Genomic DNA, 56,826 nt, shown 5'->3' with positions numbered 1-56,826 from the left:
CGGTGCCGACTGAGATCATCGTCAAGGGCGCTGATCGTCAGCGCGTTGGTCAGATCGCAGCTGAAATCCGCGCATCACGTCCTCCTGAGCCTTACAAAGGCAAAGGCATCCGTTATTCGGATGAGAAGGTCGTGATCAAGGAAACCAAGAAGAAATAAGGACCTGCATCATGTTGAGCAAGAAAGAGCAGCGTCTCCGCCGTGCACGCCAGACGCGTATTCGCATCGCTATCAAGGGCGTCGCTCGCCTGACGGTGAACCGCACCAATTCGCATATCTACGCCAGTGTCATTTCTGGCGACGGCGCCAAAGTTCTGGCAACCGCATCTACGGCCGAAAGCGAATTGCGCACGGCTCTTGGCGGTAATGGCGGCAACGCAGCCGCGGCACAGCAAGTCGGCAAGCGTATTGCCGAACGAGCAAAAGCCGCTGGCGTCGAGACGGTGGCATTCGACCGCGCAGGCTTCGCCTATCACGGACGCGTCAAGGCATTAGCCGAAGCCGCTCGTGAAGCAGGTCTGCAGTTCTAATCGGGCAGGGCAAAGAAGATGGCTACTAAATTTCAGGCAAGAGCGCAAGGCGACGGTCCGGAGGACGGTCTTCGCGAAAAGATGATTGCGGTCAACCGCGTGACCAAAGTGGTCAAGGGCGGCCGTATTCTCGGCTTCGCAGCACTGACAGTTGTGGGCGATGGTGATGGCCGCGTTGGCATGGGCAAAGGCAAATCCAAGGAAGTGCCTGCTGCTGTGCAAAAGGCGATGGAAGAAGCCCGTCGCAACCTGGCTAAGGTTTCCCTCAAGAATGGCACCATTCATCACAACGTCACGGGCCATCATGGCGCCGCAGTCGTGATGATGGCTCCGGCTCCTCGCGGTACCGGCATTATTGCGGGCGGTCCAATGCGCGCAGTGTTCGAAGTGGTCGGTATCACCGACATCGTGGCCAAAAGCCACGGCACTTCCAACCCATACAACATGGTGCGCGCCACTCTGGACGCACTGAAAAACTGCACGACTCCGTCTCAAGTTGCGGCCAAGCGCGGTAAATCAGTCGAAGACATCTTCGCCTGATCTGGAGCATAAACATGACAACTCCACAAAAAACCGTCAAGGTCCAGCTGGTTCGCAGCCCTATCGGTTGCAAAGAATCGCATCGCGCTACTGTGCGTGGTCTGGGCCTGCGCAAGCTCAATAGCGTGAGCGAACTCGAAGATACTCCTGCAGTCCGCGGGATGATCAACAAGATCGACTACCTGGTCAAAATCGTTTGAAGAGGATCCGGTAATGGAACTCAATACTATCAAGCCTTCATCAGGCTCCAATCGCCCACGTCGGCGGGTTGGCCGCGGGATCGGCTCCGGTCTGGGAAAGACAGCCGGTCGCGGTCACAAAGGTCAAAAGTCGCGTTCCGGCGGCTACCATAAAGTTGGTTTCGAAGGCGGCCAAATGCCGCTGCAGCGTCGCTTGCCTAAGCGTGGCTTCAAGTCGCGCACGCTCAAGTACAACGCTGAAGTGACGCTGACTTCACTCGAGCGCCTTGGCGCAGCCGAAGTGGATATGTTGGCGCTCAAGCAAGCAGGTCTTGTGGGCGAATTGGTGAAAGTTGTCAAAGTCATTAAATCGGGCGAACTGACTAAAGCAGTCAAGTTGACCGGTATTGGCGCGACAGCTGGTGCCAAGGCGGCTATTGAGTCTGCTGGCGGCTCGCTGGCTTGATCGCTTTTTAGAAAGTGTTTGAGTAGTGGCCACCAGCGCACCGCAAATAGCAAAAACCGGAAAATACGGCGATCTTCGCCGTCGGCTGGTATTTTTGCTGCTCGCGCTGGTCGTTTACCGGCTTGGCGCGCACATCCCTGTGCCCGGCATCAACCCTGATCAGCTTCGTCAGCTGTTCGAGGGCCAGCAGGGCGGGATTCTGAACTTGTTCAACATGTTCTCCGGCGGTGCGCTTTCGCGGTTTACCGTGTTTGCGCTTGGCATCATGCCCTACATCTCGGCTTCGATCGTGATGCAGCTGATGACCTACGTGCTGCCGGCGTTCGAGCAATTGAAGAAAGAAGGGCAGTCCGGTCAGCGCAAGATTACGCAGTACACGCGTTATGGCACGCTGGGTCTCGCACTGTTCCAGTCTCTGGGTATTGCGGTGGCACTTGAGGCTTCGCAAGGCTTGGTGATCAACCCCGGTTTTGGCTTCCGCTTGACTGCAGTGGTCAGTCTCACGGCAGGCACCATGTTCCTCATGTGGCTTGGCGAGCAGATTACAGAGCGTGGTCTTGGCAACGGGATCTCGATCCTGATCTTCGCGGGCATTGCAGCTGGTTTGCCTAATGCTGTCGGTGGGCTGTTGGAGCTGGTACGAACCGGCGCAATGAGCATCATCGTGGCCTTGTTCATCGTCGTGCTGGTTGCGGGAGTAACCTACTTCGTCGTGTTCATGGAGCGTGGTCAGCGCAAGATTCTTGTGAACTACGCTCGGCGTCAGGTGGGCAATAAGGTGTATGGCGGTCAATCGTCTCACCTTCCGCTCAAGGTCAATATGGCCGGTGTTATTCCACCGATCTTCGCTTCGTCCATCATTTTGCTGCCGGCCACTGTCGTGGGTTGGTTCAGTGCTGGTGATTCGATGCGCTGGTTGAAGGATATCGCTGCTACGTTGTCACCAGGTCAGCCGATCTACGTGATGCTTTATGCATCGGCCATCATCTTCTTCTGCTTTTTCTACACGGCCCTGGTGTTCAACAGCCGGGAAACCGCGGATAACTTGAAAAAGAGCGGAGCTTTCATTCCAGGCATTCGCCCGGGTGATCAGACCGCTAGATATATCGACAAGATCCTGGTTCGCCTCACATTGGCAGGCGCAATCTACATCACGTTGGTTTGTCTGCTGCCTGAGTTCCTGATTCTGCGCTACAACGTTCCGTTCTATTTTGGCGGCACTTCGTTGCTGATTATTGTGGTAGTGACCATGGACTTTATGTCTCAGGTTCAAAACTACATGATGTCGCAGCAGTATGAATCGTTATTGAAGAAAGCCAATTTCAAGACGACGCTTTAGAAACGTGTCCTAGTTCATAAAGGCGCCAGAGGTAATGATCCTCGACGCCTTTTAGGATACGAATAGTGTTTCGCGTTGAATAGGCGCAGTGAATTGAATAGTTTTAGGAGAATGAAATGAGAGTTTCAGCTTCGGTTAAGAAAATTTGCCGTAACTGCAAAATCATCCGCCGCAAGGGCGTGGTACGCGTGATCTGCACAGATCCGCGCCACAAGCAGCGTCAAGGCTGATGCAGCCCATCAGAATCGTCAGAGGATAGAACATGGCACGTATTGCTGGTATCAACATTCCGCCGCACAAACACGCTGAAATCGGCTTGACCGCCATTTTCGGTATTGGTCGGCAACGCGCCCGCGAGATTTGCGAGGCTTGCGGCATTCCCTTCTCCAAGAAGATCAAAGATCTGACGGACGGGGATCAGGAAAAAATTCGCGATCAAATCGCAAATTTCATCATTGAAGGCGACTTGCGTCGTGAAACAACGATGAACATCAAGCGTTTGATGGACATCGGCTGCTACCGCGGCTTCCGCCATCGTCGCGGCCTGCCTATGCGCGGCCAGCGCACGCGCACCAATGCTCGTACCCGTAAAGGTCCGCGCAAAGCTGCTCAGTCGCTGAAAAAATAAGCTCTAGGATTGAAGAAGGTTCAATATGGCCAAAGCACCCGCCAATAACGCTTCGCAGCGTGTTCGCAAGAAAGTCCGGAAGAATATTTCGGACGGCATTGCACACGTGCACGCGTCGTTCAACAACACCATCATCACCATCACCGATCGTCAAGGCAATGCGTTGTCTTGGGCATCGTCAGGTGGCCAGGGCTTCAAAGGCTCTCGCAAGTCTACGCCTTTCGCTGCTCAGGTGGCTTCCGAGGTGGCGGGTCGCGCTGCCATCGAACAAGGCATCAAGAACGTCGACGTCGAAATCAAGGGCCCAGGCCCAGGACGTGAATCCTCAGTGCGCGCGTTGGCCGCACTTGGCATTCGCATCTCCTCGATCTCCGACGTCACGCCCGTGCCGCACAACGGCTGCCGCCCTCAAAAGCGTCGTCGTATTTAATCGTACGTATTCGGCTCCTGCGTTCGCAGGAGACCGTTTTTTAAACCCAAGCCCACCGCCGCCATTCATTTGAATGACGGCTCCCGCAGTTTGGCCTAATTTGGCTTGCTGTGGAAGATGAAGCAAGAAGGAAGTTCAAGTGGCACGTTATCTCGGCCCTAAGGCCAAACTCTCCCGCCGTGAAGGCACCGATCTGTTCCTGAAGAGCGCACGCCGCTCCATCAGCGACAAATGCAAATTCGACTCCAAGCCGGGTCAGCATGGCCGCACTTCCGGCCAACGCACTTCAGACTACGGTCTGCAATTGCGTGAAAAGCAGAAGGTCAAGCGCATGTATGGCGTGCTGGAAAAGCAATTCCGCCGCTACTTCGAAGAAGCTGACCGCCGCCGTGGCAACACTGGCGCCAACCTGCTGTTCTTGCTGGAATCCCGTCTGGACAACGTCGCGTACCGTATGGGCTTTGGCTCCACTCGCGCTGAAGCGCGCCAGCTGGTTTCGCACAAGGCTGTTACCGTGAACGGCAAGCCTGTCAACATTCCTTCGTACATGGTTAAGACCGGTGACGTCGTGTCTGTGCGCGAAAAATCGAAGACGCAAACTCGCATTCTGGAAGCCATGCAATTGGCAGGCCAAGTGGGTATGCCAGCTTGGGTCGAGGTCAATGTCGACAAAGTCGAAGGTACCTTCAAGAAAGTACCTGATCGGGATGAGTTTGGCGCTGATATCAACGAATCGCTGATCGTCGAACTTTATTCGCGCTGATTCTTGCGGTTTTAGTTCACCCTTGTTCCAACCCGCCGTCCTGGCGGGTTTGGCGCTTCACCAGCCTTACCGGTGTAACGAGCCGGGGGTATTGAGAGGAAGTCTAGAGAATGCAAACCCAACTGCTGAAACCCAAAGCCATCAACGTCGAGCCCTTGGGCCCAAACAAAGCCAAGGTCACACTCGAGCCTTTCGAGCGCGGCTATGGCCACACTCTGGGCAATGCCCTGCGCCGTGTGCTGCTGTCGTCGATGGTCGGCTATTCGCCGACCGAAGTCACGATTGCTGGCGTGTTGCACGAGTACTCCACCATTGACGGTGTTCAGGAAGATGTTGTCAACATCCTCCTCAACCTCAAAGGCGTGGTGTTCAAGCTGCATAACCGCGATGAAGTGACCCTCAGCCTGCGCAAAGAAGGCGAAGGCGTCGTCACTGCGGCTGACATCCAGACTCCGCACGATGTGGAAATCATCAATCCTGAGCACGTGATTGCTACTTTGTCGCAAGGCGGTAAAGTGGACATGCAGATCAAGGTCGAAAAAGGCCGTGGTTATGTGCCAGGCACGATGCGTCGTTATGCTGACGAAACCACCAAGTCAATTGGTCGTATTGTTCTCGATGCTTCGTTCTCGCCTGTCAAGCGCGTGAGCTACACGGTCGATAGCGCCCGTGTTGAGCAGCGTACCGATCTGGACAAGCTGGTGGTTGAGATCGAAACCAACGGCGCGATCACTGCCGAAGATGCAGTTCGTGCTTCTGCCAAGATCTTGGTTGAGCAGCTGGCTGTGTTCGCACAGCTGGAAGGCAGCGAACTGGCCGCCTTCGATCAGCCGGCCCAACGTGGTGGTAGCGAACGCTTCGATCCAATCTTGCTCCGCCCTGTGGATGAGCTGGAATTGACCGTGCGTTCGGCCAACTGCCTGAAAGCCGAAAACATCTACTACATCGGTGATCTGATTCAGCGCACTGAAAACGAGTTGCTCAAGACCCCTAACCTGGGCCGGAAATCTCTTAACGAGATCAAGGAAGTCTTGGCATCGCGTGGCCTGACTCTCGGCATGAAGCTGGAAAACTGGCCACCATCCGGTCTGGACAAACGGTAAGTCCAAACCAGGGAAACCTGGTTTAGCCTGAGATGGCGGCCTGCTTTGGAGTGGGCTGCGGCCGGAATGCAGGGTTGAGAGGCACTGCATTCCGGGCTATAATCGAAGGCTCTTCGAAGTTGCGCCTAAAACCTATTTAGGTGTACGTTCTTCGAAGTTTCGCCCGAAAGAATTTGGGCGTAAAAAGTAGGAATGACACCTGAATTACTTCAGGTGTACATGTGCAGGGGCCGTACCTGATCCGGCGGCCCTTTAATAAGGTAGTTCTAAAAAGGAAAAGCACCATGCGTCACGGCAACGGCCTTCGCAAACTTAACCGCACCAGCGCCCACCGCCAGGCAATGCTGCGCAACATGATGAATTCGCTCATCGAGCACGAAGCCATCAAAACCACGCTTCCAAAAGCCAAGGAACTGCGCCGCGTGATCGAGCCCATGATCACTTTGGCTAAAGTGTCTACGGTTGCAAACCGCCGTCTGGCATTTGCACGTTTGCGTGATGACGACAGCGTTAAGAAATTGTTCAACGATCTGGGTCCGCGTTTCAACGCCCGTCCAGGTGGTTACACACGTATTTTGAAGATGGGTTTCCGCGTTGGCGATAACGCACCTATGGCGTTCGTTGAATTAGTCGATCGCGCAGAAATATCTTCAGAAGCCGAGCAAGAAGCTAAATAATCGGCTACAATAACAGCTTACCGCGCGATGGAGCAGTCTGGTAGCTCGTTGGGCTCATAACCCAAAGGTCGGAGGTTCAAATCCTTCTCGCGCAACCAAATTAAAAAGCCCGCTGAATTTCAGCGGGCTTTTTTGTTTTCTCTGACTCTAATAATTAGAGAATTTCAATAAGCGATTTAATAACACGGTTTTTTCCGCTGAGGGAAATTCACGGAAAATCGTTGACGCAGTTTCGCTGAAACTCTTTGGTTTTGAATCTACGCTTAGCCTCGGACTCGCTGGAAAGCTATCAGCCTGGAGATTTTTAGCTATAAACGGGCCGTTGCGGCCCATTTTTTTCGAATTTTGACTCGCCAATGGGGACGGGGGCTGCGAACTCAACGAGAACTTTCCCCGCTGGCCCATGTTCGGCGTTCGCTCCGCAAATCTGCCAGTCTCCTATCGTCGATGCCAAGGCCAACTCTCGGATGCGATAGTAGTCAGGCTCCTGGCTGGATTACCAGCCTGCATCCCGGCGGAGAATGAACGGGCTCGTGACTCCTTTTCGCGAATCCTGCCATTCCCCGCGAATTTCCTTACCGCAGGAGCTCTCGACGAGCTTTCCAGTCCATGTGGCGGTGATGCCTATGCGGTCGCTCGACTCATCCAGATTGAATTCCCCTTCCTCTAGATCTCCCGAGGCGATCGATTGCGTGTCGCCGTAGCGCAGTTCCCCGCGTAGGCTCTCAGAGAATTCGGGGTGCTGACGCAGTGTCATGCTGCCAGTTAGCTTGACAGCGGGGAGCTCGATTCTCCAGGCGCCGTACAGTTGGATGGCTTGAAAAGACTTGGGTGGTGCACAGCGCGGGGTGGCCGCTGGTTTAGATTGGTCTTGAGCCAGGGCTGCTGTGGACAAGGCCACAGTCAACAAGAAAGAAAGCGTACTTCTCATAAGGAGGATCAATCTTTGGAGGCTGCCTGTGCAGCCTGCTCGGTAACAGCCGCCTTGAGCGCGAATTCTGCCCTGAGAGCTTTCAGTTTCGCGCGCGGGTCTTCCCGGGCAGTGGTTTGATCAAGTGCCATTTCAGCGATGAAGCGGCTCGGTTGGGCAGCTATGATTTCCCGGCCCTTTTTGCGACGACGCGTCCAGCTCACAGCAAGAGTTTGCCGGGCGCGGGTGATCCCCACGTACATCAAGCGGCGCTCCTCCTCGATGCGCGCGACGACAGCGTCTGCAGGCGCATCGTCCGTACGAAAAGGCAGCAAACCCTCGTTCACTCCGGCCAGAATCACATGTGGCCACTCCAGGCCCTTGGAGGCATGGAGGGTGGAAAGTGTGACAACGTTCGGGTCCTGTTCGCGTTCGCTCAGGGTCGACAGCAAGGAGATGGTTTGGGCCACATCCAACAGGCTTTTGCTCTCACTGCCCCCGCTGGCGCCGGCGGCATCGTCAATGCGGCCACCGCAGCGGCCTGCCATCCACTCACAAAAGTCCAACACGTTGTTCCAGCGCGATGCCGCGAGCTTGTCGCTTTCTTCGGCATCTTGAAGGTATTTCTCGTAGCCTATGTCTTTCAACCAGTCAGAAAGGAACACTTTGGCCGCTTCCTCTCCGATGGTGTGCCGAGCCCTGTGCTGCAAATCGTTCACGCAGCGGCCAAATTCCTGAAGGCTACCAACCGCGCGCGCAGAGAGTACGCCACCGAGTGAGTGGGAGAACAAGGCACCAAACAGGCTCAAGTGATACTTGGTGGCCAGATCACCCAATTGAGCCAAGGTCTGGTGGCCGATCCCGCGTTTGGGCGTGGTGATGGCGCGCATGAACGCTGGATCGTCGTCTTCGTTGATCCACAGCCGGAACCAGGAGCAGAGATCCTTGATTTCCGCTCGATCAAAAAAGCTTTGACCTCCAGAGACCTTGTACGGGATTTGAGCTCGTCGAAGGGCTTGCTCAAAGAGCCTGGCTTGGTGATTGGCCCGGTACAGGATGGCGAAATCTCGCCATTCCTTTTGTACTGATGAAGCGCGCAAACTTTGGATGCGTGCAGAAGCGCGTTCGGCCTCGTGCATTTCGTGGTCGCAATCGACCACGCGCACAGGTTCGCCTTCACCCAATTCAGAGAACAATCTCTTGGGAAAGAGCTTCGGGTTGGGCCCGATCACGTTGTTCGCAGCGCGCAAGATAGCGCTGGTAGACCGGTAGTTCTGCTCCAGCTTGATGATTTTCAGGCGCGGGTAGTCCAGCGGTAGTCGTTTGAGGTTATCCAATGTGGCGCCACGCCAACCGTAGATGCTCTGGTCATCATCGCCCACTGCAGTGAAGTTGCCCTCAGTGCCCACCAGCAGCTTCAAGAGTTCGTACTGCGTAGCGTTGGTGTCTTGATACTCATCCACCAGAACATGCCCAAGGCGCGTTTGCCATTTCTCGCTCACCGAAGCGTGATTTCTAAGCATGCGCAGTGGCATGCCGATCAGGTCATCAAAGTCCACCCCTTGATAGGCCACCAAACGCTCATGGTAGTGCGCCATCAAGCGTGCCGTCTCCCGTTCGCCCTCGCTAGTCGCTTGCGCGAGTGCTTCTTCGGGGGTGAGGCCTTCGCTTTTCCACCGGCTGATGGTCCATTGCCACTGGCGGGCGGTGGCCGCATCGGTAGTGGTGCCGCAATCTTTCAGCAGGCTCAGGCATTCGTCGCTGTCCAGAATGCTGAATTGCGGTTTTAACCCCATGGTGGCGCCGTCTTCCCGTAACAGGCGTACACCCAGGGCATGGAAGGTGCAGATCAGCACTTCACCTGCGGCTTTTCCAATCAGGTGGCGAGCGCGCTCGCGCATTTCGCTGGCGGCCTTGTTGGTGAACGTAATGGCAGCCACGCGCTTAGCTTCCAGCCCAGTCTGGATCAATCGTCCGATCTTGTGTGTGATGACGCGGGTTTTACCGGAGCCGGCACCTGCCAACACCAGACAGGGGCCGCGCAGATGATTGACGGCGTCTTGTTGGGCGAGGTTGAGGCGGTCGACAGACATGCAGGGCGAACTTGAACTTGCTCCCGGACGGGGAGCTGAAAATATGGACCGTTCCGATCATACCGAGTGACGCTCCACATCGCGGGATGGCATCATCGGCACGCTGAATTGCCGAAATCATGAGCGCCTTAGCCCAAATATTTTCTGTCACGCTGCCCTTTTTTGCCCTGGTCTTTTGTGGCTACGCGGCAGCGCGCTCGCGTCTACTGCCGCTTGAGGCTGTGGCGGGTCTCAACATGTTCGTGCTTTACTTCGCCTTGCCGTGCATGCTGTACCGCTTTGGCAGTTCGACGCCAATCGCTCAACTGTTCGATCCAGTCATTTGTATCCTCTGGCTCGCTGCCGCCGGCCTAGTGGTTGCCCTCACAAGCTGGCTGGCCCGCAGGCGGGGAGCCCAATGGCCTGATGCGGCGATGGGCGCATTGGTAGCTGCATTCCCGAACTCAGGTTTCATGGGCGTGCCCCTGATTCTCGCTCTGCTGGGCGAAAGTGCAGTAGGGCCGGTGATGTCAACGCTGTTGATCGATTTGGCGGTCACAACTTCCGTCTGCATAGGCTTATCGCAGTGGGGCGTGGCGGGAGAAGCCGGGGCACTCAAGGCAGCAGGGCGGGCTCTTAAAGGTGTTTTGCGCAACCCCATGCCTTGGGCTATTTTGCTGGGCGCACTCGGTGGGGCCATGAACTTGCAGCTTTGGCAACCGGTCATGCAAACGGTCACGCTATTAGGAAACGCTGCATCTCCCGTCGCGTTGTTCACTATCGGGGCAGTGCTCGCGCGTTCTCAAATGCTTGCCAAGCACCACCACAAAGAAAAATCCTCCGCTCGTGATGTGGGCTGGATAGCAGGGTGTAAGCTAGTTCTGCACCCGCTACTGGTGTGGACATTTGCCAGCCTGGCGGTGAGGGCCGGTGCATTCGGACCGGAAGTCTTGGCGGCATTGGTGCTGACCGCAGCCCTCCCCAGTGCCAGCAATGTGTCTTTATTGGCGGAGCGCTTCGGGGCTGACAATGGCCGTATAGCGCGGATAATTCTATGGTCCACGTGCGCGGCCTTCGTGTCTTTTTCTATAGTGGCCGGCGGATATGTGACACAACCGCTCGGCCCTTCTCCCTAAGCGCGTTAGTTGCGGGGCGCTGTACGCTGGCGCTGTGGTGCAGCGGATGTCTCAGGCTGTGGTTTGAGTTCGATCCGGGGCGCATTAGCCAGCTCTTCTGCTGTGACCTGGGTCACGCTTTCCTTGATGAGGCCTCCGCCAATGACGCTACCTGAGACTTCACCCTGGCCTCCCGCGCGAGCTTCGCAATCCACCTTATAGAAACTAGGCAAATTGGCGCAACGCAGCATGCTATTGGCGCGTGCTTGCTCAGGTGTGACCGTTGCCAGCTGCCCCTTGGATGTGGCAGCGCGCCTTTCTTGTGCGGCGGCGCGCTGGTCCATATTGGTTTGGCTGGTGGTAAGAGTTGACTGAGCGAAGGCCGGTACGGCCATTGAGCCCACCAGTGCGGCTAGTACAAGAATTTTGTTTTTTGACATGGAGATTCCTTTGCTTGGCTTGCGGGAAGTACGGAAACGTCCCGCGTCGGATTGACCGATACATCACTGTATGCCGCGCACTGCGTCTACCTTGTCAGACGGGGGCTCGCCAAACTGTGGGCCATCCGGGCAAAATCTTTGCGTTTAGCCTGTCAGCGGTGACGCCGAATCGCGCGGAGCGTGTTTCGTTGCCGCTTCTTGGCGGCCGAAAAAACGCGTCTTTGGCGTTGCCTAGGCGGTCGCGCTAAATGCGGGTGATGTGATGGGAATCGCTATCGGTTTGAGTACTCATCCCTTCTTCTGCCAAACAGGCTCGCCGCTGGTTTTCTCACACAGAAAATCGAGAAGACATCTGACCTGCGAGGCCACATAACGCGATTTTGGCGTGACCGCATAAAGTCGAGTGCCTGGTGTTGGTAGCACGTCGTAGCCGGTAAGTAACGGAACCAACCGACGGCGAGCAAAGTCTTCATGAGTCGCGTACGAAGGCACGAAGCCAAGACCTAGCCCGGCCAATGCAGCTTCGTGAAGGACGCTGTGACTGCCACACTCGACGCGAGAAAACGGCTTCACTCGCCACGACTCTATGCCACGCGTGAACTCCAGCATGGGGCGGGTGCGGATACTAAGCCAGGCGTGCTCTGCTAGCTCTTGCGGCGTCTTCGGCGTGCCGTTGCGGCGTAAGTAAGCCGGGCTCGCACACAAGTTCCAACTCACGTGACCGAGTTGCCGCGCCACAACGGTATCCACCAGGTCGTCGATGACGCGCAGCGCAACATCGACACTCTCTCGGGTGAAGTTGACTTCGTTTCGCAACGTGATGCTTAACTGCACCTCCGGGTGCTCCGCGCAGAATGCCCAAAAAATCTTCTGCATGTGAAGGCGCCAGAGCAGTGGCGCGCAACTGATGTGCAGCGGCCCGCGCACTTCCGAGCGCAGGCTGAGCACAGCTCGGTTTGCTTCTGTGACTTGAGCGTTGATCGCGACTCCACGCTCGTAGAGAATTTCACCGGCCTCGGTTGGGCGCATGGACCGCGTCGTGCGAGCCAGAAGCACAGCGCCAATCTCTTTTTCAATGTTGTGTATGCGGCGACTGATGTTCGAGCGGTCGATGCCGAGTTTGCGTGACGCATTGGCAAAGCTTCCCGCATCCATCACGGCGACGAAGAAAGCGATTTCATTGGCATCCATGCTGCAATGGTAGCTTCCTTGCCTTCGATTGATGCGTACAGCGCAACGGATAAATGCCCTCTCAATGGCTTCCGCTACCACGGGCGCGCTGGCACGATAGGCCTCCCTATACAGGAGAAGCGCGATGAGAAAGCAGTTCCGCCCTTGGGTGACCGGGATCCTCGGCATAGGATTGGGTTTCGCAGGCACCGTATGGGCGCAATCGCCTGCTCCCGCATGGCCAGCGCAGCCGGTGCGGATTGTCGTACCGTTTAGCGCCGGCGGACCTGCTGACCTGACCGCGCGCGTGGTCGCCGACGAGATGGGTAAACAACTCGGCCGCACTTTCATCGTTGACAACAGAAGTGGCGCAGGCGGGGTGACAGGCACTGCATTTGTCGCCTCCGCCCCTAAGGATGGGCACACCGTTTTGCTCACCACGACCAGTCTCACCTATCTCAAGGCGCTTGGGGTCAAGACCACTTTCGACCCGGAAGAGGACTTGGTTCCGGTTGGCCTGGTAGGAACGACTACGTCCATCCTGATCGTCAATAACGATTTTCCGGCCAAGACATTACCTGAGGTGATTGCGCTGGTTCGCGCCAATCCGGGTAAATACAACTACGGCAGTGCTGGCATCGGCAGTGCCATGCATTTCAGCTTTGAGCGGGTGCTGGCCACCGCCGGCGGCCTGCAGGTGACGCATGTGCCCTATCGTGGTGGTGGTGGCACGATGATGACCGACATCATGAGTGGTCAGGTCCAGATGGCGACCGACCCTGCGTCAAGCACCATGCCTTTCCTGGCTAGAAACAACGTGCGAGCGATCGCAGTCATGTCTGGCAAACGGTTGTCGACCTTACCGAACGTACCCACCTTCAGGGAGTCGGGCTTGCCGGAGTTCAAGGACTTCGAATCGATTGGCTGGTACATGATGCTGGTGCCAAGCGGTACGCCGCCAGCTATCGTGGCAAAAATCAACGAGGCGCTACGCAATGCAGTGCAATCGCCCACGGTTCAAAAGCGTTTCGCCGAAGCCAACCTGGAGGTTCCGGCCAACAACACACCGGAGAACACTGCACGTTTGCTCTCGAACGACATCAAGTCTGCGAGTGAGCTCGCCAAGCGACTCAACCTGAAAGCAAACTGAGAGCACCGTATGACCAAAGTTGCAGTTATCGGAAATACACACCGCAATCTGGGCGTCGCTTGCGCGGCCGACTTGGCGCTTGCGGGCCACGAAGTTCGCTACGCGCCACTTTCCGGGCCGTCGATGCAGCTTGATGAATTGCGAGCCAGTGGTGGCTTTGAACTCAAGGGAGATCCCAGCGTTTACTACTCTGGAAAGATTGGAAAAGCGCCACTACATGCCATTTGCGACACAGCGGCTCAAGCGCTCGACGGGGCAGAAGTGGTGCTGCTCGACGTGCCAATGCCAGAATTGGAAAACAGGTTCGGGGAACTGATTCAAGATTTGCCACACGGCGCCGTGGTTCACATTCAGGGCCACGGCTACTGGTCCGCAGCACGCGTGAGACCCTTGCTGCGCAAAGCGAATCGCGAGGATGTGATCGCCACGGATGCAGGGGTGCCTACCCACGTTGCCGCGTTGGATGGCGTGGTAGTGACCGGGCGCTGCCGCCGATCTGTTGAGTTCGCTACGGTGCCTGGTCACCGGATCACTGAGGCGCTGGCCAAACTCAAGCCCTTGTTCGGGGACGCCCTTGCAGCGCCATCTGCGTTGCAGACCGGTCTGGAAAACCTGAACCTGATGGTGCACCCCGCGATGGTGCTTCTAGGTATCGGGATGATCGAGCGCGCTGACCTGCGTGGTGGTGAGCATGTACGGTTTTATCGCGAATGTAATGTGCCAAGCGCCGGAAAACTGGCCGACGCACTGGACGTCGAACGTGGTGCCGTTTGCAAAGCGTATGGCGTGCGCCACCGGACCTTGCCAACAGCTATCGACCATTACTATGGTACGCCTGGAAAGAATGCTTACGAGGCTGTCCTTCACTGCGACGCCATGCAAGCTTGGGGGGCTTATCCTGCAACCACCTGGCGCGGCTGGGAGTCAGTGGATGTTCCTTATGCCATCGTCCCGCTGGTTTGGTTGGCAGAGCAGGCCGGACTCTCAGCCCCCTTACACCGAGGTGTCGCCGATATCCTGGGGGTACTGCTCGGAATAGATCCATGGTCTGCAGGCCCGACGCTCGCCGACATGAATCTGGACGGTGAGCTCACAGATGTTGTTCGGTATTTCAGCGGCTCGGATTAACAAGGCGTCCTTGGTAAGAATTACCGCGGAGTAGAGCGCTCAATCGCGCACCCGCATGTCGCGCGTAGACTTTGAACACGTGCTTAGACAGCGAGTGGATCTACGTCCATGGCCCAACGCACGATGCCTCGGTGGTCCGCAGCGGTGCGCAGCTGGTGCAAGATGGGTTGGCATGAGGTCAGCACTCGCTGCAAGGCTGCACGCGAGGGGCTTTCGATCAGCATTTGCGCGCGTTCAATATTGGCCACCCGTTGTACCGCCATCGGCACGGGGGGGTACCAAGTGATGGCTTCCAGGGCGGGCAGCATCTCACTGTCTTCTCCAAGTACATTCTTGGCCGTTTGTGCTGCCTCCTTCAAAAAAGCCTGCGCTGCTTCCTGACTGCGGGCTTCCGCGCGCAGTAGCGCCAGATGTGTGAATGGCGGCAAACCCGCTTGGGCACGCTCGATGAGTTGGCTGTCTGCAAAGCTCGGGTAATCGTGTGCTTTCAGCGCTTCATAAAGAGGGTGAAAAGGGTGGTGGGTTTGAAGCCACATTTCACTGGACGCCGATATGGCGGCATCGCGCCCGGCACGCCCAGCCGCTTGCAGCAGCAGCGAGAAAAGGCGTTCGGGCGCGCGGAAATCGCTGGAGAACAGCGCTGTGTCTGGATTGATGGCCGCTACCAGGGTCACGCGCCTGAAATCGTGCCCTTTGGCAATCATCTGCGTGCCGACCAGAACGTCCACTTCGCCCGCGTGCACCTGCGCCAGCTGGGTTTCCAGGCTGCCTTTTCCACGTGTGGAGTCCGCGTCGATACGGGCCACGCGCACGGGAGTGCCATCAGGTCGCGTCAATGGCGCCAAGAGTTCGGCGAGGTGTTCTTCCAACTGCTCCGTGCCACGCCCTATGGTGCCAATGTCCACGTTGCCGCAGGATGGGCAGGCTCTGGGTACGCGTTCGGTGAAACCGCAGTGGTGGCAACGCAGGGTGCGGTCGATCTTGTGGAACACACGGTAAGCGCTGCAGTAAGGGCATTCACTTTTCCAATCGCAATCACCGCAATGCAGCACGGGGGCATAGCCGCGACGGTTGAGCAGCAGCAGCGCTTGCTCACCGCGCTCCACGCGCTCGCCAATGGCCTGCAGCAGCGGAGGGGAGATCGAGGTGCCACGCGGTTGCCGGCTCATATCCACACGCCGCACGCGCGGCATACCTGAACCCGACTCTCCGGCACCTATGCGTTGGGGCATGGCTAGCCGCACGTAGCGCCCCAGGCCTCCCTCTTCTGTGGAGCGGCTTCGCTCCCAACTCTCCAGCGAAGGCGTGGCTGAGCCCAAAATCACTTTGGCGCCGACCAATCGTCCGCGATAAACCGCCAGGTCACGGGCTGAATAGCGGGCGCCTTCCTGTTGTTTGTAGCTGGGGTCGTGCTCTTCATCCACGACGATCAGCGCCAGGTGCGGCATGGAGGCCAGTACCCCCATGCGCGTTCCCAGAACGATGCGCGCCTGCCCGGTATGGGCCGCCAGCCAACCGGCCAAGCGCTGCGCGGGAGTGAGCCCGCTGTGCATTGAAACCACTGATTCCGCCCCAAAGCGCTCTGTAAAGCGCGCTTCCAGCTGCGGAGTCAGGTTGATCTCTGGCACCAATACGAGGATTTGCGCCTGTGCGTCCTGGGCCAAAGTCCGTGCGGCTGCACGCATATAGACCTCAGTCTTGCCGCTCCCCGTGGTTCCGAACAACAAGAAGGGTCCGCTTTCCTGCTCAATCCTGAGCAGGGCGTCTGCTTGCTCCTGAGAAAGCTCTTTCAGGGGAGCCAATTCATCTGGCGCGTCGGTCGAATTTTTAGAGCCGTGAGTGCGCTTCAGGCGACGCGCCATCTGCGTGGGATTCAAGGTGCGCAGTTGGGGTGGCAGAGCTGCGAGAGCGACTTCGCCCAAGGCTCGTTGGTAGTAGCGTGCGGCGAACGCCATCAGGGCACGCCAATGGTCATCCAGGGGGGCCAGATCGCCGAGCGTGCCAGCCACTTCGCGTGCCGACTTGACCAAACCGGGTTCGGGCTCGGGTAGTGCAGACCAGACGACCCCCAACACCTCTCTGGAGCCCAGTGGTACTCGTACCAGGGTGCCCGGTGGCAGAGGCTGCGCACTGCGATAGGTCAACGGCGTGCCTATGCCACTGTGCGCCGGCGTTGCCACGGCCACCGCCAGCCAGTGTGCATCGCTCGTCAAGGGATTCCAATCAACATGCAATTTTGGCTTTAAGTGCTTGTTTTGAATGAGTTTTGCAAGTCATACCCAATTTCTGTGGATAACTTTGTGGAAAACGTCTGATGAATCGCCTGAAAGCCTTAAAAATCAAGGCTTTCACTACCTTGCTCATCAAAAAAGCATTGTTCTATTTTTTATATAAATCAATGACTTATGGTTAATCAGTTCGTCGCCCTTAGGGAAATATGCCAAGCGCGAGATGATCTGATTTTTGTGCATAAGTAAAGTAGATGAACCTCTTTTTTTTGCTCTAATGCCCACGAAATTGCTTGACTTGCTCATCCGCGATAAGTAGAGGCGCTGCTGCCAATGGGGCGGTACAGTCCATTGGCATCCCGTGATTTACGACCCCGGCAAGTCCAACGAGCGCTTAGAGGCCGGTACGCATCCGTTTGGAGTGGGCATGCACTTCGTCTACCAAGTGGGCCACGTGCTCCGGTGGGGTGAATTGGCTGATCCCGTGCCCGAGATTGAAGATATGGCCGGTCCCGGGCTTGTCCTGCTCCATATGTGGTGCACCAAAACTATCGAGTACGGCACGTGCCTGTGCGCGAATGGCTTCAGGTGGCGCAAACAACACGTTTGGATCAATGTTGCCTTGCAGTGACTTGCGGTGGGCGCCGGAGCCTTCTGAGACGATGGCGCGCGCAGTGCCCAGGTTCATAGTCCAGTCGAGTCCCAGCACCTCGCAATCCAGAGTACGCATCTGCGAGAGCCACAAGCCACCACCTTTGGTGAAGACAATGCGTGGCACCACCGCGCCATCACTCCCGGTGCGTTTGAGCTGCCCCAGCACCCGAGTGGTGTAGGCAAGGCTGAAGTCCTGGAACGCCCCATCGGCCAATACCCCGCCCCAGCTATCGAAGATCATGACGGCTTGAGCGCCTGCATCGATCTGTGCATTCAGATAGACGGCTACGGCGTCGGCGTTGATGGCCAGAATGCGGTGCATCAGATCAGGCCGGGCATACATCAAGGTCTTGACGGCTCGGTAATCCTGCGAACCGCCGCCTTCGACCATGTAGCAGGCCAGCGTCCAGGGGCTGCCGGAAAACCCGATCAGGGGCACGCGGCCATTGAGAGCCTTGCGAATGGAGGTGACAGCATCGAACACATAGCGCAACTTGTTCATGTCCGGCACGGCCAGTTGAGCCACGGCCGCTTCGTCGCGCACCGTGCGTTCAAACTTGGGGCCTTCGCCTAGTGCGAACGACAGGCCGAGGCCCATGGCGTCCGGTACGGTCAGGATGTCCGAAAACAGGATGGAGGCATCAAGCGGATAGCGCTCCAGCGGCTGCAGGGTGACTTCGGTGGCGTAATCGACGTTGGTGGCCAGCCCCATGAAACTGCCGGCCTGGGCCCGTGTTGCGCGGTACTCAGGCAGGTAGCGGCCAGCCTGGCGCATCAGCCAGATAGGGGTGTGGGTAGTCGCCTGACCTAGGCAGGCGCGCAGAAAAGTGTCGTTTTGCAGTGGGGCGAAGCTCATGACTGTATTGTCTCAGAGCGTGTCCAACGTCTCCGCGGGAGGGCCGTTGTGTTCAAAAACTGTGGATGCGAGGGTGCGCCCGTGCCACGGAAAACGCAGGGATACCTTGTGGTGTCGCGCGTATTTTTGCGGCCTTCCATACGGGTGCAACGAGGTAGGGAGGGGCTTTTGAGCACGCTATCAGCCGCAGCGAGTGTTTTGGAGCGCAGAATAAGGGTTTTCCCTTTGGGATATAAAAAAAGGCCGCTAAGCTCCTCGCATCATGAGGCTCGCTGCCCCCTTGGCCGTGCTCTTGGTTTCGGGGTGGGGTGGCAAAAAGAATCGCTATGGACCAACACTACCTCAGCCCGCTTTTCGATCCTCGGTCGATCATTTTGTTTACGGGCGGCGAAGCCGATCCGGAGGGGCTTGCACCTCATGCGAAGGCGTTGCTTGCGGGTTTTCGCGCGCAGGCTTTCGACGGTGCGGTGACCGAGCTCCATACCCAGACCACAGGTACCTTGGGTGATCTGGCGCAGGCGCGTGCGGATCTTGCCATCATTGCCTTGCAGCCGGAGGAAACCCTGGCCGCACTCGAGCTGGCTGGGCGGATCAAATGCAAAGCAGCCTTGATTCTTTCTGCCGGTATTGGCGCGCCGTTGGCGGCCGAGCTGGCCCGGACCGCGCAGCGCCATGGTGTGATGCTGCTGGGGCCTAATAGCCAGGGGTTTCAGAGGCCCGCACGGCTTTTAAATGCCAGTACGCTGGGACCCATGGCAGCGCCTGGTCAATTGGCCTTGGTGGCGCAATCTGGCGCGCTCACGGCATCTATCCTGGACTGGGCTCGCCAGAACCGGGTGGGCTTTTCCAGTGTGATTTCCGTAGGGCCTCATAGCGCACTGCATATTGCCGACATGCTGGACTTTCTGGCCAGTGATCGCAATACCCAAGCCATCGTGGTCTATCTGGAGGGAATCTCCAATGCCCGGCGTTTCATGAGCGCGTTGCGTGCGGCGGCCAGCAGCAAGCCGGTCGTCATTCTTAAATCTGGCCGGCAGTTGGCTGGCAACGTCGCAGCGCAAACGCATTCAGGTGCCGTCGTCGGTAGTGATGCCGTGTTTGATGCCGCGCTGCGCCGAGCCGGCGCTGTGAGGGTCCGCTCGTTCGTGCAGTTGTTCTCAGCTGCGAAGTGTCTGGCTTCTCGTTACCGGCCAGTGGGAAAACGATTGGCCATTGTCACTAACGGCGGAGGCCCGGGTGTACTGGCAGCTGATTGGGTGAGTGAGATCGGTTTGAAACTGGGCCTGCTCTCCGGTGAGAAGGCCAGCGCCCTCCTGACTCAACTGCCCCCCAACGCTTCGCTGGCGGATTTGATCGACGTCACGGAAGATGCTCAGCCTGAGCACTATCGGGCTGCACTGGAAGCGGCGATGAGCGATAAAGACATCGATGGTGCGCTGGTAATCTACTCGCCCAAGTGGGGCGGCGATGCGGATGCCATTGCCCGTGTGCTGGTGGAGGCCAGGCCCAGGTTATCGAAGCCGCTGGTCAGTTGCTGGATGGGCGATGCTTCGGTTGGCGCTGCACGAACGCTGTTGGCTGATGCGCAGATTCCCACGTTCCGTACGCCCGAGGCGGCGGTGGGTGCCTTTGGCAACATAGCCAGCTTCTACCAAAACCAGCAGCTTTTGCGGCAGACACCGCCGCCACTTACACAACTGGCCGCGCCCGATGCTGAGGGCGCGCGGCTTTTGATTGAAGGCGTGCTGGCCGAGCGGCGCCAGGCGCTGACAGAGATGGAATCCAAGGCCCTGCTGGCCGCTTTCCATATTCCAATCACCCCCACCACCTTGGCGCGCAATCCTAGTGAAGCCATGATGATCGCTACCCAGCAGGGCTTCCCGGTGGCCTTGAAAATTGATTCTCCTGATATTTCTCACAAGAGTGATGTAGGAGGTGTGGCGTTGAATGTGATGAACGCCACGGCGGTGCGCGACATCTACAACGACATGATGGCCAACGTGTCTCACGCTCGCCCTGATGCGCACATCAACGGTATCACCGTGCAGGCCATGGCGAAGGCGCGCCGCGGTCGCGAACTGTATATTGGCGTCGTCACCGACGATCCCTTTGGCCCGGTAATCGCCTTTGGCGCTGGTGGCACCTTGGTCGAGCTCATGGGGGGTAGCTCCATGGAGCTGCCGCCGCTGAACCAGTTTCTGGCTCACCGACTGATTGAGCGCGCGCGAGTGGCCGAAACTTTGGGTGAATGGCGTGGCGCGCCCGCAGTGAATATGTCGGCTTTGGAGCAAGTGTTGCTCCGCGTCTCCGAGATGGTGTGCGAATTGCCCCAACTGCGCGAGATGGATATCAATCCCATCATCGTCGACGAATTCGGCGCCGTGGCGGTGGATGCGCGCATTGTCGTGGGCCATGCGGCAGCGCCCACGTCTTCCGGCGGGCCGCGGGGGCGCAGCTATGGTCACCTGGCCATCTTGCCGTATCCGGCGCGCTACGAGCAGGTATGGCCGCTGCGCGGTGGCGGTGAATACACTGTGCGGCCCATTCGGCCGGGGGATGCCCAGATGCTGCAGGAGATGACCAAACGCCTGTCACCCGAAAGCCGGTACTTCCGATTCGTTTCCAGCATGGCGGAGTTACCCCCTGGCATGCTTTCGCGCTTTACGCTGATCGACTATGACCGGGAGATGGCACTGTGCGCCGTCATCAAGGAAGATAAGCTTGGTTCGGATGGCCAGCAGGAGACCAGCGAGCGATTTATAGCCGTCTCACGCTACATCACCAACCCGGATCAGAACAGCTGTGAGTTCTCACTCGTAGTGGACGACGCCTTCGCGGGGCAAGGCCTGGGGACGCGAATGATGCACGGCATCATGGAGGTTGCCCGGGACAAGGGCCTGCAGGAGATGATGGGTTTGGTGCTGACCAATAACGGATCCATGCTCAAGCTGGTGCAGAGCCTGGGGTTTACTGTCAAGGCGTACCCAGAGGATCCGGATTTCAGGCTCGTCACACACGCGCTGTAGCCGGTGAGGGCGTGAATCGGGCGTTCGGCCTTAGCCTTCAAGCCCGCCGGCGGGCTTGCATACGGGCTTGCCGTGGGCAAGCCGTTTCACCTCGTCAGCTCAAACTCGCAGGTTTCTGCGCTGCACGGCCGATCGAGGAATAGCCGAGACCATGGCGTGCCAGCAGCGCTGGGTCGTATAGATTGCGGCCATCGAAGACCATGCGGTCTTTCAGAAGACGCGCCATCTGCGCAAAATCCGGTACCCGGAAGGTCTGCCACTCGGTGACGATTGCCAGGCAGTGGGCGCCCTCTAGCGCGGCTCCTGGTGTTGCTGCCAATGTCAGATCGGCACGCTCACCATAGACGCGCCGCGCCTCCTGCATGGCCACGGGATCGTGGGCCTGCACGCTCGCGCCGGCCTCCCAAAGGGCCTCCATCAGCGATCGGCTGGGGGCTTCCCGCATGTCATCGGTGTTGGGCTTGAAAGCCAGGCCCCACAGCGCCACCACTTTTCCCTTCAGCTCACCGCCGTAGAAAGCATTGATGCGCTCGAACATCACGCGCCGCTGAGCTTCGTTGCGCCGTTCTACCGCCAGCAACAGCTCCGGAGAAAAATCCGTACTGCGAGCGGTGTGGATCAGCGCTTTCACATCTTTCGGAAAGCAACTGCCGCCATATCCCAGGCCCGGGTAGATGAAGTGGTAGCCGATGCGCGGATCGCTGCCAATACCTCGTCGCACGGCTTCGACATCAGCGCCCAGGCGCTCGGCCAGATTGGCGATCTCATTCATGAAGCTGATCTTGGTGGCCAGCATGGCGTTGGCGGCGTATTTGGTCAGCTCCGCACTGCGGATGTCCATCACCACGATCTTCTCGTGATTGCGGTTGAATGGCGCATACAGCTCGCGCAAACGGGCTTCTGCCGCAGGGCTGTCGGTGCCGATCACGATGCGGTCAGGCCGCTTGCAGTCAGCTACCGCAGCGCCTTCCTTGAGAAATTCAGGGTTGGAGACCACATCGAAGGCGTACTCCACCCCACGTTCTTTCAGCACCTCGCGCACCGCGGCGGCCACCCGATCCGCAGTGCCCACCGGCACCGTGGATTTATTGACCAGCGTGCGCGGCCCATCCATGTGCCGGGCAATGGTGCGCGCTACGGCCAGGACATGCTTCAGGTCGGCGCTGCCGTCTTCATCTGGCGGCGTACCGACGGCCAGAAAAATCAGCTCGCCGTGCGCCACGCCTTCCGCCGCGTCGGTCGTGAAGCGCAAGCGGCCAGCCGCCTGGTTTTCCAGCACCAAAGGCGCTAAACCTGGTTCATGGATTGGAATCTGGCCCGCTTTGAGCCCGGCGATCTTGGCCGCGTCAATATCGATGCAGATGACGTCGTGGCCCACATCGGCCAGCACAGTTCCTTGGACCAGACCGACATAGCCGGTGCCGAAAACGCTGACTTTCATAAATGATGGAAATCCCGATACCAGTTAATGAAACGTGCCACGCCTTCACGTACAGGCGTGGCGGGCTCAAAGCCCACCCATTCGGCAAGCGCTGTCGTGTCGGCCGCTGTGCTGTGCATGTCGCCCGGCTGCTCCGGCAGCAAGCGTTGCACGGCCTTGACGCCAAGCGCAGACTCCAGCGCTCCGATGTATTCCGACAGCACCGTAGGTGTGCTGTTGCCAATGTTGAAAATCCGATGTGCAGCCGCTCCCGTGGCGGGATTGGGCGCTTTTGCATCGTAGCTCGGGTCTGCGGTGGCTGGCTTGTCCAGCACGCGCAGTACACCTTCCACGATGTCATCGATGTAAGTGTAGTCGCGCAGCAGCTTCCCGTGCCCGTACACATCAATTGGTTCACCCGCAAGTATGGCGCGGGTGAACTTGAAAAGCGCCATGTCAGGGCGTCCCCATGGTCCGTAAACGGTGAAAAAGCGTAACCCCGTGGCCGGGAAGCCAAAGAGGTGGCTGTACGTATGCGCCATCAATTCGTTGGCCCGCTTGGTGGCCGCGTACAGACTGATGGGGTGATCGACCGGGTCATGCTCCGAAAATGGCAGCTTCGTGTTGCCGCCATAGACGCTGGAGCTGCTGGCATACACGAGGTGCTCCACCGGCTGAGCACGGCAGCCTTCAAGGAGGTTCACAAACCCCGCCAGATTCGAGTCCACATAGGCATGGGGCGCCTCCAGCGAATACCGAACGCCAGCCTGAGCCGCCAGGTGCAGTACACGCTGAGGCCGGATGCGCTCAAACAGCGCAGCGATGGCAGCGCGGTCAGCAATGTCCATGCGCTCGAAGGAAAAGCGCGGGTTCGGCGTGAGGCGGGCCAGCCGGGCTTCCTTCAGGCTGACGTCGTAATAGGCGTTCAGATTGTCGATGCCCGTAACCGAATGCCCAAGGGCGAGCAGGCGCTCGCAGGCGTGCATGCCGATGAATCCGGCGGCGCCGGTGACCAGGATCTCGCTCACGGGGTGGTTCTCGCGGGTTGCCAGGCAAACTCATAGTGTGCGGGCGGCAGTTTGTGTAGTTGGTGGAAAGGCAGATCGATGCCCAGCACCGCCATCGGCCCCAGCCCACTTTGAGCGCGAGCCCACCAGTCCGGCTCCACACGGTCGGAGCGTGAGATCAGCAGCAAGCCTTGGCCCGCCAAGCGTGCGCGCTCGGCGGAGGCGGCGACGCAGGCCGCCACGTCCTGACCGTCATCCGCGGTGCAAGCCCTCGCTGGCGCTTGTGGGAATCTGGTGCGCAGGGTACCTGCAAGCATATGGTCTGCCGCAACAATGGGGCTGCGGCCATCGTAGCCCGCATCTCGGAGCGTTCCAGCCAGCTCCAGCACCGGGTGGTTGAGTTCATCCGCATCTCCGCGTATCAGGCCGAACCACAGTCGCGCACCTGCAGCTACCAGCAGCAGGACCGCAATCACGGTGACTGCGGCTGTGTACCGACCTGCGCGCGGGTGCTGTTGCAGGTCTGGTCGAACTGCGAAGGCCATCAGAGGCACCACACACAGTAGAGGAAGCAGCCAGCGTTCCCGGAAAGTCGTGACCCCTCCTAGCAGCACCATACCTACAAGCGCCAGCGTGACCAACATCAGGTAGCGCCTGAAAAGGGGCAAGGCCCAGGGTGTGACCGACGCTGCAGACACAGACTTGCGCCACCAACTGGTACGAAACGCCCAAAGGGCCACCACGCTCCACAGTAGCAGCACGCCAAGCAAGCTGGTGAACAGGCTGAACAGTCCCTTGGTCAGTGAAGGGTCGGCCTGAATCTGCATCTTGTGCAAGGTTCCGGCGGTGGCTTCCTGAAGGTGGGTCATCAACCAGCTTGCGTGGGGCAAAAACACCAGTGCGGCGACGATGGGAGTCCACCACCAGCCGCGAGAGAGCAGGGCGCGCCGTGCTTCTGGCACCATGAGCGCGGCCAGCACCATGGCCCCGGCAACCAGGGCAAAACTGTATTTGGACAGCATGCCGATCCCGCAAGCGAGACCCAGCAACGCGAAATCGCGCTGGCTCGGTCGTTTGATCAATCGAAACAGCATCCACCACGCAGCGCAGGCCATGGCCGTGACCAGGATGGAATGTGTCTGATCGCGCACGGAATACCAGCCCAGTGGCGGTAGCAACAGCATGCTGGCCGAGGCCCACCAGGCGCCGCGTGGACCGAGCAGTTCCCGCCCCGCACCCCACATCAGCACATAGGTGAGCACCAGCGCGGAGTGTTTGAGGGCGGAAAGGGCCAGCACGCTCGGCCCAAAGACTGAGTTGAACGCCCATTGCAGCCAGGTGTAGAGCGGCGGCTGAGCACCGTAGCCAAGCGCCAGATTCTGAGACCAGAGTATTTGCTCTGCTTCATCCCATTTCAGCGCAGGCGAAATCGCCAGCCGCACGGCCACATGGGCAGCAGCCAGCAGCAGTAGCCACAGCAGTGGATGGGCGATGACGGAGCCCAAAGGCGGCGACTTCTGCGGGTCGGAAAGATTCATGGGGCGATCGAAAGGCAACGACGGATCGTACCGCGAGGCGAGGCAAGGCAAAATGTGGCGATGATTCAAGATCTCGAAGCCGCGCCGGATGTCTCCATCGTGGTGCCTATCTACAACGAAGTCGACAATCTGCGCGACCTGGTCGACCGCATCGCCCAGGCGATGGCCAGCCAGACACTTTCCTTTGAGCTGTTGGCTGTGGACGACGGCTCTACGGACGCCAGTGCGGCGCTGCTCCGGGAACTCGCTGCCGAGCGCCCTTGGTTGCGAGCTATCTGCCTGGTGCGCAATTACGGACAATCCAGCGCGCTTCAGGCTGGTTTTGACCGTGTGCGCGGCCGTTATGTGGTGACGCTGGATGCTGATCTGCAGAACGAACCTGCTGATATCCCGCTCCTGCTCGATCGGCTGGAAAAAGATTCTTCTGTAGACATGGTCAGTGGCTGGCGCAAGGACCGGCAGGATGCGGAAATTTCCCGCAAACTCCCTTCGCGCATTGCTAACCGGCTGATTTCCCGCGCCACTGGCGTGCATCTGCACGATTACGGTTGCGCGCTGAAAGCGTACCGGAGGCCTATCATTGACCGGATTCGCCTCTATGGAGAGTTGCACCGTTTCATCCCTTCTCTGGCCAAGGAGGCGGGCGCGCGCATCACGGAGGTGCCGGTGCGCCACCATGCGCGCACCAGGGGCGTGTCCAAGTACGGTATTGATCGCACCTTCCGAGTCATTCTCGATCTGATTCTGATCGTGTTTTTCATGCGCTATCGCCAGCGCCCTCTGCATGCCTTCGGTGGCTTAGGCCTCTGGCTGGTAACGCCGGGCGCGCTGATTCTTACCTGGCTTTTCGCCCTCAAGTTGATTGGCGAAGACATTGGCGGGCGCCCCTTGTTGTTGATGGGCGTGATGCTGGTACTGATGGGTATGCAATTCATCGCTGCCGGACTGATGGGCGAACTACTCATGCGCATCTACCACGAGGCGGGTGGGGCGCCGCAATACCACGCCAAAGAGTACGGTAGAGAAAGCGCCTCGCCTTCGGTGCAGCCAGAACCCCCGGCTCCCATTCAGTGAAGCCATCGCACAAAGCTTTGCTGCGAGGCCTGCTCGGGCTGGCCTTGCTGGCGGTGGTGCTGGCTTTGGCGGACCCAGCGCGGGTGATTGCCGCCTTGCGTCAGGCGCACCCAGGCTGGGTCTTGACCGGGCTCGTGTTGGCGATTGCCTCCAACGTCGCTTCCGCGCTGCGTTGGCGTGTTTTGGCGCGCTGGTTGGGTGGCGACCTGGGGCTTGGCAACGCGCAGCGCTGGTATTTTCAGGCCATGGGCTTGAATGCACTGCTCCCGGGCGCCGTGGTGGGGGGTGATGTGTACCGGGCCATGATGCTGCGGCGCGCCGGGCAAGACACGCTGGCATCTACCTGGTCAGTGATCATCGACCGCATGAGCGGTCTGTGGATGCTGTGCGCCATAGGTGGGTTGGGCGCCGTGCTATCCGCCCCTCGATTGGGGGCAGAGTTGAGTGTCGATCCCACGTTGCTCTCAGCCTTGATGCTGGTCTGTACCTTGGCATGGTTGGCGTTGCCTTGGTTGCTACCGCCGCTGTTGCGCCTGTGGAAGGGGCCCGGTGAGCGCTGGATTGGTCCACTGCGCATAGCGGCACAGCGCCCCGATTTCGCCGCGCAAGTGGGGGTGCAGGCGCTGTGGTCAGCGGCCGTGCAGGTGTTGTCTGCGGCGGCGCTGGCGGCGGGCGCGTACGCGCTAGGCGTGCGTTTGTCCCCTGCAGCTTGGGCGTTTGCCATTGCACCCATATTCCTGATGGCAGCTTTGCCCGTGAGCGTGGGAGGCTGGGGCACCCGCGAGGCGGCTGCGGTAGCGGCGCTAGCTCCGTTTGGCGTTGCTCCCGCGGCGGCGGTGGGCGGAGCGATGGTCTATGGCCTCTATAGCCTTGTGCAAGGCGCTGTGGGTGCACTCACGTTCGGGATGCCCGGGCGTAAAACGCAGAGACCTTAAAGCGATATTTACGCCCTGAGGTCCTTAAGCCTAAATGCCTTGCACGGCGCTCACTCCACCTTGACCACCCCTCGCTTCATCTGATCCAGCTCCATCGTCTCGAACAGCGCTTTGAAATTGCCTTCGCCAAAGCCTTCGTTGCCTTTGCGCTGGATGAACTCGAAGAAGATGGGTCCGAGCTGGTTCTCGCTGAAAATCTGCAGCAACAGCTCGCCTGGCTCTCCATCCACGAGGATGTTGCGCGATTGAAGCTCACCAATGGGCTCTTTCAGGCCAGGAATCCGGGCAGGCAGGAGCTCGTAGTAGGACTCGCTGGTATTTAGCAGCTTGATACCTGCCATTTGCAAGGAATCCACGGTGTCGTAGAGATTTTTGGTGGAGAGTGCGATGTGTTGCACCCCTTCGCCTTGATAGCTGTCCAGATACTCCTGGATCTGGCCTTTGTTTTCATTGCCCTCTTCATTGATCGGGATGCGAATTTTTCCGCAGGGGCTGGTCATGGCCTTGCTCTTGACCCCGGTGGCCTGACCTTCAATGTCAAAGTAGCGAACTTCGCGGAAATTAAAGAGACGCTCGTAGAAGCTCGACCACTCCGCCATGCGTCCCTTGTGCACGTTGTGCGTCAGGTGATCGATCACGGTCATGCCGTAGCCTTCCGGGCTGATCGCAGCGGAGCCGCTCACGCCTGGCAAGGGTTCGAAATCAACATCATAGAAACCAATGTTGCCAATATCGCCTTCTTTTGCACCTTTCTTTCCACGCCAACGGTCGATCAGGTAGATGATCGAGTCGCCAATCCCCTTGATGGCGGGAATGTTCAGCTCGCCCGGCCCGGCTTGGCCGGCGTAGCCCCAGGCACCCAGACTCAGTGCTCGCTCATAGGCTTTCTTGGCGTCCTGCACCCTAAAAGCAATGGCGCAAATACTGGGGCCATGCAGGCGCGCGAAACGCTGGGCGAAGCTGTCAGGCTCCGCGTTGATGATGAAATTGATCTCGCCTTGGCGATACAGCAGCACGTTCTTGTGCCGGTGCTTGGCCACCGCTGTAAATCCCATCTGTTCAAACAAGGCTCCCATGGCCACGGGATCCGGTGCCGCGTACTCGATGAATTCGAAGCCGTCAGTGCCCATGGGGTTATCCCAAGTGGTGGGCGCAGTAGTTACGGGTGAAGTGCTCATGGTGGGGTCTCCTGATTGATTTGAGTCAAAGCTCAGAATTCACTACTGTAGTTGGGATGCGCCTCAGCTTTCATGCGTCTTAGAGGAGGTTTCTGCAGTTTTGAGCCGAGAATGGGGTGATTTTTGTTAATCTGCGCTGATTGCATGCGTCAATATGAATTTTGACGCTGAAATTTCCTTTCGTGGACTCCACTCAACATGCTCGCCCCAGCCCTGGATAAACTCGATCGCGCCATCCTTGATGGCTTGCAGGCCAATGGCCGCGCCACCTGCGAGGCCATTGGCGAGCGGATTGGCCTGTCCGCCTCTGCTGTCTTGCGACGCATCAAGAGGCTTGAAGATGCTGGCGTCATTGATCGTTATGTGGCTCTGTTGCGGCCGGAAGCCTTGGGCCTGGGTTTGGTTGCTTATGTCAATGTCCGGCTTGAAAAGCACGCCGAAGGCGCCAAGCGAAACCCAATGGATGTGTTTCGGGCCAGCGTCCAGGGCTGGCCCGAGGTCATTGAATGTGTCGCGCTGACTGGCGAGATGGACTTCCTGCTTCGCTTGGTGGTGGCCGACATGAGCGCCTATTCCCGGTTCATGATGGACACACTGCTGCGCCACCCTTCAGTTCAAGACTGCAAGACAAGCTTCGTCATGGATCGGGTGAAAGCCACCACGGCCTATCCGGTGTAGGTGAGGGTGCATTGCCGCTCGGGAAGGTGCGGCGGGTCCACTTCCAGGCAAGCCGCGCAGGCCGTTGCCACATTGGGCGAACCTGAGATGCCGTCTTGTATTCCTTATTTTCTTGAAGCCAATGGAAGTAGAAATTAAAAGTTCTATTGACAGAACTATAAAATAATAAAGACAATTCCAATTGGCTTGTTTGAATCGGAATTAAAGGAATCGGAATGAATGCACCGCGAACGCTGCGAATCGGGGGAGCCTGCGCTTTTTGGGGTGATAGCAACCATGCGGTTGGGCAACTTGTTCACGGCGGGAACGTCGACGTGCTGGTGTTCGACTATCTCGCCGAACTCACTCTGTCGATCATGGCTGCGGCCAAGGCGCGCAATCCCGCCATGGGCTATGCCACAGACTTCGTCAAAGCGGTGGCGCCTCACTTGCCAGAGATCGCTGAGCGTCGCATCCGGTTGCTCAGCAATGCAGGCGGCATGAACCCTCAGGCTTGCGCGGAGGCTTTGCGCAAGGCTGCGGATGCGGCCGGTGTGCAGTTGCGTATCGCGGTGGTAGAAGGCGACGATCTCCTGCCGGTGCGGGATCAGATTCAGGCTGCGCAAGTGCGTGAGATGTTCACCGGCGCCAGTTTGCCAGCCGGGCTGAACAGCATGAATGCCTATCTAGGCGCCATGCCTGTGCTGGCGGCTTTGCGCTCTGGCGCGGACGTGGTCATCACCGGCCGATGCGTAGACAGTGCGCTGGCGCTAGCCGCGCTCATGCACCACTTCGATTGGCAAGCTGATGACTATGACCGCTTGGCCGCAGGAAGCCTTGTGGGTCACATCCTCGAATGCACCACGCAGACCACTGGCGGCTTGTTCACGGATTGGTGGAAGGTGCCCGGCTGGGAGAATATGGGCTATCCCATTGCTGAATGCGAGGCAGATGGCAGCTTTGTGCTGAGCAAACCACCGGCCACCGGCGGGCTCATAACACCCTTGGTTGCTGCCGAGCAGATGCTCTATGAAGTGACGGAGCCAGCCAACTACCTGTTGCCAGACGTGTGCTGCGACTTCACGTCTGTCACGATCACGCAAGTGGCCGAGAACCGCGTACGGTTTGCGGGGGCACGTGGCCGCAAACCCACCCCCACCTACAAGGTCAGCGGGACCTGGCTGGACGGCTACCGGTTGACCACCACGCTGACCTTCGTTGGTGCCGATGCGGTGGCCATGGGGCGTCGGGCCATGGAGGCCATCCTGACGCGCACCCGCCGTATTTTGGTAACTGCCGGGCTCGATGACTTCACGCGCACCAGCATAGAGGTGCTGGGAAGCGAGCTTCCTTCCTTTGGCGCACAAGCACGTGCAGATGCCCGTGAAGTGGTCGTGCGCTTGGCGGTGCACCACAGCGACGCCAGGGCCCTGGAATTGTTGGCCACCGAAGTGGCGCCCATGGGCGTGGCAGGCGCGCCGGGAACCACGGGGTTTAGTGGCCGGCAAAAATCAAGCCCCATTTTTCGCCTCTTTTCCTTCACGTGGCCCAAAGCATCCGTTCCCGTGGGGGTTTTTATCGACAACCAACTACAGCCCGTAGAGGTCCCGGTGGGTGAAAAGACCGAGAGCGCTCCAGCGCCAGGCGCGCGCTTCGAGCCTCTTTCTCGCCCGTTGGGCAGCACCACGCGCGTCCCTCTCTCGGCCATTGCCGTCGCGCGCAGCGGAGACAAAGGCGACCGCGCTCACCTGGCAGTGATTGCTCGGACCCCCAAGTTCGCGGCCCTGATTGGTCAACAGTTGACCGCTGAGGTCGTGAAGGGGTATTTCGCCCATTTGGTCATGGGCGTGGTTCATCGTTATGACGTGCCGGGCATTCATGCCTATAACTTTGTCCTGGACCAAGCCCTCGATGGCGGCGGATCGTCTTCGCTTCGTAACGACCCTTTAGGTAAAACCTTTGGGCAAATCGTTTTAACCTGCCAGGTGGATGTTCCAAGCGCTTGGCTGGACGAGCTGGAGCAGGGGTTTCAAGGGCAGGTCGCCACCGTGTAAGCATCCGGCACGCGGGGGCGTGGCATTGATTCGGTGAAAGAGCACGAGCTTTGGCCCGACTGGGGCTAGACGTTCTTAAACATCGCCACCTATCGGATCTGCTTGCGCGTGCGGCCTGCAATTGGCCTTCCGAAAAAACCGCGCTTCGTACGTGCCCCCCAAATCAGGGAAGACCGGCGTTCGCAGAGCACCACCCATGCCATTTGCCGGGCACCCCCACCGCGTTTTGCGAGGCCTTGTGGTGTGCCGATGAAGGGCGTGGCGGCTACTATTTCGCGTTTTTTGCTGCAATGCAGCAAAAAAGGGTCATTTTGGAGTTTTGACTCTAGGGAAGAACCCTAATATGGAAGCCATGAATACTTTGAACCGCTCCTCCGCCGGGCATGGCTCGGCCATCGTACCGATTCGCGAGATCGGTTCGCGGTACCGCGAGCAAGTGGCACGTCATCTGTTGTCACTTGATGAGCGCGACCGTTACCTACGCTTTGGTTATGCCGCCAATGATCGGCAGATCGGTGCCTATGTGAATGGCATTGATTTCACGCGTGACCGGGTCTTCGGAATCTTCAACCGCAAGCTCGAGTTGATTGCGTTCGCACATTTGGCCCGTGCAAGCGAGTTTCGTCCCTCCCGGCTCGCTGAATTCGGTGTGTCCGTGGTCAAGCATGCACGCGGTCGTGGCTATGGTTCACGCCTTTTTGAGCGTGCTGCCATTCACGCGGCCAACGAAGGCGTGAACGTGCTTTATGTCCATGCGCTGGCGGAAAACGCAGCCATGATCCGGATTGCCCGGAAAGCTGGAGCCAGCGTGGAGCGTTCAGGTGGCGAAAGTGAATGCCATCTGCAGTTGCCTGTGGCTACGTTGGAAACCCGCGTGAGCGAGTTGTTTTCAGAGCGCGTGGGCCAACTTGATTACTGGCTCAAATCCGAGTTCTCCCATATGCGGAATTTGTTGGGCTTTGTGCAGCAAGTTCGTTTGGGCGTTCAGGAAGCGCGTCATAAAGCGGGTAGCTAGAAGGCTGTCGGACTTGGAAATCGCCGGCTGCAAATGGGCCGCAGCGGTCCATTTTTCACGGTCTTTTTGACCCATAGCTAGGCTATGGGCCTGCAAATCCCGTGAAAACTGTCCTCGCTGGGGCACATTTTCGCTATCGGCGCTCCAAGTCCGACAGCCTCCTAGGAAATCCTTGCCTGGGTTGTTGAGGCTACGCCACCTGCCCAGCCAGGAAAATCTTGCAATACCCCGGGTTTGACCGCGATTTCCGCTATCCTAGAGCGGTTCGCAACTACCGCACGTCCTGCACACCCAGACCTTGGCTGACCCGCATCCCGCGCACTCCTCTTACTCTGCTTCCGAGCGAGAAGACAAACGCAGCTTATTTCAGAAACTCGTCGAGTTCATCAACCCCGGCCCTGATTCGACAGATGAACTGATCGAAACCTTGGCAGAGGCTGAGGACAATCAGGTGATCAACGCCGAAAGCCGGGTCATGCTGGAGGGCGTGCTTCGCATGGCCGACATGACGGCTGGCGATGCCATGGTGGCCGCGCCACGCATGGACTTGCTGAATATCGACGCGCCGTACGAGGAATTGCTGAGGGAGGTCATCTCGACCGCTCATTCGCGTTTTCCGGTCTACCAGGACGAGCGCGAGAACATCATTGGCATCCTGATGGCCAAGGACCTGCTCAAGCTGCAACGGGCCCCGGAGCTGAATATTCGCACACTGCTTCGCCCAGCCGTGTTTGTTCCGGAGACCAAGGGATTGAACGAGTTGCTGCGAGCATTTCGCATCAACCGCAATCATCTGGCCATCGTGGTCGATGAATTCGGTCGCACAGCGGGTTTGATCACCATTGAAGACGTGCTTGAGCAGATCGTCGGTGAGATTGAGGACGAATTCGACATCGACGCTGACGCGGGTGATATCTTCGCGCTGGCAGACAACACTTGGCGCGTGGCGGGTGATACCCCGCTTGAGCGCGTCAACGAGTCCTTCGGCGTTCAGTTGGGTACTCATTCCGACAGCGATCTGGAAGTCGACTTTGACACCATCGGGGGTCTGATCGCCCATGAAATGGGTCACGTACCCAAGCGCGGCGAGCGTTTCCAATTGGGTGGCCTTGATTTCGCGGTGCTACACACCAAGGGCGGCGCAGTGCGCTGGTTCAAAGTGACGCCAACTGGCGCTCCAGACTAAAAATCCTCCATGAGTTTCGCGCGCCGGTTCGCCTGCTCTCCTATGGCGCTGGCCGCAGGCTGCGCGCAGGCGTTTTCCATCGGTGATCCGTGGACAGGCCAGCCGCATTGGTGGCTACAGGTGCTCAGTCTCGCATTCCTGGTGTGGCAGCTGGTTCATCGAACCGAGCGAACCACATCGTGGAGTGCCAGCACCTGGGGCACTCCGCAGGTTGAAGCGGGATGGCGTACAGGCTTGTGGCTAGGCTGGCTGTTCGGGTTGGGCTGGCTGACCGGCACATTCTGGTGGTTGTTCATTTCCATGCACACCTATGGTGGGCTGAATGCCGTGCTGGCGGTGATGGCGGTATTGGGGCTAGCCGGTTTACTGGCGCTTTACTACGGCTTCGTTTGCGCGGTCTTCATGGCGTTGACGCCTTCGCGCAGGAATGCAGGCGGCTTGGCCCCCGCACTTCTATTTGCCGCGTTATGGACACTGGCCGAGCTGGCCCGTGGCAGTTGGTTCACTGGCTTTCCATGGGGCGCGGGTGGATATGCCCACATAGATGGGCCGCTGGCCTTCCTGGCACGATACGGAGGCGTGTACAGCATAGGTTTTGTGGCCGCGGCGCTGGCGGCGTTGCTGGTATTGGCGCCCCGTTTTCGCTGGCGCGCCTGGCCTATTTACGCTGGAATGGCGTTGGTCGTGGCGCTGGGTGGCGCAGGCTGGGCAGCGCGGCAGTGCGCTGTCGATGGCACTGCCGGTTTTTGTCCAGTCTCGGCTTCTCCTGCGCAGCCGCTGGTGATGAGTGTGGCCCTTCTGCAAGGCAATATTCCGCAAGACGAGAAATTCGTGCCCGGCACGGGTGTCATGGACTCCTTGCGCTGGTATGGCGAGCAACTGCGCGACGCCGAGGCCACCCTGGTGGTGGCACCTGAAACCGCCGTGCCGGTGCTGCCCCGCCAATTACCTACGGGCTATTGGGAAGCGTTGGCAGCCCGATACGACGGCGGTGCTCAGGCTGCGCTGCTGGGCATACCGCTGGGCGACATGGAAGCGGGCTACACCAATTCCGTGGTCGGTTTCAAACCTGGCCAGACGGAGCCCTACCGTTACGACAAGCATCACCTTGTGCCCTTTGGTGAGTTCATCCCGCCGTTTTTCAAATGGTTCACGCAGATGATGAACATTCCACTGGGCGATTTCGAGCGCGGCGCTGTGGGCCAAGCTTCGTTCGAATGGCAGGGTCAACGGCTCGCGCCCAATGTCTGCTATGAGGATTTGTTTGGCGAGGAGCTGGCCGCCCGGTTTGCCACGCCTGCCAACGCACCTACTGCCTTGGTCAACCTCAGCAATATTGGCTGGTTTGGCGACAGCATAGCGATTGGTCAGCACTTGCAGATCAGCCGCATGCGTACGCTTGAATTCGAACGCCCCATGCTCCGAGCCACGAATACGGGCGCCACGGCAGTCATTGACCACCGAGGCCAAGTCACCCATGAGCTGCCCCGTTTGACGCGAGGCGTTCTGAAGGCCCAATTCGAGGGTCGCACCAACCTGACCCCGTTCGCCAACTGGGCCTCTCGATTCGGGTTGTGGCCGCTCTGGGGGCTGTGCTTGGCTCTGGTTCTGTGGGGCATCGCCGGGTCAGTGCGGGGCCGCTCTTAGAATCTAGGTTTTTACGTGACCGTGAGACGGTCGCGCTTTTCTCGTTTCTTGCCCGGGCCACCGCCGCATGCTTACCTTCCAGCAGATCATTCTCAAGCTCCAGCAATACTGGGACGCGCAAGGCTGCGCGCTCCTTCAGCCCTATGACATGGAGGTCGGGGCCGGTACTTCCCATACCGCCACTTTTCTGCGTGCCATAGGCCCTGAGCCCTGGAAAGCCGCCTATGTGCAGCCCAGCCGTCGCCCAAAAGACGGCCGCTATGGGCAAAACCCCAATCGCATGCAGCATTACTACCAATTTCAGGTGGTGCTCAAGCCCGCGCCGGCCAATATCCTGGAGCTCTACCTGGGCTCGCTGGAGGCCCTGGGCTTCGATCTGAAGAAAAACGACATCCGTTTCGTTGAGGACGATTGGGAAAATCCCACACTCGGCGCCTGGGGCTTGGGCTGGGAGGTCTGGCTGAACGGCATGGAAGTGACCCAGTTCACCTATTTCCAGCAAGTAGGGGGCATTGATTGCAAACCGGCCACTGGTGAGATCACCTACGGCCTGGAGCGCCTGGCCATGTACCTGCAAGGCGTGGACAACGTCTTCAACCTCACCTGGACCGAAGGCCTGAGCTATGGCGACGTCTACCTGCAAAACGAGCAGGAACAGTCTGCCTACAACTTCGAGCATTCAGACGCTGAATTCATGTTCACTGCGTTCAATGCATATGAAAAGCAAGCCAAGCACCTGATTGAGCAGCAATTGGCGTTGCCTGCCTATGAGCAAGTGCTCAAAGCCGCGCATACCTTCAACCTGCTGGATGCGCGCGGCGCCATTTCCGTGACCGAGCGCGCCGCCTACATAGGCCGCATTCGAAATCTGGCCCGCGCTGTGGCGCAGAGCTACTACGAATCCCGCGAGCGCCTGGATTTTCCACTGGCTCCGCGCGAGTGGGTAGCGCAAATGCCGCCCCGAAAAGCCGCTTGAACAGGCTGATCTGAATTGACTTCCATGACCGCGCAAAACCTCCTGATTGAACTCTTCGTTGAAGAGCTGCCCCCCAAGGCATTGAGAAAACTGGGCAACGCTTTCGCTACTGTCCTTCACGAACAGTTGAAGGCGCAAGGCTTGGCTGATGAAACCTCCATCGCCACGGCCTACGCCAGCCCGCGCCGCTTGGCGGCGCACATCACGCAAGTGGTCGACAAGGCGGCAGACAAAGCAGTGCAACAAAAGCTGATGCCCGTGAGCGTTGGCCTCGACGCCAATGGCAATGCCACGCCAGCCCTTTTGAAACGCTTGCAGGCCGCAGGTGCCGATGCCAGCGCCGTACCTCTCTTGCGGCGGGCGATGGATGGCAAGGCGGAAGCTTTGTTCTACGACAGCGTGGCCTCTGGCACAACGCTTGAGACCGGCCTGCAGAAAGCCCTGGCCGAAGCCATTGCCAAGCTGCCCATTCCCAAGGTCATGACCTACCAGCTCGAATCGGGTTGCGAGCTTCCTGGCTGGAGCAGCGTGCAGTTCGTTCGCCCTGCGCACGGACTGGTGGCTCTGCATGGCACCAGCGTCGTGCCAGTTTCCGCGCTGGGCCTGACGGCCGGCCGGAACACGCACGGCCACCGCTTTGAAGCCTCCGTTGACCCCATAGAGCTTGGGCATGCCGACAGTTATGCCGTCAGCTTGCGTGAGCAGGGCGCGGTCATTGCCAGTTTTGAAGAACGTCGCGCCGCTATTGAGGCGCAGCTCAAGGAGTCCGCTGCCCGTGCTGGCAAGGATCTCGCAGCGATTGAGGATGAGGCGCTGCTCGATGAGGTGACGGCGTTGGTCGAACGGCCTAACGTGCTGATCTGCGAATTCGAACCACAATTTCTCGATGTGCCGCAGGAGTGCTTAATTCTCACGATGAAAGCCAACCAGAAGTATTTTCCGCTTCTGGACTCCCATGCGCGGCTGACGAACAAGTTCCTGGTGGTGAGCAACATCACCCCCGAAGATCCAAGCGCCGTCATCGGCGGCAATGAGCGCGTGGTGCGTCCACGCCTGGCAGACGCCAAATTTTTCTTCGATCAGGACCGCAAAAAGACCCTTGCCGAGCGCGTGCCTGCGCTGGCCAAGGTGGTCTATCACAACAAGCTGGGTACGCAAGGCGAGCGCACCGAGCGCGTACGCGCCATAGCTCGTCTCATTGGCCAGCAACTTGGCGGAGATGTTCTGGCCAAGGCGGCGGATCAGGCTGCCATGCTGGCCAAGGCCGATCTCTTGACGGACATGGTGGGTGAATTCCCGGAACTGCAGGGTGTGATGGGCGGCTACTACGCTCGCCACGACGGGCTGTCCGAAGACATCGCCTTCGCCGTGGAAGACCATTACAAACCCCGGTTTGCCGGCGATGAGCTGCCCCGGGGCCAGGCCGGTACGGTGGTGGCCTTGGCCGACAAGCTGGAAACACTGGTTGGCATGTTCGGCATCGGCAATTTGCCGACTGGCGACAAGGATCCCTTTGCCCTGCGCCGGCACGCTCTCGGCATCGTGCGCATGCTGGTGGAGAAAAAACTCCCCCTCGATATGCCCAGCGTGCTCGCGCAGGCGGCCAGCGTATTTGGCAACTTGCTGCCCGAAAGTGACAAGAGCAACGCGCTGCTGCTCAACTTTTTCTACGAACGGGTGGCGAGCTACCTGCGCGAACTGGGCTACAGCACGCAAGAAGTCGATGCCGTGATCTCGGTTCGGCCGCTTTGGGGTGAAATGCCTCCGCGTTTGGACGCCGTGCGCGCGTTTGCCCAGCTACCAGAAGCTCCAGCCCTGGCCGCTGCTAACAAGCGCATTGGCAACATTCTGAAAAAGGTGAGCGAAGCCGAGGCTGGCGCCGCCGTCAGCGAGTCGCTACTGCAAGAGCCCGCCGAGAAAGCTCTCCATGCCGCGATGCAAAAGGTGGTGCCAAGCGCCAATGCGCAGTTTGAAGCCGGTGATTACACGGGGTCTCTTCAAACCCTGGCAGCGTTTCGCGAACCGGTGGATGCCTTTTTTGATGGCGTGATGGTCAACGCGGAGCAATTGGATCTTCGCCTGAACCGCCAGGGTCTTCTCAAGCAGTTGCATCAAGCCATGAACCGCGTGGCTGATTTGTCGCGCTTGGCTGCCTGATGAACCAAGTCACCGCCGAATCACCGGCGGCAGAGCGCCGCACGGCGCGCGCAGCCTGGGTGCTGTTCGCGCCGCCTTTTGCGGTGGCCGCATTGCAGTGGTGGTTGGCCACTTTGAGCCAGAAAGACACTACGCCGCTCCAAGCCTTGCGGGCCGCTGGCGCCTCGCATGAAAGCGGAGTAGGCAGCCTGATGCTGCAGGCCAGCGGGCCTTTTCTGTGGATGGTCGCGGTGCTGGTGCTCACCGTGCTGGTGGCGCGGTGGTCCTGGCGCCGTTATGGTGGGCCCCGAGTGATTCGGGTGGCCGCCGTTTTGTGGGTTTTGATGTGCGCCGCAGCCCTGCTGGCTGTGGGTTACGCCTACCTTAACCGCATGGGTCGTGAGGCCGCACCCGCGCGGACGGCTATCGTCATACAGGCCCGCACCCAGACGGCTTCAGAGCGCAGCCCCGGGGGCGCGGTGGTGCTGGCGCGTGTGCCGGGATTGGAAGCACCGCAGAGCGTATTGCTCGAAGAGGCGGATGCGGCCCGGCTGCCGGCCGGAACTCCAGTCACGTTATCCTTGGCGCAAGGTCGGTTCAGTGGCTTGTATGTCACCGACTGGCGCATTGAAGCCCCACTTGCTACGCCAACGAGATAATTCTCCCATCATGAAATTCGTCATCGTCGATCGTGACGGCACCATCAACGTAGAGCGCGAAGGCTACATCCAGACGCCGGAAGAGTGGGAACCACTGCCCGGTGCCCTGGACGCCATCGCGCGCTTGAACCATGCAGGCTTCCAGGTGGTCGTCGCAGCCAATATGCCCGGGCTTGGGCGGGGCTTGTTTGATGTGGCCGCGCTCAATGCCATTCATGCACGCATGAACAAGCAACTGGCCGCGGTAGGGGGGCGTGTGGAGGCGGTTTTCTTCTGCCCTCATGCGCCCGATGAGGGGTGCAATTGCCGCAAGCCCTTGCCAGGCCTGTTCCAACAGATCGGCGAGCGCTACAAGGTGGATTTGAGCCAGGTGCACGCGGTGGGCGATGGCGTGCGTGACGTGCAGGCTGCCGTCGCCGCCGGCTGCGTGCCGCATCTGGTCATGACTGGCATAGGGGCGCCTTTATCGACCAATCCTTTGCCGCCTGAGTTTCCCGCCGGTACGCGTGTTCACGCCGATCTCGCAGATTTCGCTACCACGTTCATTGCTGAAGCAGAGGCCACAGCCAAGGCTTCAGCCGCTTCGACGCTTCAAACTAAATTACCATGAATTTCATTCGTTCCGTGCTGCATCTGGTGTGGATGGTGGTCACCGTTATCCCATGGGCCCTGGCCGTGCTGATCGCCGCTCCGTTCATGAACAGTACCCGCATCTACTGGATGTGCGCAGGTTGGCTCAAGCTAGCGGTGAATGGTGGCACTGTGATCCTGGGCATCAAGAACCGCGTCACAGGCATGGAAAATCTTCCGGTGGGAAGCAAGGACGGTGCGGTGCTGCTGGTCAAGCATCAATCCACGTGGGAAACCTTCAGCATGCCGGCGATCATGCCTCACCCGCTGGCGTATGTATTCAAGAAGGAGCTTCTGCGAGTGCCGTTCTTCGGCTGGGCCATGTCGCGCATGGACATGATCCATATTGACCGTAGCCGAAGGGCTGAGGCCTTCAATAAGGTAGTTGCGCAGGGCCGCAGGCTGACGGGCGAGGGCGTCTGGGTGATCATGTTTCCCGAAGGCACACGCATTGCGCGCGGCGAAAAGGGTCAGTACCGCTCAGGCGGCACACGTCTGGCCATTGAGTGCGGAACGCCGGTGATTCCTATTGCAGTGACTTCAGCCAAGTGCTGGCCGCGCAAAGCTTTCATCAAACGCCCCGGCATCGTTGATATTTCGATTGGCCCGCAGATTCCCAGCGCAGGCCGCAAGCCCGACGAGCTGATGAAAGAGGTGGAAAACTGGATCGAAACCGAGATGCGGCGCCTGGATCCCGAGGCCTATGACAAGGCTGCTGTCTGAGGCACCAGTCAACTCATTCCAAGCATTGACAGCGTCATATGCCTTCATGGATAGCTGATATGCGGCAGTTGGCATTCGATTGGTTCGGCGGCAACGAAGCTTTGCCGAATGGCGGCAGTGAGGCCAAGCCAAAGGCTCCGCCAGTCACCACGGAAAAGGCGCCACCATTGCCTAAGAAGCCGGGCGTCTATGTTCCTGCCGAGCCGTTCACCAGCGTGCTGAGCCGCGTCAATTTCGCCCATCCGCGTGCCAACCGCGAGATTGCTTTTGAGCATGCGCTTGTAGCCTATGAGTTTCGCCGCGGCAAGCGGCGCACCATAGGTTTTACGGTAGGCGCAGATGGGTTGGTTGTAAGCGCTCCCCGCGTCACCTCGATCAAGGAAGTCGAAGCTGCGTTACGCGAGAAAGAGCGCTGGATCATCGCCAAGCTTGGTGAGGCGCACGAGCGCCATCAACGCATGGAGTCCACGCGCATCGAATGGCGCGACGGCGCGAGCATCCCTTTTCTCGGTGAGCCAGTTTTCCTGGAAATCGATCCGAGGCAGCGGCATGGAAGCGGTGGCGCGGTATTGCAGGCAGACGGGGAATCAGTACCCGGCGTTGCACACCGGACGCTGCAACTGGGCCTGCCAAACACGGCCACCACGGAGCAGCTACGAGACACTACCCAAGCTTGGCTCATGCGCCAGGCAAGGCGTGTGTTTACCGCCCGTCTGGACCACTTTGCGCCGCAATTGGGCGTTCAGTGGAAGAAACTTAGCTTGTCTTCGGCCGGTACCCGTTGGGGTTCAGCCAGTGCCGATGGTTCAATCCGCCTGAACTGGCGCTTGGTGCATTTCAGCGAGCCCATCATCGACTACGTGGTGGTGCACGAATTGGCCCACCTGCGCGAGATGAACCATGGCCCACGTTTTTGGGCTCACGTAGAAAGCGTCATGCCGGACTATGCGAGCCGGCGCGGCGAACTCAAGGATGAAGCCGTTCCCAAGTGGTGAGCGCAGGCTGTTCAGGAACGTGTTCCAGGGAAAGTTAGAGTCTCCTGAGGATAGGGCGGTTCGTCCGCAGGCCTGTAAACACTCGCTCCTCAACCAATAAGGCTGAATCTCCAGACGCCCTCGGCGTCACGTTGGCGTTTCATTTTTCCGCCGTACCAAAGCCGGTGCAAATGCGCCACCGATTCACCGAGAGCGAACGTGGTTTGATGAAGATCTAGCGGGCGCTTGAAAAGCACCGGCAACATCTCGTAGCCCGACACTGGGCCAGCCTGGGCGGCTTCGATGACTTCTTCCAGCCGGTCACGGTGGTGGTCATGCAACTGTTGGATGCGGGTGTGCAAACCGGTGAAAGGCTTGCCATGTGAAGGCAGCACCAGGGTTTCCTGCGGCAGCGGCTTGAATCGATCAATCGAGTCCAGGAACAGGGTGAGCGCGTCTGCTTCTGGCTCCATCTCATACACGCTGACATTGGTGGAGATACGGGGCAGAACCATGTCGCCGCTGATCAACACGCCCAGCGCCTCGCAATACAGCGCCATGTGTTCCGGCGCGTGACCATAGCCGGCGATGCAGCGCCAAGCGTTGCCGCCGATTGTGACCGTGCCGCCGTCCAGAAGGCGCGCAAAGCTGGCAGGCACCGCCGGTACCAGGTTACGGTAATAGGACTTGCGGTTACGAATCTGTTCGAGATCGTCGGGATTTGTCATGCCATGGCTTGCGAAATAACGTGCCAGCCGATCACCACCGAAACTGTTCACGACCTCGCACCCATAGCGTGCCGTCTGGTAATCGGTGCTGCTGATCCACAGCGGGACATCCCAGCGTTCACATAGCCAATGCGCCAGTCCAATGTGGTCTGGGTGCATATGGGTGACGATCACCCGCAGAACCGGCAGGCCGTTCAGCTCTTTGGTGAACACAGTCTCCCAATCGGCGCGCGACTGTGGGTGATCAATACAGCAATCGACCACTGTCCAGCCTTCTCGCCCATCGATGCGGTCACGCACCAGCCACAAATTGATGTGGTTGAGTACAAAGGGCAGGGGCATGCGCAGCCATTTCACTCCTGGCGCGACTTCCATGGTGCCGCCAGACGCGGGGAGATCATCGCCCCAGGGGTAATTCAGGGCGCGTTCAAGTTCAGTGGCGTTCATCCGAATAGTGGCTCGTTGAATGTGAAGTACGATGGAGGGAAGTTGACGTTAACGTCAACTATGTTTTCATTTTAGTAAGAGATCCTATTTTTTGCTGCACACAGGCGACAGCCGCTTGCGGCCAAGCCTTCTATCGCCATGACGTCCACCACCTTCTCCATCAGCGATCTGGCGCGCGAATTCGATCTGACTGCGCGCGCCATGCGTTTCTATGAAGATATGGGCTTGCTGCAACCCGGGCGTTCCGGCCCTGGGGGCCGGACTCGCATCTACACCGGGCGTGATCGCACGCGCTTGAAGCTCACACTGCGTGCCAAGCGCCTGGGTTTATCGCTGACCGAAGCCAAGGAACTGATCGACATGTACGACAGTCCGCGCGATACGGGTCCGCAACTGGAGAAATTCCTGTGCGTGTTGGCGGATCACCGGGCTCACCTTGAGGCGCAGTTGGCGGATTTACAGGCCACGCTGGCGGAGGTCGGTGAGCACGAGAAAGAGGCTCGCGCACTTTTGGCCGGCAACAGGAAGGTGTCAGGCAGCTCCACCTCGAAATCAAAAAAATGAATACTTCAGAATTTCAGCGTATAGCCGCGAGCTTCGCGCGCCAAGGCATGATGCTGCATCTGGGCGCCGAGTTACGGCGTGTGGAGCCCGGCTTGGTCGAGATATGGCTGCCCTATTCCGACAAGGTCACGCAGCAGCAGGATGGCTTTCATGGCGGAGCCATGGGCGCGGTGGCCGACATTGCTGGCGGCTATGCGGGCCTGACGGTCGCCCCTGACGGCATGGAAGTTGTCACGGTTGAGTACAAAATCAATTTCCTTGCCAGCTTCAAGGGTGGAGCGCTGCGAGCGATAGGCAGGGTGACCAAGCCCGGCAAGCGGCTCATCATCACCAGCGCTGAGGTGCTTCACGTCGCGGAGGATGGACAGCAGTCTGCCTGCGCCTTGATGCAGCAGACCTTGATGCCTGTTGCCAAAACCTACTAGAAAATGGGCCCCCCCCTGAGTCCCCTTCGGTGCCTTCCCCCCAGGGGGACAACGCCAATGGCCGGCGCAGGTCCGTCCATGGCGTTCCACGCATGGCCTGCTCCGCGGCCTTTTGACTCCCTCTCCCACTTGTGGGAGAGGGTTGGGGTGAGGGGCGGCGGCGCATCTATGGAGGCGACGCATGGCATTGGCGCTTGTGGGCTGAAGAAAATGAGGCATCCCCTGAGTCGCCTTCGGCGCCTTCCCCCTCTTTCCCTGCGGGAGGGGGACAACGCCAATGGCCGGCACAGGTCCGTCCATGGCGCTCGCGCATGGCCTGCTCTGCGGCCTTTTGACTCCCTCTCCCACTTGTGGGAGAGGGTTGGGGTGAGGGGCGGCAGCGCATCTATCGAGGCAACACATGGCATTTCATGGCGTTCCGTGCATGGCCTGCAACGCGGCCGTTTGTGGATAAGGTAGCCCTGGAATGAAACTCCCTGAGTTGACTTCCCACGTTAATCAATTCCCTGGATGATTCGAAAATTGGCTTTTAAAGGAGACAAAACATGAGCAATTTACCTGGCCTGAACTTCCAACTTGGTGAAGAAATCGACGCGTTGCGTGACGCCGTCCGCTCATTCGCCGAAGCCGAGATTGCCCCGCGCGCGGCGGAAGTCGACCGCACCGACCAATTTCCTATGGATTTGTGGCCCAAGATGGGGGAGCTGGGCGTGTTGGGTATCACGGTGCCTGAGGAATACGGCGGTGCCAACATGGGCTACCTTGCGCACATGATCGCCATGGAAGAGATCAGCCGCGCCAGCGCGTCGATCGGGCTCAGCTATGGCGCCCACAGCAACCTGTGTGTGAATCAGATCAAACGCAATGGCAATTCGGAACAGAAGAAAAAGTTTCTGCCCAAGCTGATCAGCGGCGAACATGTAGGCGCTCTCGCCATGAGCGAGCCGAATGCTGGCAGCGATGTTCTTAGCATGAAGCTGAAAGCGGAAGACAAGGGTGGTTACTACCTGTTGAATGGCACCAAGATGTGGATCACCAACGGCCCTGATGCCGACACCATGGTGGTCTACGCTAAAACCGAACCCGAGCTTGGCGCGCGAGGCGTGACAGCATTCATCGTCGAGAAAGGCATGAAGGGCTTTTCAACCGCTCAGAAGCTCGACAAGCTCGGAATGCGCGGCAGCCACACCGGCGAGATGGTGTTTGACAACGTCGAGGTTCCTGCACACAACGTGCTCGGAGGGCTCAATCAAGGCGCCAAAGTGCTGATGAGCGGGCTGGACTACGAGCGCGCCGTGCTGGCGGGTGGCCCCGTGGGCATCATGCAGGCAGTGATGGACAACATCGTGCCCTATATCCATGACCGCAAGCAGTTCGGGCAGAGCATCGGAGAATTCCAGCTGGTGCAGGGTAAGGTGGCCGATATGTACACCGTGCTTCAGGCAGGGCGGGCGTTTCTCTATACCATCGGTAAAAACCTGGACGCTCTCGGTGCTGAGCACGTGCGTCAGGTGCGCAAGGACTGTGCTTCGGTCATCCTCTGGACTGCCGAGCAAGCCACCCGAATGGCCGGTGACGGCATTCAACTCTTCGGAGGCAACGGCTACATCAATGAATACCCGCTCGGCCGGCTGTGGCGTGATGCCAAGCTTTATGAAATCGGCGCCGGCACGAGCGAAGTTCGCCGCATGCTCATCGGCAGAGAGCTCTTTGCCGAAACCATGTGACCTTTTCTTTTGTTCTCGATCCCCTCTCCTATGGCCTCTACACTGCAACATCTGATCGACAAAAACCGCGAATGGGCTGAACGCGTCGAACTTGAGAGTCCGGGCTTCTTCAAGAACCTGGCGGCTCAGCAATCGCCTAAATACTTGTGGATCGGCTGCTCAGACAGCCGTGTCCCCGCCAACCAGGTCATTGGCCTGGCTCCCGGGGAAGTGTTCGTACACCGTAATGTGGCCAACGTGGTGGTGCACTCCGATCTGAACGCGCTCTCGGTCATTCAGTTCGCCGTGGATGTGCTCAAAGTGGAGCACATCATGGTGGTGGGGCACTATGGCTGTGGCGGTGTGTTGGCGGTACTGCATGAAAAGCGCGTAGGTCTGGCCGACAACTGGCTGCGCCACGTGCAGGACGTGAAGATGCGCCACCGTGGGCGACTGATGCATCTTTGCAATCAGGAGCAGGAAGACACGCTGTGCGAGGTCAATGTGATCGAGCAGGTGGGCAACGTGGCCCAATCCAACGTGCTGCAAGATGCATGGGCGAGGGGGCAGGCGGTGTCGGTTCATGGCTGGTGCTATGGCCTGAAGGATGGGCATGTCAAGGACCTGGGCGTGACCATGTCGAACTCGGAGGAAGTGGTAGATGTGTTTCGCAATGCCATCAAACGCTATCCGCGCGCGCCGGGCGAAACCTCTACCTCCACTGATCTCCATCTCTGAATTAGGCCAATGCGTGAGGCCATGCCAGCGCTAGTACTAGATTCCCCATTGGCCCGCGACATCGCGCAGGCCATGGTCGACGGCTTCAACCGCCACTACCGCCTGTTTCGAACTGAATCGGCGCGCGCCAGGCATCGCTTTGAAACCTGTGACTGGCACGGCCAACAGCGAGCCCAGCGAGAGCGCATCGAGTTCTACGACCTGCGTGTGCGCGAATGCCAGCGCAGGTTGGAGCGTGAATTCAAGGCCGGCGAGCAGCCCATGGAAACATGGCAGCAGATCAAGCTGCATTACATCGGCATGCTGGTGGCGCACAAGCAGCCTGAGTTGGCGGAGACCTTCTTCAACTCAGTCACCACCAAAATCCTGCACCGCAGCTATTTTCACAACGATTTCATCTTCGTGCGCCCGGCGATCAGTACCGAGTACATGGAGACCGATGACCCGAAAGCCAAGACCACCTATCAGGCCTTCTACCCTGAACTAAGCCGGCTTGAGGACACGGTACGCGCGGTGCTCGAATCGTTTGGCCTGCGCATTGCATTCGAAGATATCGAGCGCGATGCCCACTATGTTGCGACCGCGTTGCGCCGCGAGCTGGGCGATAGCCGGCCACGGCCTAATTTCCAGATTCAGGTGCTGTCCAGCCTTTTCTACCGTAACAAAGGTGCGTATCTGGTGGGCAAGGTCATCAACGGTTTTCGTGAGGTGCCGTTTGCGCTGCCCATTCTCCACCGACGACCTGGCACGGTGTTCGTGGATGCAGCCCTGTTTGGCGAAGAAGATCTGCTGCTTCTGTTTTCCTTCTCACGAGCCTACTTCATGGTCGACATGGAAATTCCATCGGCCTACGTTCAGTTTCTGCGCAGCCTCATGCCGCGTAAGCCGCGGGCCGAGATCTACAACGCACTCGGCTTGGCCAAGCAAGGTAAGAACCTCTTCTATCGTGATCTGCTCTGGCACTTGCGCCACAGCTCAGACAAGTTTCGCATTGCGCCGGGTATCAAAGGCATGGTCATGCTTGTATTTGATCTGCCGAGCTTTCCCTACGTGTTCAAAATCATCAAGGATTTCTATCCGCCACCCAAGGAAACCACGCGCGAGCAGGTTCGCGGCAAATACAAGCTGGTCAAGCACCATGACCGGGTGGGCCGAATGGCAGACACCATGGAGTTCTCGCTGCTTGCCTTTCCCCGCGATCGGTTCGAAGATGCGCTGATCGCTGAAATTGAAAAGTATGCGCCCAGCCAGTTGGAGGTTTCTGACCGGGACGGTGACGGCCAGACCGAAGTCATCATCGCGCACGCCTATATCGAACGACGCATGATTCCACTCAACCTGTACCTCCAGGAAGCCATTGACAGCGGCGCGGAGGATGCGGCTTCGGGCGCCCAGCTGGAGCACGCCGTGATCGAATACGGCAACGCCATCAAGGATCTGGTGGCCGCCAACATCTTTCCCGGAGACATGCTCTGGAAGAACTTCGGCGTCACTCGCCATGGCAAAGTGGTTTTCTACGACTACGACGAGATCGAATACATCACCGATTGCAATTTCCGCCAGGTGCCGCTGCCGCGCAACGAAGAGGAAGAAATGAGCGGTGAGATCTGGTACAGCGTGGCCAAGGGAGATGTGTTTCCAGAGACCTTCGGCCCCTTCTTGCTTGGCAACCCGCGCGTGCGAGAAGCTTTCATGCGCCACCATGCCGATCTGCTGGAAGCTGATTTCTGGCAGCGCAACAAAGACCGCATTCAGCGGGGTGATGTCATCGATTTTTTCCCTTACGGAGTACACCGGCGATTCGATGTCAACCATGGCGCCTGGGGCGTTCCCGAAATGGCCGACCCAGCTGCCATGCACAGTGAAACCCCCGCCGACCGGCCGGATACATCAGCACCCATGACCGGCGGGGAACTGTCTGAATGACACCTCGAACGAACTCTCTGCGTTCAGCGATGCAGTTGGTTTGATAAGTCTTTTATTTTTTGAATCTCTCAACCATTAAAGGAGACCGCATATGTCAGATCCCATCGTTATCGTTTCCGCTGCCCGCACCCCTATGGGGAGTTTTCAGGGTGACTTTTCCAATCTGTCCGCCAACGATCTGGGTGGTGTGGCCATTAAGGCGGCGGTGGAGCGTGCCGGCATTTCGCCGGAGCTCGTGACTGAGGTGCTCTTCGGTAACTGCCTGATCGCGGGTCAGGGGCAAGCGCCTGCTCGACAAGCGGCTTTCAAGGGAGGCCTGCCCAAGAGCGCGGGTGCGGTAACGCTGAGCAAAATGTGCGGCTCGGGCATGCGCGCGGCCATGTTTGCGCACGACATGCTGGCGGCAGGCTCGCACGATGTGCTGGTGGCCGGTGGCATGGAAAGCATGACAGGCGCGCCCTATCTGCTGCAAAAGGGCCGCGGCGGCTATCGTATGGGCCACGACAAAGTGTATGACCACATGATGCTGGACGGTCTGGAAGACGCTTACGAGGCCGGGCGCAGCATGGGTACTTTTGGCGAAGATTGCGCGGCCAAGTTCAACTTCACCCGCGAGCAACAGGACGCCTTCGCCATCGCCAGTGTGCAGCGTGCGCAACAAGCCATCAAATCTGGCTCGTTCAAGGAAGAGATTGCGCCGGTCACCGTGAAAGATCGCAAGGGCGAGCGCCTGGTGGACACCGATGAAGGTCCGGGCCGTATCAATGTCGAGAAGATCCCTGGCCTCAAACCTGCGTTCAAAAAAGACGGTACCGTCACCGCGGCTAGCAGCTCCAGCATCAACGACGGCGCAGCGGCCATGGTCATGATGCGCGAGTCTACGGCCAAGGCGCTGGGTTGCACTCCGTTGGCACGCATCGTCAGCCACGCAACGCATGCACAAGAGCCCGAGTGGTTTGCCACCGCGCCTATCGGAGCGACAGAAAAGGTGTTGAAAAAAGCTGGCTGGCAGGTGGGTGAGGTTGATCTCTGGGAAATCAACGAAGCCTTTGCGGTGGTCCCCATGGCACTGATGCATGAGATGAAAGTGTCGCATGAGAAAGTCAACGTCAATGGCGGGGCTTGTGCCTTGGGCCATCCGATTGGCGCCAGCGGTGCGCGCATCATGGTCACGTTGATGCACGCGTTGAAGGCCCGAGGCTTGAAGAAAGGCGTGGCCACCTTATGCATCGGTGGCGGCGAGGCCACCGCCGTGGCTATAGAGATGCTTTAGGAGGCTATCAGGCCGGGAGCGCTCATCGCTGATTGAAGAAGGAGTTCAAGTGTGTCCACGATATTGATCATTGGCGCCTCCAGAGGCATCGGCTATGAATTAGCGCTGCAGTACACCGCCGAAGGCGAGCGCGTCATCGCCACTGCCCGGGATGAAGAAGGGCTCGCCAAGCTGCGCGATCTGGGGTGCGAGCCGCTCAAGCTGGATGTAGTTGATCCTGCCAGCGTGAGTGGCCTCGCCTGGCAACTTGATGGGGAGCGGATCGATATCGCCTGGCAAGTGGCCGGTGTCATGTGCAACCGTGCCAATGCGCAAACACCTCCTTCTCAGCAGGAGTTTGACCGCGTCATGCATGCCAACGTGCTGGGCCCCATGCAGGTCATCCCGCAAGTTGCTCCCTTGGTAGAGTTCAGTAAAGCGCCTGGCGGTGGGCGTTTTGGGTTCATCAGCAGCGAGATGGGGCATATCGGGAGCGTGGGTGGCTCGGGTGCGTGGCTGTACCGGGTGAGCAAGTCGGCCCTCAATATGGCTGTCGCCTCAGCTCGCCACAGCTATCCCCAGGCGACATTTGTCTCGTTTCACCCGGGCTGGGTGCAAACCGCGATGGGCGGCGAATCAGCTCCGGTCACCGTGCAAGACAGCGCCGCCGGACTGCGCAGGGCGCTCGCCAGCGCCACACGTGCCGATAGCGGTTCATTCCAGCGCTATGACGGCTCACGCCTGGCCGGTTGGTAGATACGTGCGCCCCCAGGTGTTCGGATAGTATTTATTGCCCGGCATCGCAACCAGATGTGGAAAACCTCATGGACCCAATAGGTCCGCAACATGACGAGAGACAACGATGCTACTGACCGAAGACCAGGAAATGATCCGCGACGCTGTGCGAGCATTTGCACAAGAGCAGTTGTGGCCTCACGCCCCGCGCTGGGATAAAGAACATCATTTTCCGGTTGAGGCACACCGTGGGCTGGCCGAACTCGGCGCCTACGGGATTTGTGTGCCCGAGGAGTACGGCGGCGCGGGACTGGATTACCTCTCGCTCGCGCTGGTCCTGGAGGAAGTCGCGGCCGGTGACGGCGGTACCAGCACCCCCATCAGCGTGACCAACTGCCCCTATAACGCCATCCTGATGATGTATGGGAGCGAGGCGCAAAAACAGACGTGGCTGGCTCCGGCCGCTCGCGGTGAGATGCTGGGCGCCTTCGCACTCACTGAGCCGCATGTGGGCAGCGATGCGTCTGCGTTGCGTGCCACGGCCGTGAGAAAGGGTGATGAATACATCTTGAATGGAGCCAAGCAGTTCATCACCAGCGGGAAGAATGGCCATGCGGCCGTGGTAATTGCTGTCACCGACAAAGCCGCTGGCAAGCGTGGCCTGAGTGCCTTCATCGTTCCCACGCACAACCTAGGCAATGCCGGTTGGGTGGTTGCGCGTCTGGAGGACAAGCTAGGCCAGCATTCCAGTGACACTGCGCAGATCAATCTGGAGAACTGCCGCATCCCCGTCGAAAACCGAATTGGCGAGGAAGGTGAGGGCTACAAAATCGCTCTTAGTTCACTGGAGGGCGGACGCATCGGCATTGGTGCGCAGAGCGTAGGCATGGCGCGCTCTGCCCTGGAGGTCGCCATTCAGTACGCCAAAGAGCGTGAAGCGTTCGGCACCGTCATCTTTAACCACCAGGCTGTGAGCTTCCGCTTAGCCGAATGTGCCACCAAATTGGAAGCCGCACGCCAACTTATCTGGCATGCTGCCGCGTTGCGCGATGCAGGCAGGCCCTGCCTGAAAGAGGCGGCCATGGCCAAGCTGTTCGCCAGTGAGGTGGCTGAGCAGGTTTGTACGGCAGCCATCCAGACCTTGGGGGGCTACGGCTATGTGGCTGATTTCCCCATAGAACGAATCTACCGCGATGTGCGTGTGTGCCAAATTTATGAAGGAACGAGCGACGTGCAAAAAATTATTATTTCAAGGGCGCTGTAGGATTGAATGAGTTGAAAATGAATACGTACGTAGACTCGGAGCCATAGAGGTGGAAATATTTCTGCGGTTTTTTTTCGATGCTGACTATTACCTGCGGCAAATAGATGAGTCGCCGGCAGACCCGTACGCCCATTTTGTGGAGGTAGGAGACGAGCTGGATCTCGATCCCTCGCCTTATTTCAATACCAATTTCTACAAGAATTCTTATCCTGATTGGAATATGAGCGGCGAGCGCACGGCGCTTGAGAATTTCATCGCTCAGGAGGAGGCGGGTGATTACAGAAAACCCCACCCCTTGATCGATCCGAACAGCTACCTTGACGCCTACCCGGATCTGGCTGAAGGGAAGGTGCATCCCAATTTGCACTTTGCGCAGCATGGAGACGGCGAAGGAAGACGGCCTTCAAAGCGGTTTGACCCAGGTTTCTATTCCCGCTGTTATCTTCGGCTGGGGCAGATGCGAGCGTTCCGGCACTATGTAGAGCAAGGACGGCTGGAGCATCTGCTTCCCGTCCCGGAGACGAAGACCTACGAGGCCTCGAGGCAGGCCGCATGGGACGCCACATGGCATCTAGCGAATCCCATTGTCCTGTCTGTGCATGATGCGCAAGCTGCGGGCGCCCCCATACTATTGCTTGACATCGCGAAGGCCTTTTGTGCGGCTGGCTATTCCCCCTGTTTTATCTTTTTGAATGGGGGGCCTTTGCTTGATGAGTTTCGCAGGCTTGGGCCCGTTTTTCTTCTGGCCGAGGGCTGGAACGGGAAGGGCTTGTTTTCCGGGATTCGTAAGCAGGCTCCTGCGCTGGTCAACTCTGCCGCAGCGGTAGAAGTGGCACGCTTTTCGGCGAGCACCGGACATCACACGGTCTTGCTCATTCACGAAATGCGGGGCTATCTGGATCAGCAAAGCCTGATGCCAGGGCTCATGGCCGTGCAAGCACTTGGTGCCCGGCTGATCGCATCGTTACCACGCATGGTCGTCGAACTTCAAGCCGAGCTCGGTGAGTTGCCTCATCTGCAACCTGGCATCGTTCAACCAAGCCTGAGATTCAGCCAGTGTTCTGCTGTGCACCGTCGCTTCAAAGATCAGACCTTGTTCATCGGTGCAGGGTACGCAGATCGGAGAAAGGGGTTCGATCTTTTCCTGCAGACGTGCCACATGATCCAAAACCGTCTGGATAGCTCGGTTTTTGTATGGCTTGGAAGCCTTGATTCCTGGGCACAGGGCTTGGCGGCGCAAGCTCAGGCGGATGGTTTGCGCTTGATTTTGCCCGGCTTCGTGTCGGACTCGGCGGCTTGGTACCGTGAAGCTGCGGCCTACCTTCTCACATCCCGCGAGGACGCTGGCCCTACTACCCTTGCCCACGCAGCAGCCGTGGGTACTGGGTTTGTGGGGTTTGCAGAAAACATTGGTTTGAGGGGCTTGGCGGATCCGTTGGGTGTTTTTGTACCGCCCGGGGACATGGATGGGTTTGTGGAGGAGGTGCTGCGCTTGGCGCGCGAGGATTCACAGGCGCGCCGGAGGTTTAGGCGGGACCACATCCGGAAAAACACCTCGTTTGCTACCTATTGCAATGCCTTGCTCGAGTTGCTCAAGACTGAGCGTCTTTGATCAGCTTGCGCAGGATCGCCCAGTCTTGTGATGGCATTGCTGGATTCCCTACTAGTCGAGCACCCGGAGGCACGTCACGAGTCACGACGCAGCCGAACCCTAGCGCCGCGCCTGCGCCTATTCTGATGGGTTTGTCTGGCGAGCCGTTGCCGACGATCGCATTCGGTCCAATGATCACGTGGTCTTCAATTTCGACATGCCCGTAAATGGATGCGCGTACGCCGATGTTGGTGAAATCCCCTACGGTCACATCATGGGCGATGAAATCCCCATGAACCAGAACACATGCGCCTAGGCGAACATTGGGGCCGACCCGAGTAAAAGAGGGAATATAGCTTCCTGGTCCTAGTTGTGGTTGGGCATCACGTACGCCAGGGCCGTTACCGCAAAACGTAGCGAACATGGCCCCTTCGGCCGCAAGCCGAAGCGCCACTTTTTCACGAGCCGATCCGTCGCCGATCATTAAAAGAACCGGAGTGTCGGGAAAGCGCTCAAGCCTTTGCTGCGCCGAAATAACGGGTGCTGATAACCTGGGATGATCGAAACCGTGGTTTAAATCGTCAACCAGGGCACGCACCCGAACTCGCCCTCCGCGGGCCTCCTGCAGGTCACTCAAGACCATCTCCGCAGTACCCCTGGCGCCATAAATTACCAGGTCGTCAAACTGATCAGTAGCTTTCAAGCGTTACCTTCCAAATGATTTACGGCACAATTTTTAATAATTAAGGCTATTTGCGCTGCTGATGCGTCGCTGATTTTGCTGTGCATTGGCAAGGCCAGCAGGCTTGGGGCGACTTCAGGCGCCAAAGCTGCAGCTCCGGTGCAAACGATGTTCTCATTCTCGAACAGAGTATTCGGTCCGCATAGCAAACTAAACGAATCTCTGAGTGCGAACCCTTTTTCAGCCGCCGATGCCACTACCGCTTGGCGCGCGCTTTTCGGCATGGACAACGCAAAGTAGAGGTGACTGGCGGAGCTGTCGGGCCGAGGTTTCAAAATTGTCACGCCCGGTATCCCAGCCAGCATTCGTTGATAGGTTTCACGCAGGCGATGGCGAGCGCTTATCTCTGGTTCAAGCAAAGGGAGAGATGCAAGACCCATGGCCGAGTGAATTTCGGACAATTTCCCATTGATACCGATATCCACCATTTGCCCTTCGTAAAGACCGAAATTGCGCATCCTTACGAGGCGTTCTTTGTCTTCGGCACTCCTGACAACCACCGCACCTCCCTCTGCGGTATTCAACAGCTTGGTAGCGTGAAGCGACAAAATGGTGGCATCGCCCCGTTGGGCCAGATGTTGACCGGCTTGCTTAATGTCCGGCGTCTGTGCGCCATCAAAAACCAGCCAAAGCTTGTGCTGGCTTGCCAGGCGCTCCAGAGCACTGGTGTCGCATGCAATACCCATGAAATGGACGCCTAATATAGCGACCGTGTTGGGTGTAATGGCCTTTTCGACGGCAGCAGGATCCAAGGTCGGAAAGCCGCACTCCACATCCGCGAAGACCGGTTTGAACCCGCACCATTCGATGGCCTGCGCAGAGGCCGCGAAACTCAAGGGTGAGGTAATGACCTCACCCCCTTTGCGTAAATTTCCGAGCCTCAGGGCCATCATCAAGGCCATAGTTCCGGACGAAGTCAGGCATAGGTGCTTGCCCATTAACCGAGTCAGCTCATCTTCCAGCCGGTTATGCATACTCCCACAATTCGACAGCTGGTTGGAGTCGAGTATTTCGTCGATAAGGCCTATGAGGACTTCTCTTTGCGGTAGCAAAGGTCTGCCAAACACGGCTGGAAAGAGCGGGGGAAATTTTTCAGGCAAGCTCATCTGACTCAGCTTGACGACACGCGACGGATGCATCCACCGGGCGCGATTGGAGTGCGAGTCAAGGATGGTCCAGAAATGTGCATTTAGGGCTGGCCGGGCTAGCGTTTATCGACAGAAAGAAACCGAAGAATTTCCCAGCGATGCTTCTCATAGAACTGAAGATAGGCTGGGAGCTTTGTCTTGACGAAGTGCCCCTTTAACGCATCAAGATCCATGAGGGTGGCAAATAATTTTTCACCGCCGGGCCAGGTGACGGGAATGTTATTCATGTCCACGCCAATTTCTGCATTTATTTTCTTGGTTTCTAACAAAATGGAGACGGCACGTTCTATGATGAAAATCTTCATCGCGTAGTTTGCGCCTGTTCGATGCTTTGCGTTGAAATTCAAAGTATCGCCTAATGTGGATTTCGAATCTTCTGATATTTTAAAAATCTGGTCTGTTAGTTGAAGCCATTCTTTCCAAAATCTGTATTTTGCAACGAAGTAATTGCTATATATTATTCTCGACTGATCTTGAATGAGATTGGCCAGGTTGACCTTGACATCCAGATCGTCAAATATTTCCTGAGCTACTCTGAGTAGGCCGGGGTGCACAACTTCACCTTGAATGAAGCTGTTTGGGTAGCACGCAATCTCCTCAAAACAAGGTGAAAAACTGATCACCTCGGATTGTGATTTTTCTACTATTCTTTCTATGTCGGTGAATGTTAGATTTGTTTTTTCTTTCAGCCGAGGGGAGAAAAATCCCAGATATTCTTCTTCTTCAAACTCCTGGTTTAGCAGTGCAGTTCGAATTGGCCAATATTCATAAAAATCAGGGCGCTCTGGCTGAGTATTGTCGAGTGGTATGAAGCCATTGTCGAGACTTTCTAGAGTCTCATTGTTATAATAAATCTGAAATAACCGCATATTCTTTGCAGTTCCTGAGGTCATCAACGGAACTTTGTCACGACTATTTGGAGAGGCATCATAGAGAAGATAAGGCTACTATACGGGAATTTTCCACAAGAGTCTGTGCAAGAATGCTTGTAAACTGCGGGGGCAGTGAGACAATCGTGGCCGAACCAGAGGCTGCTCTTGGTCAGTGAATCGCTTCCTGATCAGAGCTAAGGCATGAGCTTCGCCACCAAGTGGGACATGCGTGGGCATGTAGCGTCCAAGTATGGTGCTCACGAGCGCCTAGTCTGAAATTCTTCAGGTATGTCCTTAGCGTGAGGTCGGATCAACGAGAGTCACCGTGCACCTGTTTCAGTTTTTTCATGACGATGCCACACGAGCACTATTGGATCCCGATTTTGCTCCTCTGAACAATATGAATTCGGCGTATCCGGATTTGTTCGAGCACGCCTCCGTTTCTCAGGTTTTAAGAACCGGAAAATTCAATGATAATGAATACATTGGATTTTTTTGCCCTTGGTTTAATCGCAAAACGGCGATGACTGGCCGCCAGGTCAAGGATCGTCTTGCTCAGTTCAGCGGAGACGTGATCAGCTTCTCCTCGGCCTTCGAGCAGATTGCAAGCTATCCTAATAGTTTTGTCCAGGGTGACATCATGCATCCCGGATTGCTAAATTTGGCGCAAACCACGCTGAATACGCTTGATATAAACATCAATCTGAATAATCTGGTTCAGGATCAGACACGAATTATTTTCAGAAATTACTTCGTGGCGAAGTACAGCTTTTGGGTTGAATGGCTTGAGCTGACCGAACGTCTGCTGAAAATCACTGAAACCAAAGGATCAGTTCTGGGGGCGCGATTGAATTCCCAAACGCTCCATCACGGCAGGGTCGAGTACCCAATGAAGATTTTCATGATGGAGCGCATGGTGTCCGTGCTGCTGGAGATGAAAGGGATGGATGCGGAGATCGGCATAGATCTCGAGCGCGCCCCGCTCACCTCTGAGGGTGCGGAGGATTTTTTTAATGTCTTGCTCAGGCTCGAGGCACTGAAAGGGCATTTTCTCAAAACGCAAGCGGTGACATACCGGCAAACGTATGAGGCTCAGCGTCAACGGCTTTTTAGATCGATTGCGGAGCGGTCCTCGGACAGATTGGCGCTGAAAGCGGCCTGAAGAGAGTACATCTTGCATTAGCCGTGTAGATGGCTAAGGAGGCTTGATGCTACGCAAGCGATAGATTTCCTGTGGCGTGATAAAAATCCTTGAACATGACGGTGCCTTCTTTTTCGGGCCAGTGGATAATCCACGCGCTTGCGCGAGTGGTTTCGTGCGGGACATGACGCCTCAATGCGGCTCGAAAGGATGACGTGAAATTATTGAAGCTCATCGCTTCGAGGGTGCGGTAGTGTCATATCCAAGCGCTAAACACAAAGTTAACACTGGGGATAGCTGTCCCTGTGGTGGCTATGCCGCAGGTAAGAGTTTCA

Annotated in this window: 54 protein-coding genes and 1 tRNA gene (2 of these 55 cut by a window edge); 41 read left to right on the top strand and 14 right to left on the bottom strand. The window is 58.1% G+C overall.

All coding sequences use genetic code 11. The annotated features are described in order from the left end of the window. The 13 genes from rplF to G518_RS0105300 form a co-directional block, all read left to right on the top strand. Positions 1–158: the final stretch of a 50S ribosomal protein L6 gene (rplF, locus tag G518_RS0105360; protein ID WP_028601651.1), read on the top strand. Its footprint begins 376 nt before the window's first position; the window shows 158 of its 534 coding nt (coding positions 377–534); its start codon lies off the left edge, out of view; it ends in the stop codon at positions 156–158. 11 nt (positions 159–169) lie between these two features. Next, positions 170–529 (top strand): 50S ribosomal protein L18, encoded by a 360-nt coding sequence (rplR, locus tag G518_RS0105355; protein ID WP_036593611.1) that lies wholly within the window; start codon positions 170–172, stop codon positions 527–529. 18 nt (positions 530–547) lie between these two features. Further along, a complete protein-coding gene (gene rpsE / locus G518_RS0105350; RefSeq protein WP_028601649.1) occupies positions 548–1,069 on the top strand; it encodes a 30S ribosomal protein S5 in 522 nt (173 codons plus the stop codon). Positions 1,070–1,083: 14 nt separating this feature from the next. Continuing rightward, entirely contained in the window at positions 1,084–1,269 is a 186-nt protein-coding gene (gene rpmD / locus G518_RS0105345; protein WP_028601648.1) for a 50S ribosomal protein L30, read from the top strand. A 13-nt stretch (positions 1,270–1,282) separates the two neighbouring features. Then, complete coding sequence (rplO, locus tag G518_RS0105340) at positions 1,283–1,714, top strand: 50S ribosomal protein L15 (protein ID WP_028601647.1); 432 nt, start codon at positions 1,283–1,285, stop codon at positions 1,712–1,714. Between the two features lie 25 nt (positions 1,715–1,739). Next, complete coding sequence (gene secY, locus G518_RS0105335; protein WP_028601646.1) at positions 1,740–3,053, top strand: preprotein translocase subunit SecY; 1,314 nt, start codon at positions 1,740–1,742, stop codon at positions 3,051–3,053. Between the two features lie 116 nt (positions 3,054–3,169). Next, positions 3,170–3,283, top strand: a complete 114-nt coding sequence (gene rpmJ, locus G518_RS0105330) for a 50S ribosomal protein L36 (RefSeq protein ID WP_011481465.1) — start codon at positions 3,170–3,172, stop codon at positions 3,281–3,283. A 32-nt stretch (positions 3,284–3,315) separates the two neighbouring features. After that, a complete protein-coding gene (gene rpsM / locus G518_RS0105325; RefSeq protein WP_028601645.1) occupies positions 3,316–3,681 on the top strand; it encodes a 30S ribosomal protein S13 in 366 nt (121 codons plus the stop codon). A 25-nt stretch (positions 3,682–3,706) separates the two neighbouring features. Continuing rightward, positions 3,707–4,111: a 30S ribosomal protein S11 gene (rpsK, locus tag G518_RS0105320; RefSeq protein WP_028601644.1), complete on the top strand. Its 405-nt coding sequence runs from the start codon at positions 3,707–3,709 to the stop codon at positions 4,109–4,111. 139 nt (positions 4,112–4,250) lie between these two features. Continuing rightward, positions 4,251–4,874, top strand: a complete 624-nt coding sequence (gene rpsD, locus G518_RS0105315; RefSeq protein ID WP_028601643.1) for a 30S ribosomal protein S4 — start codon at positions 4,251–4,253, stop codon at positions 4,872–4,874. 110 nt (positions 4,875–4,984) lie between these two features. Further along, positions 4,985–5,977, top strand: a complete 993-nt coding sequence (locus G518_RS0105310; RefSeq protein ID WP_028601642.1) for a DNA-directed RNA polymerase subunit alpha — start codon at positions 4,985–4,987, stop codon at positions 5,975–5,977. 284 nt (positions 5,978–6,261) lie between these two features. Further along, the gene (gene rplQ / locus G518_RS0105305) at positions 6,262–6,654 is read left to right on the top strand and encodes a 50S ribosomal protein L17 (protein ID WP_028601641.1); all 393 of its coding nucleotides are present in this window, start codon (positions 6,262–6,264) and stop codon (positions 6,652–6,654) included. Positions 6,655–6,675: 21 nt separating this feature from the next. Next, positions 6,676–6,752, top strand: a tRNA-Met gene (locus G518_RS0105300). Positions 6,753–7,150: 398 nt separating this feature from the next. Here the strand turns inward: G518_RS0105300 and G518_RS34000 are convergent. Beyond that, complete coding sequence (locus tag G518_RS34000; RefSeq protein WP_156909287.1) at positions 7,151–7,585, bottom strand: hypothetical protein; 435 nt, start codon at positions 7,583–7,585, stop codon at positions 7,151–7,153. Between the two features lie 8 nt (positions 7,586–7,593). After that, positions 7,594–9,657, bottom strand: coding sequence for an ATP-dependent helicase (locus tag G518_RS0105290; RefSeq protein WP_028601640.1), 2,064 nt, complete (start codon positions 9,655–9,657; stop codon positions 7,594–7,596). Between the two features lie 119 nt (positions 9,658–9,776). On the opposite strand from G518_RS0105290, the gene G518_RS33995 reads away from it, so the two are divergent. Continuing rightward, entirely contained in the window at positions 9,777–10,772 is a 996-nt protein-coding gene (locus G518_RS33995; protein WP_051236063.1) for an AEC family transporter, read from the top strand. A 5-nt stretch (positions 10,773–10,777) separates the two neighbouring features. Here G518_RS33995 and G518_RS38285 read toward each other — a convergent pair whose 3' ends face one another. Both G518_RS38285 and G518_RS33985 read right to left on the bottom strand, forming a co-directional pair. Continuing rightward, on the bottom strand, positions 10,778–11,191 hold the full coding sequence (locus G518_RS38285) for a hypothetical protein (protein ID WP_051236061.1): 414 nt from the start codon (positions 11,189–11,191) through the stop codon (positions 10,778–10,780). Positions 11,192–11,479: 288 nt separating this feature from the next. Next, positions 11,480–12,382 carry a LysR family transcriptional regulator gene (locus G518_RS33985; RefSeq protein WP_051236059.1) on the bottom strand — a complete coding sequence of 301 codons (903 nt, stop codon included), beginning with the start codon at positions 12,380–12,382 and terminating at the stop codon, positions 11,480–11,482. 124 nt (positions 12,383–12,506) lie between these two features. Here G518_RS33985 and G518_RS0105270 point away from each other — a divergent pair, with 124 nt between their 5' ends. Beyond that, positions 12,507–13,511, top strand: coding sequence for a Bug family tripartite tricarboxylate transporter substrate binding protein (locus G518_RS0105270; protein WP_036593607.1), 1,005 nt, complete (start codon positions 12,507–12,509; stop codon positions 13,509–13,511). Positions 13,512–13,520: 9 nt separating this feature from the next. Beyond that, positions 13,521–14,639: an NAD/NADP octopine/nopaline dehydrogenase family protein gene (locus tag G518_RS0105265; protein WP_028601638.1), complete on the top strand. Its 1,119-nt coding sequence runs from the start codon at positions 13,521–13,523 to the stop codon at positions 14,637–14,639. Between the two features lie 83 nt (positions 14,640–14,722). Here the strand turns inward: G518_RS0105265 and priA are convergent, their stop codons facing one another. Both priA and hemE read right to left on the bottom strand, forming a co-directional pair. Beyond that, the gene (priA, locus tag G518_RS0105260; protein WP_245597903.1) at positions 14,723–16,852 is read right to left on the bottom strand and encodes a replication restart helicase PriA; all 2,130 of its coding nucleotides are present in this window, start codon (positions 16,850–16,852) and stop codon (positions 14,723–14,725) included. A 409-nt stretch (positions 16,853–17,261) separates the two neighbouring features. Beyond that, positions 17,262–18,377 (bottom strand): uroporphyrinogen decarboxylase, encoded by a 1,116-nt coding sequence (gene hemE, locus G518_RS0105250; RefSeq protein WP_028601636.1) that lies wholly within the window; start codon positions 18,375–18,377, stop codon positions 17,262–17,264. Between the two features lie 326 nt (positions 18,378–18,703). On the opposite strand from hemE, the gene G518_RS0105245 reads away from it, so the two are divergent. Continuing rightward, positions 18,704–21,403, top strand: coding sequence for a bifunctional acetate--CoA ligase family protein/GNAT family N-acetyltransferase (locus G518_RS0105245; RefSeq protein WP_028601635.1), 2,700 nt, complete (start codon positions 18,704–18,706; stop codon positions 21,401–21,403). 94 nt (positions 21,404–21,497) lie between these two features. On the opposite strand, the gene G518_RS0105240 is transcribed toward G518_RS0105245, so the two are convergent. The 3 genes from G518_RS0105240 to G518_RS0105230 are packed head-to-tail and all read right to left on the bottom strand — an operon-like array spanning position 21,498 to position 25,368. After that, on the bottom strand, positions 21,498–22,844 hold the full coding sequence (locus G518_RS0105240; protein ID WP_028601634.1) for a UDP-glucose dehydrogenase family protein: 1,347 nt from the start codon (positions 22,842–22,844) through the stop codon (positions 21,498–21,500). Next, positions 22,841–23,851, bottom strand: a complete 1,011-nt coding sequence (locus tag G518_RS0105235; protein WP_028601633.1) for an NAD-dependent epimerase — start codon at positions 23,849–23,851, stop codon at positions 22,841–22,843. Before G518_RS0105235 ends, G518_RS0105240 begins: the two co-directional genes overlap by 4 nt. Continuing rightward, positions 23,848–25,368 (bottom strand): glycosyltransferase family 39 protein, encoded by a 1,521-nt coding sequence (locus G518_RS0105230; RefSeq protein ID WP_051236096.1) that lies wholly within the window; start codon positions 25,366–25,368, stop codon positions 23,848–23,850. Before G518_RS0105230 ends, G518_RS0105235 begins: the two co-directional genes overlap by 4 nt. 60 nt (positions 25,369–25,428) lie before the next feature. Between G518_RS0105230 and G518_RS33980 the strand changes: the two genes are divergently transcribed. Both G518_RS33980 and G518_RS0105215 read left to right on the top strand, forming a co-directional pair. Next, positions 25,429–26,442 (top strand): glycosyltransferase family 2 protein, encoded by a 1,014-nt coding sequence (locus G518_RS33980; protein WP_036593605.1) that lies wholly within the window; start codon positions 25,429–25,431, stop codon positions 26,440–26,442. Next, positions 26,439–27,377 (top strand): lysylphosphatidylglycerol synthase transmembrane domain-containing protein, encoded by a 939-nt coding sequence (locus G518_RS0105215; protein WP_036593603.1) that lies wholly within the window; start codon positions 26,439–26,441, stop codon positions 27,375–27,377. The genes G518_RS33980 and G518_RS0105215 overlap by 4 nt, the downstream gene beginning before the upstream one ends. 50 nt (positions 27,378–27,427) lie before the next feature. Here the strand turns inward: G518_RS0105215 and hppD are convergent, their stop codons facing one another. Further along, a complete protein-coding gene (gene hppD / locus G518_RS0105210) occupies positions 27,428–28,555 on the bottom strand; it encodes a 4-hydroxyphenylpyruvate dioxygenase (RefSeq protein WP_028601629.1) in 1,128 nt (375 codons plus the stop codon). Positions 28,556–28,753: 198 nt separating this feature from the next. Between hppD and G518_RS0105205 the strand changes: the two genes are divergently transcribed. The 11 genes from G518_RS0105205 to G518_RS0105155 all read left to right on the top strand — a co-directional run bounded on the left by G518_RS0105205 (position 28,754) and on the right by G518_RS0105155 (position 41,233). Beyond that, positions 28,754–29,233 (top strand): Lrp/AsnC family transcriptional regulator, encoded by a 480-nt coding sequence (locus G518_RS0105205; protein ID WP_028601628.1) that lies wholly within the window; start codon positions 28,754–28,756, stop codon positions 29,231–29,233. A gap of 215 nt (positions 29,234–29,448) precedes the next feature. Then, positions 29,449–31,266, top strand: a complete 1,818-nt coding sequence (locus G518_RS33975) for an acyclic terpene utilization AtuA family protein (RefSeq protein ID WP_051236058.1) — start codon at positions 29,449–29,451, stop codon at positions 31,264–31,266. Positions 31,267–31,618: 352 nt separating this feature from the next. Continuing rightward, positions 31,619–32,281: a GNAT family N-acetyltransferase gene (locus G518_RS0105195; RefSeq protein ID WP_245597902.1), complete on the top strand. Its 663-nt coding sequence runs from the start codon at positions 31,619–31,621 to the stop codon at positions 32,279–32,281. Between the two features lie 298 nt (positions 32,282–32,579). Beyond that, positions 32,580–33,467 carry a CorC family transporter gene (locus G518_RS0105190; protein ID WP_028601626.1) on the top strand — a complete coding sequence of 296 codons (888 nt, stop codon included), beginning with the start codon at positions 32,580–32,582 and terminating at the stop codon, positions 33,465–33,467. A 9-nt stretch (positions 33,468–33,476) separates the two neighbouring features. Beyond that, the gene (lnt, locus tag G518_RS0105185; protein ID WP_028601625.1) at positions 33,477–35,114 is read left to right on the top strand and encodes an apolipoprotein N-acyltransferase; all 1,638 of its coding nucleotides are present in this window, start codon (positions 33,477–33,479) and stop codon (positions 35,112–35,114) included. A 67-nt stretch (positions 35,115–35,181) separates the two neighbouring features. Further along, the gene (glyQ, locus tag G518_RS0105180; RefSeq protein ID WP_028601624.1) at positions 35,182–36,090 is read left to right on the top strand and encodes a glycine--tRNA ligase subunit alpha; all 909 of its coding nucleotides are present in this window, start codon (positions 35,182–35,184) and stop codon (positions 36,088–36,090) included. A 24-nt stretch (positions 36,091–36,114) separates the two neighbouring features. Then, positions 36,115–38,247 (top strand): glycine--tRNA ligase subunit beta, encoded by a 2,133-nt coding sequence (gene glyS / locus G518_RS0105175; protein ID WP_028601623.1) that lies wholly within the window; start codon positions 36,115–36,117, stop codon positions 38,245–38,247. Next, positions 38,247–38,885: a hypothetical protein gene (locus G518_RS0105170; protein WP_028601622.1), complete on the top strand. Its 639-nt coding sequence runs from the start codon at positions 38,247–38,249 to the stop codon at positions 38,883–38,885. The genes glyS and G518_RS0105170 overlap by 1 nt, the downstream gene beginning before the upstream one ends. 10 nt (positions 38,886–38,895) lie before the next feature. Continuing rightward, entirely contained in the window at positions 38,896–39,495 is a 600-nt protein-coding gene (gene gmhB / locus G518_RS0105165) for a D-glycero-beta-D-manno-heptose 1,7-bisphosphate 7-phosphatase (RefSeq protein WP_028601621.1), read from the top strand. After that, positions 39,492–40,238: a lysophospholipid acyltransferase family protein gene (locus G518_RS0105160; RefSeq protein WP_028601620.1), complete on the top strand. Its 747-nt coding sequence runs from the start codon at positions 39,492–39,494 to the stop codon at positions 40,236–40,238. The genes gmhB and G518_RS0105160 overlap by 4 nt, the downstream gene beginning before the upstream one ends. A 38-nt stretch (positions 40,239–40,276) precedes the next feature. Beyond that, entirely contained in the window at positions 40,277–41,233 is a 957-nt protein-coding gene (locus G518_RS0105155) for a M48 family metallopeptidase (RefSeq protein ID WP_156909286.1), read from the top strand. 89 nt (positions 41,234–41,322) lie between these two features. Here the strand turns inward: G518_RS0105155 and G518_RS0105150 are convergent, their stop codons facing one another. Then, a complete protein-coding gene (locus tag G518_RS0105150; RefSeq protein WP_028601618.1) occupies positions 41,323–42,387 on the bottom strand; it encodes an MBL fold metallo-hydrolase in 1,065 nt (354 codons plus the stop codon). A 138-nt stretch (positions 42,388–42,525) separates the two neighbouring features. On the opposite strand from G518_RS0105150, the gene G518_RS0105145 reads away from it, so the two are divergent. From G518_RS0105145 to G518_RS33960, 9 genes are all read left to right on the top strand, one after another. Further along, the gene (locus G518_RS0105145) at positions 42,526–42,951 is read left to right on the top strand and encodes a MerR family transcriptional regulator (RefSeq protein ID WP_036593599.1); all 426 of its coding nucleotides are present in this window, start codon (positions 42,526–42,528) and stop codon (positions 42,949–42,951) included. Further along, entirely contained in the window at positions 42,948–43,376 is a 429-nt protein-coding gene (locus G518_RS0105140; RefSeq protein ID WP_028601616.1) for a PaaI family thioesterase, read from the top strand. Before G518_RS0105145 ends, G518_RS0105140 begins: the two co-directional genes overlap by 4 nt. 545 nt (positions 43,377–43,921) lie before the next feature. Beyond that, positions 43,922–45,103 carry an isovaleryl-CoA dehydrogenase gene (locus G518_RS0105135; protein ID WP_028601615.1) on the top strand — a complete coding sequence of 394 codons (1,182 nt, stop codon included), beginning with the start codon at positions 43,922–43,924 and terminating at the stop codon, positions 45,101–45,103. A 30-nt stretch (positions 45,104–45,133) separates the two neighbouring features. Next, a complete protein-coding gene (can, locus tag G518_RS33970) occupies positions 45,134–45,820 on the top strand; it encodes a carbonate dehydratase (RefSeq protein WP_051236054.1) in 687 nt (228 codons plus the stop codon). Positions 45,821–45,841: 21 nt separating this feature from the next. After that, positions 45,842–47,746: a bifunctional isocitrate dehydrogenase kinase/phosphatase gene (gene aceK, locus G518_RS33965; protein WP_084651503.1), complete on the top strand. Its 1,905-nt coding sequence runs from the start codon at positions 45,842–45,844 to the stop codon at positions 47,744–47,746. A 91-nt stretch (positions 47,747–47,837) separates the two neighbouring features. Then, positions 47,838–49,019, top strand: a complete 1,182-nt coding sequence (locus tag G518_RS0105120) for an acetyl-CoA C-acyltransferase (protein ID WP_028601614.1) — start codon at positions 47,838–47,840, stop codon at positions 49,017–49,019. A 51-nt stretch (positions 49,020–49,070) separates the two neighbouring features. Beyond that, positions 49,071–49,754 (top strand): SDR family oxidoreductase, encoded by a 684-nt coding sequence (locus G518_RS0105115; protein WP_028601613.1) that lies wholly within the window; start codon positions 49,071–49,073, stop codon positions 49,752–49,754. 106 nt (positions 49,755–49,860) lie between these two features. Further along, complete coding sequence (locus G518_RS0105110) at positions 49,861–50,997, top strand: acyl-CoA dehydrogenase family protein (protein ID WP_028601612.1); 1,137 nt, start codon at positions 49,861–49,863, stop codon at positions 50,995–50,997. A gap of 49 nt (positions 50,998–51,046) precedes the next feature. Continuing rightward, positions 51,047–52,609: a glycosyltransferase gene (locus G518_RS33960; RefSeq protein WP_051236052.1), complete on the top strand. Its 1,563-nt coding sequence runs from the start codon at positions 51,047–51,049 to the stop codon at positions 52,607–52,609. Here G518_RS33960 and G518_RS0105100 read toward each other — a convergent pair. From G518_RS0105100 to G518_RS33950, 3 genes are all read right to left on the bottom strand, one after another. Beyond that, positions 52,590–53,291, bottom strand: a complete 702-nt coding sequence (locus tag G518_RS0105100) for an LbetaH domain-containing protein (RefSeq protein WP_028601611.1) — start codon at positions 53,289–53,291, stop codon at positions 52,590–52,592. The two genes, G518_RS33960 and G518_RS0105100, sit on opposite strands and share 20 nt — an antisense overlap. Continuing rightward, positions 53,288–54,436, bottom strand: coding sequence for a DegT/DnrJ/EryC1/StrS family aminotransferase (locus G518_RS33955; RefSeq protein ID WP_169457899.1), 1,149 nt, complete (start codon positions 54,434–54,436; stop codon positions 53,288–53,290). Before G518_RS33955 ends, G518_RS0105100 begins: the two co-directional genes overlap by 4 nt. A 98-nt stretch (positions 54,437–54,534) precedes the next feature. After that, positions 54,535–55,371, bottom strand: coding sequence for a hypothetical protein (locus G518_RS33950; protein WP_156909285.1), 837 nt, complete (start codon positions 55,369–55,371; stop codon positions 54,535–54,537). A 304-nt stretch (positions 55,372–55,675) separates the two neighbouring features. Here G518_RS33950 and G518_RS0105085 point away from each other — a divergent pair, with 304 nt between their 5' ends. Both G518_RS0105085 and G518_RS33945 read left to right on the top strand, forming a co-directional pair. After that, positions 55,676–56,512: a hypothetical protein gene (locus G518_RS0105085; RefSeq protein ID WP_028601610.1), complete on the top strand. Its 837-nt coding sequence runs from the start codon at positions 55,676–55,678 to the stop codon at positions 56,510–56,512. Positions 56,513–56,744: 232 nt separating this feature from the next. Continuing rightward, a protein-coding gene (locus G518_RS33945) for a YchJ family protein (protein ID WP_036593595.1) crosses the window boundary here: on the top strand, positions 56,745–56,826 show its start. The gene runs 356 nt beyond the window's last position; the window shows 82 of its 438 coding nt (coding positions 1–82); its start codon is at positions 56,745–56,747; its stop codon lies off the right edge, out of view.

The sequence above is a fragment of the Ottowia thiooxydans DSM 14619 genome (assembly GCF_000422885.1).
Taxonomy (GTDB): Bacteria; Pseudomonadota; Gammaproteobacteria; order Burkholderiales; family Burkholderiaceae_C; genus Ottowia; species Ottowia thiooxydans.
This window is presented reverse-complemented; position numbering and strand designations above follow the sequence as displayed.

What these genes read in the sequence shown, in the direction of transcription:
- G518_RS0105310 (WP_028601642.1), top strand. Translation starts at nt 4,985, where the DNA reads ATGCAAACCCAACTGCTGAAACCCAAAGCCATCAACGTCGAGCCCTTG.
- G518_RS0105245 (WP_028601635.1), top strand. Translation starts at nt 18,704, where the DNA reads ATGGACCAACACTACCTCAGCCCGCTTTTCGATCCTCGGTCGATCATT.
- G518_RS33975 (WP_051236058.1), top strand. Translation starts at nt 29,449, where the DNA reads ATGAATGCACCGCGAACGCTGCGAATCGGGGGAGCCTGCGCTTTTTGG.
- glyQ (WP_028601624.1), top strand. Translation starts at nt 35,182, where the DNA reads ATGCTTACCTTCCAGCAGATCATTCTCAAGCTCCAGCAATACTGGGAC.
- lnt (WP_028601625.1), top strand. Translation starts at nt 33,477, where the DNA reads ATGAGTTTCGCGCGCCGGTTCGCCTGCTCTCCTATGGCGCTGGCCGCA.
- rpsE (WP_028601649.1), top strand. Translation starts at nt 548, where the DNA reads ATGGCTACTAAATTTCAGGCAAGAGCGCAAGGCGACGGTCCGGAGGAC.
- can (WP_051236054.1), top strand. Translation starts at nt 45,134, where the DNA reads ATGGCCTCTACACTGCAACATCTGATCGACAAAAACCGCGAATGGGCT.
- G518_RS0105120 (WP_028601614.1), top strand. Translation starts at nt 47,838, where the DNA reads ATGTCAGATCCCATCGTTATCGTTTCCGCTGCCCGCACCCCTATGGGG.
- G518_RS0105140 (WP_028601616.1), top strand. Translation starts at nt 42,948, where the DNA reads ATGAATACTTCAGAATTTCAGCGTATAGCCGCGAGCTTCGCGCGCCAA.
- rplQ (WP_028601641.1), top strand. Translation starts at nt 6,262, where the DNA reads ATGCGTCACGGCAACGGCCTTCGCAAACTTAACCGCACCAGCGCCCAC.
- G518_RS33985 (WP_051236059.1), bottom strand. Translation starts at nt 12,382, where the DNA reads ATGGATGCCAATGAAATCGCTTTCTTCGTCGCCGTGATGGATGCGGGA.
- rpsK (WP_028601644.1), top strand. Translation starts at nt 3,707, where the DNA reads ATGGCCAAAGCACCCGCCAATAACGCTTCGCAGCGTGTTCGCAAGAAA.
- aceK (WP_084651503.1), top strand. Translation starts at nt 45,842, where the DNA reads ATGCCAGCGCTAGTACTAGATTCCCCATTGGCCCGCGACATCGCGCAG.
- G518_RS33950 (WP_156909285.1), bottom strand. Translation starts at nt 55,371, where the DNA reads ATGACCTCAGGAACTGCAAAGAATATGCGGTTATTTCAGATTTATTAT.
- G518_RS0105110 (WP_028601612.1), top strand. Translation starts at nt 49,861, where the DNA reads ATGCTACTGACCGAAGACCAGGAAATGATCCGCGACGCTGTGCGAGCA.
- G518_RS33955 (WP_169457899.1), bottom strand. Translation starts at nt 54,436, where the DNA reads ATGAGCTTGCCTGAAAAATTTCCCCCGCTCTTTCCAGCCGTGTTTGGC.
- G518_RS0105155 (WP_156909286.1), top strand. Translation starts at nt 40,277, where the DNA reads ATGCCTTCATGGATAGCTGATATGCGGCAGTTGGCATTCGATTGGTTC.
- G518_RS0105135 (WP_028601615.1), top strand. Translation starts at nt 43,922, where the DNA reads ATGAGCAATTTACCTGGCCTGAACTTCCAACTTGGTGAAGAAATCGAC.
- G518_RS38285 (WP_051236061.1), bottom strand. Translation starts at nt 11,191, where the DNA reads ATGTCAAAAAACAAAATTCTTGTACTAGCCGCACTGGTGGGCTCAATG.
- G518_RS0105230 (WP_051236096.1), bottom strand. Translation starts at nt 25,368, where the DNA reads ATGAATCTTTCCGACCCGCAGAAGTCGCCGCCTTTGGGCTCCGTCATC.
- G518_RS0105170 (WP_028601622.1), top strand. Translation starts at nt 38,247, where the DNA reads ATGAACCAAGTCACCGCCGAATCACCGGCGGCAGAGCGCCGCACGGCG.
- G518_RS0105195 (WP_245597902.1), top strand. Translation starts at nt 31,619, where the DNA reads ATGAATACTTTGAACCGCTCCTCCGCCGGGCATGGCTCGGCCATCGTA.
- G518_RS0105205 (WP_028601628.1), top strand. Translation starts at nt 28,754, where the DNA reads ATGCTCGCCCCAGCCCTGGATAAACTCGATCGCGCCATCCTTGATGGC.
- rplO (WP_028601647.1), top strand. Translation starts at nt 1,283, where the DNA reads ATGGAACTCAATACTATCAAGCCTTCATCAGGCTCCAATCGCCCACGT.
- G518_RS34000 (WP_156909287.1), bottom strand. Translation starts at nt 7,585, where the DNA reads ATGAGAAGTACGCTTTCTTTCTTGTTGACTGTGGCCTTGTCCACAGCA.
- gmhB (WP_028601621.1), top strand. Translation starts at nt 38,896, where the DNA reads ATGAAATTCGTCATCGTCGATCGTGACGGCACCATCAACGTAGAGCGC.
- glyS (WP_028601623.1), top strand. Translation starts at nt 36,115, where the DNA reads ATGACCGCGCAAAACCTCCTGATTGAACTCTTCGTTGAAGAGCTGCCC.
- rpsM (WP_028601645.1), top strand. Translation starts at nt 3,316, where the DNA reads ATGGCACGTATTGCTGGTATCAACATTCCGCCGCACAAACACGCTGAA.
- rpmD (WP_028601648.1), top strand. Translation starts at nt 1,084, where the DNA reads ATGACAACTCCACAAAAAACCGTCAAGGTCCAGCTGGTTCGCAGCCCT.
- G518_RS0105145 (WP_036593599.1), top strand. Translation starts at nt 42,526, where the DNA reads ATGACGTCCACCACCTTCTCCATCAGCGATCTGGCGCGCGAATTCGAT.
- G518_RS33980 (WP_036593605.1), top strand. Translation starts at nt 25,429, where the DNA reads ATGATTCAAGATCTCGAAGCCGCGCCGGATGTCTCCATCGTGGTGCCT.
- hemE (WP_028601636.1), bottom strand. Translation starts at nt 18,377, where the DNA reads ATGAGCTTCGCCCCACTGCAAAACGACACTTTTCTGCGCGCCTGCCTA.
- G518_RS0105265 (WP_028601638.1), top strand. Translation starts at nt 13,521, where the DNA reads ATGACCAAAGTTGCAGTTATCGGAAATACACACCGCAATCTGGGCGTC.
- G518_RS0105270 (WP_036593607.1), top strand. Translation starts at nt 12,507, where the DNA reads ATGAGAAAGCAGTTCCGCCCTTGGGTGACCGGGATCCTCGGCATAGGA.
- rpmJ (WP_011481465.1), top strand. Translation starts at nt 3,170, where the DNA reads ATGAGAGTTTCAGCTTCGGTTAAGAAAATTTGCCGTAACTGCAAAATC.
- hppD (WP_028601629.1), bottom strand. Translation starts at nt 28,555, where the DNA reads ATGAGCACTTCACCCGTAACTACTGCGCCCACCACTTGGGATAACCCC.
- G518_RS33995 (WP_051236063.1), top strand. Translation starts at nt 9,777, where the DNA reads ATGAGCGCCTTAGCCCAAATATTTTCTGTCACGCTGCCCTTTTTTGCC.
- G518_RS0105150 (WP_028601618.1), bottom strand. Translation starts at nt 42,387, where the DNA reads ATGAACGCCACTGAACTTGAACGCGCCCTGAATTACCCCTGGGGCGAT.
- G518_RS0105160 (WP_028601620.1), top strand. Translation starts at nt 39,492, where the DNA reads ATGAATTTCATTCGTTCCGTGCTGCATCTGGTGTGGATGGTGGTCACC.
- rplR (WP_036593611.1), top strand. Translation starts at nt 170, where the DNA reads ATGTTGAGCAAGAAAGAGCAGCGTCTCCGCCGTGCACGCCAGACGCGT.
- G518_RS0105240 (WP_028601634.1), bottom strand. Translation starts at nt 22,844, where the DNA reads ATGAAAGTCAGCGTTTTCGGCACCGGCTATGTCGGTCTGGTCCAAGGA.
- G518_RS0105290 (WP_028601640.1), bottom strand. Translation starts at nt 9,657, where the DNA reads ATGTCTGTCGACCGCCTCAACCTCGCCCAACAAGACGCCGTCAATCAT.